We start from the raw sequence: 57,118 nt of genomic DNA, 5'->3' as shown, positions 1-57,118 counted from the left end.
GCGGGGCGGGGACCAGGCGGGTTCGGACTCGGCGAAGGTGCGGCCGATCCTGCCGGAGAAGCCTTCGTAGGGGTCGCGTCGGGTGCTGGGTGTCATCGGCGTGGGTCTCCGGGGTCGCTCGTCGAGGAGGAGGGCGTCGGGGCAGGCGGGAAGAGCCGGGCCAGTTCGTCGGCGAGGGCGGTGAGTTGGTCACGTCCGGGGTGCCCGGCGAACGCCGCGATCTGGAGCAGGGTGCCGGCTCCGCGGACGGTCAGCAGCTCGGTGTCCAGCAGGCCCGGCACGATGCGCCGGATCGCCTCGACGGCTGCCGGCTCGGCCAGCAGCTGCGCCAGCGGGGTACGGAGGTGGAGCGCGCCCTCGGTGAACTCGTCGGAGCGGGCGGCGGGTTCGCGGGCCCTGTCCGCTTGTTCGCGCTGGGCCGCGACCAGGAGATGGGTCTCGCACACCGCGCCGGCCTCGCGCGGGACGCCGAGCCTCTCGTACTGCTCGGCGGGCGCCTCACTCGCCGCCAGCCGCTCGACCAGCAGCCGGATCATACGCAGTTCGACGGTGTCGTCGACGAGTGGCTTCTCCTGCCGCGGGTCGGTTTCGAGGTCGAACAGGAGCGTGCCGAACCGCTGCGGCCCGAGCAGTGGGGAGGGGCTCGCCGCGATCTTGAGGGTGCGTACGCCCTTGGTGAAGGCGAAGGGTTCCGCCAGGGTCAGGTCCGACAGTTCCGCCGGGGTGAACCGGCCGCGGATCCTGGTCGGCATCAGGGTGTGTTCGTGCAGCGGCTGGTTGGTGTCGTCGTGGCAGGCCCGCATGTAGACGTACCGGCCGTCGGTGACGTTCACATGGCCGCCGAACATGCCGAAGAGCGCCGATTCCCGGGGAGGCCGTGACTCCGCGGTCTCGCGCAGCGGCCGGCCCTGCATGTCCGGGGTGCGGTCGGCCCCGAAGAAGTCGAGAAGGGTCGGGGCGAGGTCGATCGTCTGGACCAGCGCGTCGTCGCGGCTGCCCGCCCGCTCCGGGCTGCGCGGGTCGTGCACGAACAGCGGGGTGTGGACGAGCTCGTTGTACCAGGGGGTGACGACCTTCGCCCACCAGCCCTTCTCCCCCAGCAGATAGCCGTGGTCGGTGCAGACGATGAGCATGGTGTCGTCCCACAGGCCGTGTTCGTCCATCGCGTCGAGGACCCGGCCGAGCGAGTGGTCGCACATGGAGAGCAGCGCCGCGTACGCGTAACGGGCGTGTTTCTCCTGGTCCTTCGTCTCGGTGACCCTGTTGTAGTCGGGCCAGTCGAAGTGCGGTCCGCCGTAGTCGTGCGGGTAGAGGTCCTTGTAGTGGTCCTGCGTGAAGAAGGGTTCGTGCGGGTCGAACGTCTCGATCTGCACGAACCAGTTGTCCTCGGCGTGGTTGGTACGCAGGAATGCGAGGCCGGCGTCGAAGGTCAGGGTCTGGGGCTGCTTCGCCTCCGTGTCGAGGTACTGGCGGTTGACCCAGTCCTGACGCCACAGGTCGTTGCGGGTGGTGCGCAGGTCCTCGGGGATGTCGGGCTCCGCGACCTGCCCCTTCCAGGCGTCGCCCTCCTGGCCCCGGAAGAACTCCCAGGAGTTGTAGCGGCCGTGGTAGGTGGCGCCGCCGTCCTCCCAGTAGTGCTGGTGGTCGCTGACGAGGTGGGTGTAGACGCCGTGGCGCTTCAGGATCTCCGGCATCGAGTCGTCGAACGGTTCCAGCGGTCCCCAGCCCCGGTGCAGGAAGTTGTGGCGCCCGGTGTGCAGTTCGCGCCGGGCTGGCATGCACGGCATGGAGCCCGCGTAACAGGTGTCGTAGGTGACCGTGCGCCCGGCGAGGCGGCGGAAGTTCGGGGCGTGGATCCAGTCGGCGCCGTACGGCGGCAGAAGATGCCGGTTGAGGCTGTCGAACATCACCATGACGGCCTTCATCGGGTGGTACGTCCTTCCGCTGCGCGGGTGGTGACGCGGTCGCGGGCGCAGCGGAAGCCGCCGTGGCCGGTCGAGGAGTCGGGTGTGTTGTGGGACCGGGCGGCGACGCGGTAGCGGTTGCAGTACGAGGCGTGGCACAGGTAGGAGCCGCCGCGGATGACGCGTTCACCGGTCCCGTAGGTGTCGGCGCACCACTCCCAGACGTTGCCCGACGTGTTGTGGAGGCCGTATCCGTTGGGTTCGTACGCGGTGACGGGCACCGTGCCCGTCCGGCCGCCGGGCCGGTCCGAGCGGTGGGGGAACGGGCCGCGCCAGATGTTGCACATCTCGCGTCCGCCGGGGGCGAGTTCGTCGCCCCACGGGTAGCGGGCGCCGTCGAGGCCGCCGCGCGCCGCGTACTCCCATTCGGCCTCGGTGGGCAGCCGCAGCCCGGCCCAGTCGCAGTAGGCCAGGGCGTCGTCGTGGGAGATGTGGACAACGGGGTGGTCCGGCCGGCCGGTGATTCCGGAGCCCGGCCCCTCGGGCGCCTTCCAGGACGCCCCCTCCACTCCGAGCCACCAGGGTGCGCCCGGTACCCGGCCCAGGACGTGCCGCGCGGCCGCCGGGTCGACCAGGAGGTGGAACACGTAGGAGCTGCCGTAGCGTTCGGCGTCGGTGCGGTGGCCGGTGGCGTCGGCGAAGGCGGCCCATGCGGCGTTGCTGACCGCGGTGGTGTCGATGGCGAACGGGGCCACGGTCACCTCGCGCACCGGCCCCTCCCGGTCGGCGAGGTACCCCTCCCCGAAGGCGTCTCCCATCCGGAAGACGCCGCCGGGCAGTTCGGCCATGGCCCGGGGTCCGGCGGCCGCGGGGGTGGCCGCGCGGCGTACGGACGGCACCGGGAGCACTCCCGTACAGGTGCGGCCCGGGGTGCAGCACGCGTTCACGCCAGCGCTCCCGTCTTCTGCGGAGGTACGGCACCACGGGCGGCCGGGGGCACGGGTTCGGGGGCGGCGGCCAGCAGGGCGCGGGTGTACGGGTCGCGGGGGTGTTCGCAGACCTCGTCGGCGCTGCCCGTCTCCACGATCCGGCCCCGGTGCATGACCGCGATGCGGTGGCTGACCTGCCGGACGACCGCGAGGTCGTGGGCGATGAAGACCAGGGCGAGGCCGAGGTCGCGCTGCAGGTCGGTGAGCAGGCCGACGATCTGCGCCTGTACGGACACGTCGAGCGCGGAGACGGGTTCGTCGCAGATGAGGACGGAGGGTTCGGGGGCGAGCGCGCGTGCGATGCCGATGCGCTGGCGCTGTCCGCCGGAGAAGGAGCGCGGGTGCCGGTCGGCGACGGCGGGGTCCAGGCCGGTCCTGCTCAGCAGTCGCGCCACTCGCTCCTGGCGTTCGTTCCGGTCGCCGATACCGAAGGCGATCAGGGGCTCGGCAACGATCTCGCCGACCGTCATCCGGGGGTTGAGCGAGGCGTACGGGTCCTGGAACACCATCTGGACCTGACGCCGCACGGTGTGCAGGGCGCGCTTGGAGGGCCGGGTGATGTCCTCGCCGCGCAGTCGGATGCTGCCGCCGTCGGAGGCGTGGGCGTGCGCCAGCACCCGGGCCAGGGTGGACTTCCCGGATCCGGACTCACCGACGACGCCCAGGGTCTCGCCTGCCGCCAGGGTCAGCGACACGCCGTCGAGTGCGGGGACCGCGTGCCGCCGTGGGCCACGCCCCTTGTAGGTCTTGCGGAGCGCCTCGGCCTCCAGGACGAGGGCGCCGGGGGCGGGGCGGTCGATGCGGGTGGGCGGGGCGGGTGCGGGCAGCGGTTCGGTGCGCCCTGCGGCGGGCAGGCAGGCCACGTGCACGCCGCTCGCCGAACGGGTGAGCGGGGGCACGGCCGTACGGCAGCGGTCCTCGACGAGCGTGCAGCGGTCGGCGAAGGCGCAGCCCGCGCCGAGCAGGGTGAGGTCGGGCGGGCTGCCGGGGATGCCGGTGAGCCGGGTGCCGGACGGGGTGGAGAGGCGGGGCACGGCGGCGAGGAGCCCCGCGGTGTACGGGTGGCGGGGGCGGGTGAGCACCTCGGCGGTGGGGCCGTCCTCGACGACCGTGCCGCCGTACATGACCAGGACGCGTTCGCAGGCACGGGCGACGACGCCCATGTTGTGCGTGATGAGGACCAGGGCGGTGCCGGTCTCCCGGTTGAGGTCGGCGAGCAGGGTGAGGATCTGGTCCTGGACGGTGGCGTCCAGCGCGGTCGTCGGTTCGTCGGCGAGCAGGATGTCGGGTTCGCCGGCCAGCGCCATGGCGATGAGGATGCGCTGGCGCTGGCCGCCGGAGAACTGGTGCGGGTGGTCGTCGGCCCGGCGGTGCGGCTCCGGGATTCCGACCCTGTCCAGGAGTTCGACGGCGCGGGCCCGGCGGGCTGCCTTGTCGCGGCTGCCGTGTGCGCGGAGCACCTCTTCGATGTGGCGGCCGGCCGTCAGGACGGGGTTCAGGGCCGTCATGGGGTCCTGGAAGATCATGCCGATGCGGGAGCCGCGCACTGAGCGCAGCTCCTCTTCGGTGGCGGCGGCCAGGTCCCGGCCGTCCAGCCGGACCTGCCCGGTGGTGATGCGGCCGGTGCCGGGCAGCATGCGGGTCAGGGCGAGTGCGGTGGTGGACTTCCCCGAGCCGGACTCACCGACGACGGCCAGGGTCTCGCCCCGGTTCAGGGTGAACGAGACGCCGCGGACGGCACGCAGCGCCGATCCGTCGGGGGCGGTGAACTCGACGCCGAGGTCGCGGACCTGCAGCAGCTCCTGGGCGGTCATCGGCGTATCTCCCGGTTGAGCGCCTCGGCGATGAGAGAGAGGCCGAGGACGAGCGCGGTCACGGTGATCAGGGGGCCCGCGGCGAAGTTCGGGGCCTGCGCGAGATAGGGCATGGACTGGCTGAGCACGGCTCCGAGGGTCGGCTCCGGCGGCCGTACGCCGACGCCGAGGAAGCTCATCGCGCCTTCGATGAACACGGCGACGGTCAGGGAGACGGCGATCTGGACGATGAGCGGGTCGGCTGCGTTGGGCAGGATGTGCCGGACGAGCACCCGGCGGCCCGAACTGCCGCCGACCCGGGCGGCGGTCACGTACTCCCGCTCACGCTGGACGAGGATCCCGCCACGCAGCAGCCGTCCGAACGCCGGGATCTCGGCGAGTGCGATGACGATGACGACGGGGAGGCGGCCGGGGCCGAGGATCGCGGTGACGGCGAGCGCCAGGATCAGTCCCGGAAAGGCGAGGAGGAGGTCGAAGACCCGTTGCACGACGGTGTCGGCCACCGGGTGCGCGGCGGCGACGAGGGCGAACAGGCAGCCCAGTACGGCGCCGAGGGGTACGGCGACCGCGATGATGCCGAGGTCGGCCCGGATGCCGTAGAGCACGCGGCTGAGCAGGTCACGGCCGAGGTCGTCGGTGCCCAGCGGATGTCCGGGGGTGCCGAGGCCGGCGAGGCTCTGGCCGCTCTGGTCGGTGGGGCCGTGTCCGGCCAGGAGCGGCGCGAGCAGCCCGGCGAGGATCACGGCGCCGACCAGGACGAGGCCGGTGCGGGCGCGGGCGGTGGTCAGCGCGGTGCGGTAGGGGTGGCGGTTGCGGGTCCGGCCGGGCGCCTTGGAGGCGGCCGGGGGCGGGCCGGCGGTGAGGAGGTCGGTCGTCGAGGTCATGGGGGTTACTCCCACCTGATCCGGGGGTCGAGCCAGGCGTACACGAGGTCCGTGAGCAACTGGACGAGGACGAAGACGGCGACCAGGAGCAGCAGGAGGTCCTGGACGACCGGGTAGTCCCGGCGCTGGAGGCCCTGCTCGGCGAGCTGCCCGAGACCGGGCCAGGCGAAGATCGCCTCGACGAGCACGGCGCCGCCGAGCAGGTGCCCCACCTGCATGCCGAGCAGGGTGACGACGGGCGGGAGGGCGTTCGGCAGGGCGTGGCGCCACAGCAGCCGGCGCGGGGCGACCCCGGCGGCGGTCGCGGTGCGGATGTAGTCCTCGGCCAGCCCCCGCTCGATGCCGTCCTTGAGGTAGCGGCCGAGTACGGCGGCACTGGGCAGGGCCAGGCAGAGCGCGGGGAGCAGCAGGTACTGCGCGGCGAGATCGGGGGCGCTCAGGAAGGCGATCCGGCCGCCCGGGGGCAGCACGCCGAGGACCACGGCGAACAGCAGCACGAGCAGGACCCCGCTGACGAAGGGCGGCACGGCCAGGGCGGCTGTCGTGGTGACCCGGACCGCGGTGCGGACCCATCGGCTGCGGGACGTGGCGCCGAGGACGCCGAAGGCCGTACCGAGCAGGACCACGAACAGGAGAGCGGCCACGGTGAGTTCCGTGGTGGCGCCGAGTCCGTCCCCGATCAGGTCTGCGGTCTGTCCGCCGATCGCGTAGGAGGGTCCGAGGTCGCCCGTGAGCAGCGAGCCGATCCAGTGGGCGTACTGGGAGAGCAGGGGTGCGTCGAGGCCGAGCCGGTCGCGGATCGCGGCGACGGTCGCCGCGTCCGCGTCGGGGCCGGCGAGGGTGGTGGCGGGGTCACCGGGGACGAGCCGCAGGATGGTGAAGATCAGGAAGGAGGCGGCGAGCAGGACGAGGAGGGCCGACGGCAGCCGGCGGATCACGTAGCTGCGCATGTCACACCAGGTAGGCGTTGTCGAGGTTGAGGTACGAGAACTTGTTGAGGGTGACACCGTGCAGCCCGTCGGCGGCGACCTGGACCTGTCCGCGGACGACCAGGTCGATGAGGAACGCCTCGTCGAGCAGGATGGAGGAGATCTTCTCGTGCTGCGCGTTGGCCTCGGCGGTGCTCGTCTCGGGCTTGGTCCAGGCCTCCTGCACCACCTCGGTGTACTCGGCGGACCGGTACTTGGAGGTGTTCTTCGCCTCGTTGAACGGATAGGCGCTCACGGCGAGCGTCGAGGGCTGGACCTGGGCGAAGCCGTGTCCCATGGTCCACAGGGCGGGCATGTCCTGGGAGATCAGCTTCTTCTGCCCGGTGGCCGGGTCGGTGGGCTGGAGCGTGACGCGTACGCCGACCTGCTTGAGGTCGTACTGGAGCGATTCGGCGATGGCCGTCTCGCTGGGCAACGCGAGGTGGAGCAGGGGCAGTTCCAGCTTGGTGTGCCCGGCGGACCTCAGGAGCTCCCGGGCCTTGGCGGGGTTGTGGGTGTAGTGGGTGCGGTGTGCTTCGGTGAAGGCGGGCGAGGACTTGGGCCAGGGGGCGGCGGAGGCGAGGCCGTAGCCGCCGAGGGTCTGGGCGAGCAGCCGGTCGCGGTCCACGGCCCAGGCGAGAGCCTGACGGACCGTGCGGTTGTCCAGCGGGGCGATGGTGGTGTTGACCCCGAGGTAGACGGCGCCACCGCCCGTGTCGTAGTCACTGATGGTGAGGTGCGGATCGCTCTTGACGACACCGAGGCTCTTGCCGGGCACGTTGAAGGAGAGCTGGGACTGGCCGGAGCGCAGCGACGAGATCAGCGCGTCGGCCTGGGGTATGACGCGCAGTTCGACACCGTCGAGATACGGACGGCCGGGCTGCCAGTACGTGTCGTTCCTGGTCAGGCTCAGACCGGAGCCGGGGCTCCATTTCTTCAGCCTGAACGGGCCGGTGCCGATGAGCTTCTTCCCGGTGACGGCGTCCTCGACGGTCTCCGAGTCGGCGATGATCATGAACTCGAACAGGTCGAAGAGGTTGTTCACGGGGTGTGCCAGCTTGAGCACGAGTTCGTGTTCGCCACGCTTCTCGAACCCGGTGACCGTGGCGGCGGTGGCCCGCAACTGCGCTGCGCGGACCGGGTTCTGAAGGTTCTTCACCGCGAAGATCACGTCGTCCGCGGTGAACTTGCGTCCGCTGTGGAACGTCACGTCGTCGCGCAGCCGGAGCGTGATGCTGCGTCCGTCCTTGGCGTACGTCCATGAGCGGGCGAGCTCCGGCTTCGGGCTGAGCCGGTCGTCGTAACGGGTCAGGGTGTTGAAGATCAGCCGGTGCTGGAGGGACTGCCCACTCTGGGAGAACAGCAGGGCGGGCGTGAAGTCGCTGTTGACGGCGACGTTGAGGACACCGCCACGCCGGGGTGCGGCGCTCGCGCCCTTCGGATCGGACGAGGCCTCCGACACCGCCGAGCGGCAGCCCGCCAGGCCCAGTCCGAGGAGCAGGGTGCCGCCTCCGGCGGCGCGCAGGGCGGAGCGCCGGGAGGGGCCGGGAGGCATGAGGGGGTACAGCTCGGTCATCGAAGCCTGCCTGTGACGGTGAGAGACGGTGAAGGGGAGGGTGCGGCGGGACGCGCTCATGCATTCGTTCCGCTGCGGGAGGAATTCAGGGCGAGGTGGTCCGACCCGAAGAAGGCACGGTGCGGAGGCACTTCGAGGCGTGTGGGATCAGCGCCGACGGGGTGCGAGCGTTCCGGTCGGAGCGGAGAGGGGTGTGGCGCGCCGCGTCAGGCCCTGACGCGGCGCGGACCTCGGGAGATCGGCACCGGCCGGAGATCCCGTTCCCCCGGTGAGGCGTCAGCGAGTCCCTGCGGACTCCGGGACGGGACCGTGGAAGAGACGGCCCGGATCAGCTGCGGACGGCACAGACCGCGCTGGCCTGTCGACAGAGGTCGACGTGCCTGCGGGAGACGAGGCGCTTGTCCGGGTTCACGGGAGCAATATGACAGTGGCTTCGCCGGACGGTCAACCCGGTCTGTCCGGATCCTGGTACGAAGCCCCCTCCTGCCCCGAAGCGGCCGCTATCTCGGAGATGCCGTCAGGGGGCTCCTGAACAGCGGGTTCAGCAAGGTGGTGCCCGCCGCGACGGGGATGACGGCCGTCCCGGCATGCGGACTGACGATCCGTTCGGGATCGCGACAGACATGGGAGTGGTCCACCGCGGCCCCCCGGATCTCCTCCAGATAGTCCGGGTTGAGCAGGCTGGAGTGCTCGGTGACCACGACCAGATCGGGGTTGAGGACGTCCAGGAGCAGGGCCGTCGCCCGGCCGACCGCGCGGGCCCGTTCGCGCAGCAGCCGGTCCGCGCGCCGGTCTCCGGCCGCCGCGGCGTCGACCACCAGGAACGCGTCCGGTTCGGGCACGATCCCACGGCGCACGGCGGTCTGCCCTACGGCCGTGTTGGAGGCGGTGGCCTCCAGACAGCCGGACCGCCCGCAGGGGCAGACGACCGTGGAGTCGGGTACGGGCAGATGCGCCACATCACCGGCTCCGGACTCGGGACCCTGGTGGACCACGCCGGCGATGCCCAGAGCGGCGTCGACCACGTTGCCGATGAAGAGGTGCACCAGGCTGCGGCGTGCCGCCGGCCGGCCGAAGAGGATCTCGGACTGGGCGACGGCCCGGGCGTGATTGTCGATCCGCACCTCCACGCCGCCCAGTCCACGGGCGAGTTCGGCGGCCAGCGGCCGCTGGTGCCAGCCGAGCGCGTCATGCCGTACTGCTGTCCCGGTGGCCGGATCCACCCAGCCTCCGAGAGCCGCGCCCACACCCAGCAGACGCCGTCCGCGACCCACGTCGCCGAGAAACGCGCGCAGCTCCTCGACGATCCGGAGAGACAGCTCCCCCGGGGCGATGCCGTCGTGCGGGAGTGCGCGGCGGGCCAGCAGCCGACCGCGCAGATCCAGCAGGCCGAACGTCGAACCCGGTACGCCGATGTGCACCCCGGCCGCGACCGGCCCGCCGTTCTCCCCGGTATGCAGATCGACCGGAATCTGCGGCCTGCCGACTCCGCCGCTCGCCACGAGCTCGGGCAACTCCCGCACCAGGCCTAGGCCGACGAGGTCGGTGCACTGCCGGGACACGGCGGCCGGGCTCAGCCCGGAGAGATCGGCGATCGTCCGGCGCGCGACCGGCCCGTGGTCGAGCACGGTGCGCAGCACCGTGGCGGCGTTCGCCTCGCGCCGGCCGTCACCGGTCGCCCGGAAGACATGGGGGGTCGTGGTCATGAAGCCTTCCTCAGGTGTCATGGGGCCATCCTCAGGTCCTGCGACACAGGCACGGTCGCAACGTTACGGCGGCGTGAATTCGCCCCCGGGCTCGTGCCCGGCGCCGAAGCGGGGTCGGCCGAGTCTGTGGAACGACAGGAGAAGACGCAGCTCAGAGGTACTTTCACGAGGGCTGTCCGGAGGTCGTGCAGGCCCTGTGCAAGGGCCGATTGAACCACTGCCCGGGGCACCTCGGGGCAGGGAAGGGCGCTTGACGTGTGCCGTCGGGCGCTGCGAGTCTCCGGGACATGTTCGCGACGGCCGTTACCGATGCGCGGCCCGCCCGCGCCGGCCGCACCGCAATGCCGCCCGCGTGTCCGGGCCGCTGTACCGCCGCCTGACCAGGCGGCCCCGCACCGAACGCCTCACGGCCCTCCACCCCCGCTCCCGGACAGCCACCCGTCCGTAGGCGGACGCCACTCGGTCTATTACTTCCGCTCCCGAATTAATCAATGCGCCGTAGTCCGGACTCGATGATCGGCCGGCGTACGAGCCTGTCCTTCGAAGGGAATTCGCCATGACCTCCACAACCACCGCCCCCGCACCCGCCGTTACCGTCCAGAAGCTCGGCGGCCGCATCGGCGCCGTCATCTCCGGGGTCCGCCTCGGCGGGGATCTCGCCCCCGAGACCGTGGCGGCTGTCCGGGCCGCACTGCTGGCCAACAAGGTCGTCTTCTTCCGCGGTCAGGACCACCTCGACGAGGACAGCCACGAGGCGTTCGGGCGGCTGCTCGGCACCCCGGTCGCCCACCCGACCGTCCCGTCCGCCGACGGCCGCTACTCGCTGGGCATCGACTCCGACCACGGCGGCCGGGCCAACCAGTGGCACACCGACGTCACCTTCGTCCCCGCCTACCCGGCGTTCTCCATCCTGCGGGCCGTCGTCATCCCGCCGTACGGCGGCAACACCCTGTGGTCCAACACCGCTGCCGCGTACGCCGAACTGCCCGAGCAGCTGCGCACCCTGGCCGACAGTCTGCGGGCCGTCCACTCCAACGACTACGACTACGTCGCGGTGCGGCCCAACGCCCGGCCGGAGGCCCTCGCCAAGTACCGGGAGGTGTTCACCTCGACGAAGTTCCTCACCGAGCACCCGGTGGTCCGCGTCCACCCCGAGACCGGTGAACGTGTCCTGCTCCTCGGCAACTTCGTCCAGCGGATCAGCGGCCTGACCGGGAATGACTCCCGGGCGCTCGTCGATCTGTTCCAGTCCCACATCGAGCGCCCGGAGAACACGGTGCGCTGGGACTGGCAGGTGGGCGACGTCGCCATCTGGGACAACCGCGCCACCCAGCACTACGGCGTGGACGACTCCGACACCCACGAGCGCAAGCTGCGGCGCGTCACCATCGACGGCGACGTCCCCGTCGGCACCGACGGCCGCTCCTCCACACTCATCAGCCCCGAGGCGGTGCCCGACCCGTCCTTCGGCATCGCCTCCGGCGCCTCGACGGCTGCGGTCGCACAGACCTCCAACGCATGAGCGGGTCCCACCCGCACGGTGAGGCACCGGTCCCGGCGGGCGGCGCTGCGGCGTCGCCCGCCGGGGCGCCCCCGCAGGTGATCGTGATCCTCACCGACCAGCAGCGCTGGGACACGGCCGGGGTGCACGGCAATCGCGCGGGAGTGACTCCCGAGTTCGACCGGATCGCGCGCGAAGGCACCCTGTTCGAGCAGGCGATCACGTCCAACCCCGTGTGCGCACCGGCCCGTGCGGCGCTGCAGACCGGCCGCTTCCCGACCGCGGCGGGTGTCTTCCGCAACGGCCTGTCCCTTCCCCGGGACCTTCCCACGCTGGCCGGGGAGTTCGCGGCGGCCGGGTATGCGACGGGGTACATCGGCAAATGGCATCTGGCGGGCGAGGACCAGCCGGACGGACCGGTGGAAGCCGCCCGCCGGGGCGGCTACGAGCGGTGGCTGGCCTCGGACCGGCTCGAATTCACCTCGGACGCGTACCGCACGGTGGTGTACGACGAGGAGGGAACCGCCGTCCGGCTGCCGGGGTACCGCTCGGACGCCCTGATCGACGCGGCGATCCGTTTCGTGGCCGACCACCACGACCGTCCGTATCTGCTGTTCCTGTCGCTGCTGGAACCGCACCACCAGAACCCGACCGACGACTACCCCGCCCCGACGGGCTACCGCGAGCGCTACGAGGGGGCCTGGCTGCCCCCGGATCTCGCCGCGCTCGCACCGGGCGCACCCCAGGGAGGTGCGCACCGCCATCTCGCCGGATACCTCGGGCAGATCAAGCGGGTCGACGAAGGGGTGGGGCGGCTGCGCGACGCCCTGCGGAGCATCGGGACCGAGGAGGGCACCGTGCTGGCCTGGACGGCGGATCACGGCTCCCATTTCCGCACCCGTAACAGCGAGTACAAGCGCTCGGCCCATGAGGCGTCCGTCCATGTGCCGCTCGCACTCACCGGGCCGGGCTTCACCGGCGGCGGGCAGGTCCGGCAGCCCGTCGGCACGGTGGACCTGATGCCCACCCTGCTGGCGGCAGCGGGCCTCCCCATTCCCGACGGTGTCCAGGGGCGCTCCCTGCTTCCGCTGGCCGGCGGGGGCCTCGATCCAGGCCGGCCCGCCTCCGTTCTCATCCAGATCAGCGAGGACCGGGTGGGGCGCGCAGTGCGGACCTCACGGTGGAAGTACGTGGTGGACGCGCCGGGCGCGGACGCCTGGAACGATCCGGGCGCGGACCACTACACGGAGACGGAGCTGTACGACCTGGCGTCCGACCCCTACGAACTGGACAACCTGGCCGGGCTGGACTCGCACCGCGACGTCGCCGACGAGCTGCGAGGGGAACTGCTGGGCTGGCTCGACCGGATCGAGGACGCGAAGCCTGAGATCGAACGGGCGGCCGCACGCCCGTCGGGCCAGCGTCGCGCGGAGTCGTTCCCGGCCGGGGTGCCGTGGGACGGCGTGCGGTTCGGTCACCGCCCGCGCCCCTGACGGTCCGGTACCTTCGCCGCTGTCGCCCGGACGTCCCGGGCGACAGCGGCGGGAGCGGGTTCCTGCCGTGTCCCCGCCGCCCACCGTGCCGCCGGCCCCAGCGCGTACGACGCGGCGAGGAACGTCCCGCCGAGCAGCAGCCAGCCCGCCGTGCCCCGTCCGACCAGCAGCGCGGTGAGCAGGAGGGGGCCCAGTGTGCGTGCGACGGTGACGCCTGTCCCGAAGAAGCCCTGGTACTCGCCGACGCGCCCCGCCGGTGCCAGATCGAAGGAGAGCTGCCAGGAGCCCGCCGAGTGCAGCATCTCCGCGGCGACCAGCAGAACGGAGCCACCGGCCAGGGCCGTCACCGCCACCCACGGGGCGTCCGCCGCCGACATGGCGAAGACGAGGCAGACCAGGACCATGAGCGCGCCGGAGCGGCGAATGGCCCGCGCTGCCGTGGGGATCCCGTCCACGGAGCGGGCGGTTCGGACCTGGAAGAGCATCACGGCACCGGTGTTGAGCACGAAGAGGGCGGAGACCAGCCACTCGGGAGCCGACGTCCGCTCGGTGATCCACAGCGGCAGGCCGATGCTGAGCAAGGGCATGCGAAGGAGCAGCACGGCGTTGAGAAGTGCGACGACGGCGTACGGCCGGTCCCGCAGCACCACAAGTTCCGCGCTCGGGTCTCCGGGTGCCACCGCGACGGCGGGCAGCCGGAGCAGGACGAGTGCGCAGAGCAGGAAGCTTGCGGCGTCGACGGAGAAGACCGCGAGGTAGGCGGCCGTGGTTCCGGCGAACAACGCGAGGCCACCGAGTGCGGCGCCCATGGCGAGGCCCGCGTTGAGCGTCGACTGCAGGTGGGCGAGCGCACCGGTGCGCTCCTCCCTGGCGACCAGGCCCGCGAGCAGCGCCTGGCGGGCAGCGGCCAGTCCCGACTGCGCGGTGGCGTAGAGGCAGGCAGCGGCGAGGAACGGTGCGAAGTCCCGTACGACGAGGAAGGACGCGACCGCGACACCGGTCGCGAGGGCGAGCAGGACCGCCGTTCCCCGTGGGCCCCGTCGGTCGGCGATCCGGCCGAGGGGCACCCCGGCGAGGGAGCCGACCGCCCAGGCCACGGTGAGTCCGAACCCGATCCTGGCGGGGGCAAGGCCGACCACATGGGTGAAGTAGAGGGCCGAGGTGACGTAGTACGCGCCGTCACCGACGGAGTTCGTCAACTGGGCCAGCGATAGCGTGCGTTGAGGCCCGGCCGGCGGAAGTGGGTTCGGCATGGCGTTGACGTTACGCAGAGACCGGCTCCCCTGCGTGGGGCAATTCAGTGCCACCTGAGTGGGCCATTCCCGCCGGTCCCACTCAGCCGGAGAAGTCCCGGCGCACGTGCTGGTCGAAGAACCGCTCGACGAGACCGGAGGTGAGTACACCGGGCCGGTGCGGCGCGCGGTGGCCACGCCGCGTGGTGTGCACGGTCGTGGGCAGAGGGGGCGTCCGTTCCAGGGCTTCGCTGTTGAAGAATCCGTGTCCTGCCCCGTGGACCGAAATCAGGGTCGCCTCGCCGCCGGCGCGGTGCAGGGCGTCGAAGAGCCTTTGACTCTGCCTCGGCCCGACAAGGAGGTCCGCATCGCCGTGCAGGATCAGGAAGGGCACGGCCGGGCCCCCTGCATGACTCACCGGGCTTGCCTGGGCGGCGAGTTCGGGATGGTCCGTCGCCGGACCGCCGAGCAGGCCCCATGGCGGGGACGACGGGTCGATGTCGTTCAGGATGCCGCCCGGCAGGCTGTCGGCGTCCATGTGGGGGAGGTCGGTGGGGCCGTACCCGTCGACGACGGCCCGGACCGAGCTGGTGTACTCGCCATGCCCGCCGTTCCCTTCCCACACGGGGTCATCGCCGGTGAGCCCGAGCAGTGCGGCGAGGTGCCCTCCGGCCGAGCTTCCCCATACGCCGATGCGCTCGGCGTCCAGGCATCGGTCCCCCGCCACCGACCGCAGATAGCGCACAGCGGCTTTCACGTCGTGCAGTTGGGCCGGCCAGACCGCCGTGCGGCTCGACCGGTACTCGACGTCCGCCATGGCGTAGCCGCGCTGGGCAAACAGCCGTCCCAGGTGAGGGCCCATTCCCCGGGCGGCCCGCTGCCATCCGCCGCCGGGCAGCCAGATGACGACGGGACGCGGACCGGGCACCCCCTCGGGCAGATACAGGTCCAGCATCAGCTCACCGCCGGTGTCGGGCCTGGAGAAGACCAGGCCGCGCACCACGGTCACGGCGGGTGCGGGGGCCGTCTCTCCCGGCGGCGAGGTCGAGGCGAGGCCCTCCACGTAGGTCTGCATCAGGGTGGCGTTGCGGCCGCGCTGCGCCGCGTCGGCCCGGTCGTCCGCCTCCGTGCGCGGGCTCACGCTCCCTCCCACTGCTGCCCCGGGGCGGGAACGTTCCGATAGCGGGTGAACGCCTGCCGCATCCGGTCCGGGGAGGGGACGAAGGGCGCCGTCGGCACGTCCCGTTCCTCCGTCAGCTCGCCCAGTGCCTGGAAGAAGCGCTCGAACCCGCCGGTGGAGACGCCGAGGATCTTGTTGTACTCGCCCTCGGTCCGGTACGAGTGGACGATGCCCGCGGGTACGTATCCGAAGTCGCCGGGGCGCAGCAGTCTGCTCTCCTGGCGCCCGTCAGGGTGTTCCAGGAAGACGCGGGCGGCGCCTTCGACCACGTAGAAGATCTCGTGCACATCCTCGTGGGAGTGCGCGACGATCAGGTCGCCCTTGGGCTGGCGGGTGGTGAAGACCCCGAACTGGCCCTCCGTCTCGTCCGCCGACAGCAGGACCGTCACGACACTGTCGAACAGCTTCGACCGTTCGCCGTCTCCGTCCTCCAGGAAGAAGGGTTCGGGGCGTCCGGGAAGCACTCCTTCCCAGGACGGCTCGGAGCGGCGGTCGGGGACTCGATCAAATGTCACAGTGGCCTCCAGGAGGTGGGTGCGCGTGTGATCGAGTCTGCTGAAGGTCCGCTCGGGGAGCCATGACCTGTTGCCTCAAGCATCATGAGGGCGAAGCTAACCTTGCAGGTCAGAAAGGTTACGGGTGCCTTCCGGTCTCAGCGTTCACCGGACCGCCGGGTCTCGCGGCGCGCCACGCGTACCGCGAGTTCCTCGATCGCCAGGACCGCCGGGGACGGCGCCCTCGCCGACCGCAGCAGGTAGACGGTGGCGTCGGGCAGTCCTCGCACCGGAACGAACACGACACCGGGCCGGGGCGAGGCGGAGACCGCCCCGGCACCGGCGATGTTGACCCCGAGGCCGGCCGAGCAGATGTCGAGGACCTCCTCGAACGTGCCGGCCACGTACGCCACCTTGGGGGTGAACCCGTCGCTGCGTGGCAGTCCGAGCCAGTCGATGAGTGCCTCGTCACCCAGGGCCGCGACGAAGTGCTCGTCCGCCAGCTCGTCGACGGTGACGCTGTCCCGGCCGGCCAGCGGGTGGCCGGTGCCGACCACGAGAACCCTGCCCTCGGTCCAGAGCGGCACCGCGTGCAGGCCGGGGCCCGAGGGGGCTGCCAGGGCCGGCGCGAGAACCACGTCGACCAGGTCCGTCCGCAGCGCGGTCAGGGAACCGTCGAACCCGAGGCGCCGGATCTTCCATCGTGCGGCCGGAAAGGCCCGCGCCGCTTCGTTGAGGATGACGGAGCCGATGCGGCTCCCGACGACGAGGCCGACGCGCACCGCCGCCCCGCCCGAGCGTCGCTCCTCGGCCCAGGACACGACGTCGTCGAGAGCCGCGATGGACCGGCGGGCCATCGGCAGCAGTTCGGACCCCAGCTCGGTGAGTTCCACGCGCCGGGCGTCCCGCCGGAACAGCGGCGCGCCGAACTTCCGTTCCAGTGCCGCGATCTGCCGGCTCAGCGACGGGGCGGAGATGCGCAGACGCTCCGCGGCCCGGGCGAAGTGGAGCTCGTGCGCCACTGCGGCGAAGTACCGCAGTTGCTGGACCGTGAGATCCACGGGGATCCTCCTGGGGACGTGTCTACGGCAGGGGCAGGCCCGCGTAGTTCTGCGCGAGTTCGGCAGCGGCGTGCGGGGATGCGGCGATCCGGTCCAGCTGCGAGATCTGCAGCCGGGTGTCGAAGCCGCTCTGCTCCGGGTCGGTGTGGAGCGTGGTCGTCATGAAGTACGAGAAGTGCTCGGCCCGCCACACCCTGCTCAGGCAGGTGTCGGAGTAGGCGTCCAGCAGATCGGACGATCCGGTCGTGTGCAGACGCACCAGGGCGCGGGCCAGCACGACGACATCGGCCGCCGCCAGGTTGAGCCCCTTCGCCCCGGTGGGCGGGACGATGTGGGCGGCGTCTCCCGCGAGAAGGACGCGGCCGTACCGCATGGGTTCGGTGACGGAACTACGCATCGGCAGAACGGACTTCGATGTGATCGGACCGCGCCGCAGCGTCCAGTCCCCGTCGACGGCGAAGCGGGTGTCGAGTTCGTCCCAGATCCGCTCGTCCGACCAGTCCGCGGGGTCGGTGCCGTTCGGCACCTGGAGGTAGAGCCGGCTGACTTCGGGCGACCTCATGCTGTGCAGCGCGAAGCCGCGCGGCGAGTGGGCGTAGATCAGTTCGTCGCAGGACGGCGGTACGTCGGCCAGGATCCCCAGCCAGGAGTACGGGTACACGCGGTCGTACGTGCGCCGCACTCCGGCGGGGACAGCGGCCCGTGCGACACCGTGGAATCCGTCGCAGCCCACCACGTAGTCGCAGGTGAGCACCTCGTCACGGCCCTCGTGGGTGTAGTGCACGGTCGGCCGGTCGGTGTCGGCTCCTTCGACCGACGTGACCTCGGCACCGAAGAAGAGCGGTGCGCCGTCCGCCAAGTGAAGCGCTATGAGGTCCTTGACGACCTCGGTCTGGGCGTAGACCCATACCCGGCGGCCGCCGGTGAGCGAGGGGAAGTCGATGCGGTGGGCCCGGCCGTCCCAGCGCAGCTCGATGCCGTCGTGCACCAGGCCCTCGGCGTCGAGACGACCGGCGGCGCCTGCCTCCCGGAGCGCGTCGACGGTGGGCTGTTCGAGGATCCCGGCGCGCTGACGCCGTTCGACGTACGCCCGGTCGCGGCTCTCCAGCACCACGCAGTCGACACCCGCGCGGTGCAGCAGCCGGGCGAGCAGGAGTCCCGCCGGTCCGCCTCCGATGATCCCTACGGTCGTGTGCATGGGCTACTTCTCCTTGGCGGCGTGGGTGATTTCGGCGAGGATCCGGTCCGCCGCGGCGAACGCGGCGTTGGCTGCCGGCACACCGCAGTAGACGGCTGCCTGGAGCAGGACCTCCTGGACGTCCTCGGGGGTGAGGTCGCCGCTGGCGAGGGCGGCCCGCAGGTGCATGGCCAGTTCCTCGTGGTGGCCGAGTGCCACCAGGGCGGTGAGGGTGAGGCAACGCCGGGTCCGGTGGTCGAGCCCGGGCCGGGTCCACACCTCGCCCCAGGCGTAGCGGGTGATGAAGTCCTGGAACACGGCGGTGAAGGGTGTGGTCCGGGCGACGGCCCGGTCGACGTGCGCGTCGCCGAGGACGGCGCGGCGTACGGCGAGACCCGCGGCGCGGCGGGACGCGTCGTCGGTGGCGACCGGCGTCCCGGGCGCGAAGTGGTTCAGCAGTGCGGCAACCACGGGAGCGGGCCGTTCGACGTTGGCCAGGTGGGAGGCGCCCGGGAGTTCGAGCAGCGTCGCGCCCGGGATCGTGTCGGCCAGTGCGCGGGCGTGGGCGACGGGGGTCGCAGGGTCGTCGCGGCCTGCCACGACGAGCGTGGGGGCGGTGATCCCGCCGAGCTCACCGCGCAGGTCGTAGGCGGCGAGGGCGTCGCACAACGCGGCGTACGCCTGGGGGTCGACGCCGCGCAGGTCCGCCAGTGCGGCACGGGCCACCGGGCTGCCGGCGAAGTCCGCGGTGAACCAGCGGCCCGCCGCGGTGTCGGCCACCGGACCCATGCCTTCGGCCCGTACGAGGGCGGCGCGTTCGTGCCAGGCCTGCGGCTCGCCGAAGCGCGCCGAGGAGCAGACGAGCGCGAGCGAGCTGATCCGGTCGGGGTGGTGGACGGCCAGCCAGGTCCCGACCGCGCCGCCGAGGGACACGCCCGCGTACGCGAACCGCCCGATGCCGAGGGCGTCGGCAAGGCGGAGCACCTGTCGGCCCAGCCCGGCGACGCCGCTGCCCGCGGGGAACAGCGCGGCGGGGCTGGAGCCGTGCCCGGGCAGGTCCCAGCGGACCACCCGGTGGTCGCGGGCCAGGGCAGCGGCCTGTGCGTCCCAGACGGACAGGGTGGTGCCGAGGGAGGGTCCGAGAATGAGCGGCACGCCGGAGACGGGGCCGTCCACCTGGTGGTGGAGAAGTCGCCCGGTGGGGCCGTCGGATGTGTGCGCGGTGGTCATAGGGCTCCTGAACCGGCCGGTGCCGGGGGTGAGGGGTGCCTGGCGGCAGCCGGCGGACGTACGGGGCGGGGGTGTGCTGCCGCCAGGTGTACGGAGCGGGGGTGCACTGCCGCCGGGCGACAGTTGCGTGCCGGGACTCTCGTATGTGGTCTGCGCGTCATTCCGGGACGCTCTCCTCGCTGCGGCGGCGCAGCGCGCGGTCGACGAGGGGGCCGGCCGCCCCGGTGTATCCGGACGGGTCGGTGAGGGTCCTCAGCTCGTCCCCCGTCACCACGCCGGCCAGGGCGGGGTCCTGAGCCAGGGCTTCGTGGAGGGGGATGCCCTCACGGGCTGCGCGGGCGGCGCCGTCGGTGACCGCCTTCCGGGCGGCGGCCCGTCCGAGCCCGGCCGAGAGGGCCGCGCCGAGCCGTTCGCTGACGATCAGTCCACCGGTCGCGTCGAGGTTCTCGCGCATGCGCCCGGGGTGGACACGCAGCCCTTCGGCCAAGGTGGCCGCCGCGTCCGCGGCTCCCCCGACGGTGCGCAGCGCCTCGCGCAGAGGCTGCCATTCGGCGTGCCACGCCCCGGGCGGGCGTTCGTCCTCGGCGGCGAGCGCACCGTAGAGGATCCCCGCGAGGGCGGGTACCTGGCGGGCTGCGGCGGCGATGAGGACGGCGCGGGCCGGGTTGGCCTTGTGCGGCATCGCGGACGATGCCCCGCCGGTGCTCTCGGAGACCTCGCCGATCTCGGTCCGGGAGAGGACGAGGACGTCCGCGGCGAGTTTGCCCAGTGCCCCGGCGGTGAAGGCCAGTGCTCCGCCGAGGTCGGCGACCGGGGTGCGCAGGGCGTGCCAGGGCAGCGTGGGCGCGGCGAGCCCGGCCGCGGTCGCGTACGCCTCGACGAGAACCGGTCCGGCGTCCCGGGCCGCCGCGCCGTCGGACGCACCGTCCTGGCCCGTGGTCCGACGGCCGGATTCCGCGAAGGCTGCGAAGGCCGCCAACGTACCTGCCGCGCCGCCCAGTTGGACCGGGAGCGCGGCCCGGACCGTCGTGAGCCGGTCGTGGGCGTCGAGGACCAGGCTGCGCCAGCCCGCCACCTTGAGACCGAAGGTGGTCGGCACGGCGTGCTGGGTGAGGGTGCGTCCCGCCATCGGAGTGTCACGGTGCTCGGCTGCGACGCGCGCCAGGGCGGTGGCGGCCCGGTCCAGATCGGCCAGGATCAGGCGCAGGGCCTCGGCCGCCACCAGCATGGCGGCGGTGTCGAGGATGTCCTGGCTGGTGGCGCCCCGGTGGACGTGGGCGGCGGCTTCCGGGGACCGTTCGGCGACGGCGGCCGTCAGGTCGGCGGCCAGCGGGATGACCGGGTTGCCGCCCGACCGGGCTCGCAGGGCCAGGGCGCGTGGGTCGAACCGGGCCGTGTCGGCCGCGGCCGACGCGACGGCTGCCGCCGCGCCGGCGGGTGCGTGGCCGAGCGATTCCTGGGCGCGGACGAGCGCCGTCTCGGCGTCGAGCAGCGCGCGTACGTACGCCGCGTCACCCGTCGCGTCCTCGACGCCGGTTCCGGCGCGGACCGGTGCCAGCAGGCCGACGTCGGCCGCCGCGTCGCCCGAGCCCGCCGTGGCGGGCGAAGTCGCCATTCCGCGCGAAGGCGCCGTGCCGGCCGAAGTCGGCGCGTCAGCCGCAGTCGCCGCGTCAGCCGCAGTCGCCGCGTCAGCCGAAGTCAAGGAAGACCGTCTCCTCATGTACGCCGTCGTACTGCAGGCGGATGTCGAATCGGTGGACGCCGGTGTCCTCCGGCGTGGTGAGGAGCGTGGCCCTCCGCTCATGGGGAAGCCCGGCGAGGAGCCGGTCCTGGGCGAGGCCGGCGGCGTCGTGCAGGTAGGCACGGGTGTGCAGGTGGTGCGTCAGGCCGCGGGCGAAGACGACGAGAGCGAGATACGGGGCTCCGCCCGGCGGCAGCGTCGTGACGGTGTAGTGCCCGTCGGCGTCCGTCGCCACCCTGCCGAAGCCGGTGAACGCGACGCCGTTGCGGCCGATGACCGCCCCGGTGACGGGGTCGCGGCGCAGGGAGCCGGGCGCCCCGTGCCGGGAGCCGTCGGGGGCGGGCTGCCACACCTCGACGAGGGCGTCCGGCACCGGCTCACCGGCTCCGTCGAGGACGTGGCCGTGCAGGACCACGGCGCCGGGCCGGCCGGCCGGTGCGATGTCCCCGCCGCCCGGGAAGGGCAGCGCGTAACCGTAGAAGGGCCCTACGGTCTGGGACGGGGTGGGCGGCAGCTCCATGGTTTCGGAAACGGCTGCGGAAGCGGGTGCGGAAGCCGGCGTGATGGCCGGCGTGGTCGCGGACATCAGCGGCCCTCCTCGATCCAGGTGGCGGACGGGCCGTCGAGGACGATGTCCCAGCGGTAGCCGAGTGACCATTCGGGGGTGGAGAGCTCGTGGTCGTACGCCGCGACGAGCCGGCCGCGGGCGGCGTCGTCGGTGACGGACTGGAGGATCGGGTCGTACGCGAAGAGCGGGTCGCCCGGGAAGTACATCTGGGTGACCAGACGCTGGGTCAACGCGTTCCCGAACAGGGAGAAGTGGATGTGCGCGGGTCGCCAGGCGTTGGTGTGGTTGCGCCAGGGGTAGGCGCCCGGTTTGACGGTGGTGAAGGAGTAACCGCCCTGATCGTCGGTGAGGCAGCGGCCCACGCCGGTGAAGTTCGGGTCGATGGGTGCAGGGTGCTGGTCGCGCAGGTGGGCGTAGCGGCCCGATGCGTTGGCCTGCCAGATCTCGACGAGCTGGCCGCGCACGGGGCGGCCCGACCGGTCGAGGACCCGTCCGGTGACCGTGATCCGCTCGCCCAGGGGCTCGCCGTGGTGCTGCCGGGTGAGATCGTGGTCGAGTTCGGTGATGTCGGTGACGCCGAAGACGGGGCCCGACAGCTCGACGGCCTCCGGGTCGGCTCCCACGGGGATCAGCGGCCGCTTCGGGTGTCGCAGGGTGCTGCTGCGGTAGGGGGCGTAGTCGCGCGCGGGGTGCGGGCGCACGGGCGCGCCGCCGGCGAGTGACGTGGCGTAGTCCTCGCGCGCCGCGGTTATCTCGGCGGTGATGTCGGCCTGGGTCAGTGCGCGGGGGACGGCCGGGGCGGGTGGGGTGCTCATGGAGTGTCGGGTCCTTCCTGTGCGGGTACGGGGGCGGCTGCCGAACGGGAGTCGGGCATGGAGCGGCCGGACGCGGGCCGGGCCTCGCGGTCCGGTTCGGGGGCGGGCTGCTGGGTCTCACGTCGCGGTTCCGGGGAGGGACGGGTGGGCCTCACGATCCGGTTCCGGGGCCGGGGCGGCCCCGTCTCACGGCGTGGCCGACGCCGCGACGTGGACCGGTGCGGCGGTCCGGGCGAGCACCTCGGTCACGTCGACGCCCGGCGCGGTCTCCGCCAGGACGAGTCCGCCGGGCGTCACATCGAGCACGGCCAGATCCGTGATGATGCGGTGCACGCAGGCGCGGCCGGTGAGCGGCAGGGTGCACTCCTCGACGATCTTCGGGCTGCCGTCCTTGGCGGTGTGCGTCATCGTCACGATGACGCGGCGGGCACCGTGCACGAGGTCCATGGCGCCGCCGATCCCGGTCACGAGCTTGCCGGGGACGGCCCAGTTGGCGAGGTCGCCGCGGGCGGACACCTGCATGGCGCCGAGCACGGCCGTGTCGATGTGGCCGCCGCGGATCATGCCGAAGGAGAGCGCCGAGTCGAAGAACGAGGCGCCCGGCAGGACGGTGACCGTCTCCTTGCCGGCGTTGATCAGGTCGGGGTCGACGTCCTCGTCGTACGGGAACGGTCCGGTGCCGAGGATGCCGTTCTCGGATTCGAGGACGACGTGCACACCGTCGGGCAGGTGGTTGGGGATGAGCGTCGGCAGGCCGATGCCCAGGTTGACGTACTCGCCGTCGCACAGCTCGGCCGCCGCGCGGGCGGCCATCTCCTGGCGGTTCCAGCTCATCGGTGACCGTCCTCGTCCGGGGTGGTGCGTGGTGTCACGGTGCGCTGCTCGATCCTCTTGTCGGCGGCCTGCTCCGGAGTCAGCGCGACCACGCGCCGGACGAAGATGCCGGGCAGGTGGACGTGATCGGGGTCGATCTCGCCGGGCTCGACCAGTTCCTCGACCTCGGCGATCGTGATGCGGCCGGCCATGGCGGCGAGCGGATTGAAGTTGCGGGACGCCTTGTTGAAGACGAGGTTCCCGTGCCGGTCCCCCCTGGCCGCCCTGACCAGGGCGAAGTCGGTGCGGATGCCGCGCTCCAGGACGTAGGGGGTGCCGTCGAAGTCGCGCACCTCCTTGGCCGGGGAGGTGACCGCGACGCCGCCGTTCCCGTCGTAGCGCCAGGGCATTCCGCCGTCGGCGACGAGGGTGCCGACTCCTGCCGGGGTGTAGAACGCGGGGATGCCCGAGCCGCCGGCGCGCAGGCGCTCGGCGAGGGTGCCCTGGGGGATGAGTTCGAGCTCCAGCTCGCCGGCCAGGTACTGGCGGCCGAACTCCTTGTTGCCGCCGATGTACGAGCCGGTGACCCGGCTGATCCGGCCGGCGGCCAGCAGGACCGCGAGCCCGGACTCCTGCGCGCCGCAGTTGTTGGAGACGACGCGCAGGTCGCCGGTCCCCCGTTCGTGGAGGGCCGCGATCAGTGCGTCGGGGACGCCGCTGAGCCCGAAGCCGCCCACCGCGACCGAGGCGCCGTCCGGCACGTCGGCCACGGCTTGCGCGGCCGAGGCGACCACCTTGTCCATGGGACCGTCCCTCAGTTGTTCGCACAGTGAAGTTTCTTTCACTATTCTTGGCACGGAGTCTGCCGCCCACCCGGAACCCTGTCAACGGTCAGCGGCTCGCCTCTGCCGGCCGGACCGCCCCTCACCTGCCGCTGTTCACTACTGTGTCCCCACGACGCACGACGGAGAGCCCATGCCACCGCCCCACACGCTCCAGCAGACCGACACGCCGGCACCGGCCGAAGCCGTCGCCCCGCTCATGCGCGGGATCGCGGTCCTGCGCCGGCTCACCGACGAGGGCGGGACGATGAGCCCGAGCGCCATCGAGCGCGCCACCGGTCTTGCCCGGTCCACGGTCGACCGGATCACCGCGACCCTGGCGCGCATGGAGTACGTACGGATGGACGGCCGCGAGGTCACCCTCGCGCCGCGCCTGATGGAACTGGGCAACGCCTATCTCTCCGCACTCCGCCTTCCCTCGCTGCTCGGCGGGCGTGCCGACGCGCTCGCCGACGAACTCGACGAGTCGGTGTCCCTCGCGGTCGGCGACGGCGACGGCATCCGCTTCATCCACCAGGCCACCCGTCGTCGCGCGATGTCGCTGAGTTTCCGGATCGGCGATCTGCTGCCCGCCGAACGCACCGCCCCCGGACCGCTGTTGGCGGCCGGCTGGGACGATCGGCAGTGGCAGCGATGGAGGGACCACCGGGCCGCGGACCCGGAGGGGCTGGACTTCCCCGCCGTCCCCCCGCGCACGCCCTCGGACGAGAAGGAGTTCGCCGCGCGTGCGCAGCGGGCGCGCCACGACGGCTGGTCCCTGGACGACCAGTTGATCGAGCCCGGTCTGGTCGCCCTGGCCGTACCGGTCCACTCCCCCGGGGGCGAAGTGGCCTGCCTCGTCAGCGTCGTGAGCCACACCAGCCGGCACACCGCGGCCTCGCTGCGCGACACCCTGCTGCCCCGGGTGCTGGCCGCGGCCGCGGCCATGGAGCAGGACCTGCGGCAGGCACCGCCCGCCGTCACCCCGGACTCCCCCGTCGCACTGGCTTCCTGGACCGGGGCGTCGAAACAGGAGCTGGGCCGCGAGTTCAACGAGTCGCTCGCCCGCGGCCTGACGGTGCTCGCCGGCTTCGGCGAGGGCCGGGACGCACTGACGCTGGCCGATGTCGCCCGGGCCACCGGGCTGGCCAGGGCGACAGCCCGCCGGGCGCTGATCACTCTGGAGCACCTCGGTTACGTCACCACGCGGGACCGGGCCCACTCCCTGACCCCGCGCGTACTGGCCCTCGGTTACCCGCCGTTGTCCCTCGCGACACTGCCGCACATGGCCCAGCCCCATCTCGCCGCGCTGACCCGGCAGGTCCAGGACTCGGCCTCACTCGCCGTCCTCGTCGGAGACGACGTCCAGTACACCGGGCGGGTCGCGACCCGGCGCATCATGAACGTCAACATCACCGTCGGTACCCGCTTCCCCGCGCACGCGACCTCGATGGGCCGGGTCCTGCTGGCCGCGCTGCCGGCCGCGGAGCGCGAGAGCCGCCTCGCCCGGACACGAGCGCACGCCCTGACCCCGTACACCGTCACTCGCCCCGACGAGCTCCGCGTCGCTCTGGACCGCGTGCGGGCGGACGGGTACGCGCTGGTCGACGAGGAACTGGAGGTCGGCCTGCGCTCGGTCGCCGTCCCCGTACACGACCGTCGCGGCACGGTCGTGGCGGCGGTCAACGTGGCCATGCACAGCAGCAGCCGCACTCCGGAGGAGTGCGTCACGGATGTGCTGCCCCACCTGCGCGCGGCGGCCGGCCACATCGAGGCCGACCTGCACATCACCGAGCGGTACGTGCGGGTCCCGGCGATGTGACCCCGCGGGCCGGGCGCACGCGGCGCTCGTTCAGGATTCCGTCAGGAGGGTCCCGGAGGGCCGCCCTGTCACCCCCGGAATGGACTTGCGGGTCCATTTTTGCCTTTCTACGGTGCACAGACCCGCCACGGTGAACGGACCGCGGCAACCGCTCCGGGAAGGGCGCCCCTCATGCACGCGATCCACATCGACCGACACGGCGGCCCTGAGGTCATGACCTGGACCGAACAGCCGGACCCGATCCCCTCCCCCGGCCAGGCACTGGTCCGGCTCGGCGCCGCCGGGGTGAACTTCATGGACGTGGGCGCCCGCTCGGCCGGCGCCCCCGGCTGGTCCGCCCCGACGGGCCTCGGCGTCGAGGGCATGGGGTACGTGACCGCGCTGGGCGACGACGTCGAGGACCTGACGGTCGGCGACCGGGTGGCCTGGTTCTACCACCCGGGCAGCTACGCGGAGATCCTGGCCGTCCCCGCAACCGTGCTGGTCAGGGTCCCCGACGACGTGGCGGACGAGACGGCGGCCGCGATCATGATGCAGGGACTCACCGCGAACCACTTCACCACCGAGACGTACGCGGTCCGACCGGGCGACACCGCCGTGGTGCATGCCGCGGCAGGAGGCGTGGGTCAGCTGCTGACCCAGATGATCAAGGCGCGTGGCGGCCGTGTCATCGGTCTGGTGTCCCGTGCGGAGAAGGCGGCCACGGCCGAGGAGGCCGGTGCGGACCACGTCCTGGTCTCCTCGGGAGCCGGATTCGAGCAGCGCGTGAGGGAGCTGACGAACGGAGAGGGCGCCCATGTCGTGTACGACGGCGGCGGAACCGCGACGTTCCGGTCCTCCCAGCTGGCCCTGCGCCGGCACGGGGTGCACGCCTACTACGGACCCTTCCTCGGCGTCCCCTCGCTCCCCGTCACCGATCTGCCGAACAGCATCCTGCTGACGTACCCGACCGTGCAGGACCACGTCCCCGACCGCGAGGCACTGGTCACCAGGACAGCGGAGGTGTTCCGGATGGTCCAGGAGGGGAAGGTCGTCCCGCGCATCGGCGGCCGCTACGCGCTGGCGGACGCGGCGCAGGCCCACCGGGATCTCGAATCGCGCCGGACCACGGGGAAGCTGCTGCTCCTCCCCTGACCCGCGTCCGACGGACCCCGCGGTTCAATGGACTCCCCGTCCGGAACAGGAGAAGCACCGTGCCGTTGACCCCCAAGGGCGCCGCGACCAAGCAGCGCATCATCGAGGGCGCCGCCGCCGCGATCCGGCGGCACGGCGTGTTCGCTCTGACGCTCGACGACGTCCTCGCGCTCACCTCGACGAGCAAGAGCCAGCTGTTCCACTACTTCCCGGGCGGGAAGGACGAACTGATGCTGGCGGTCGCCCGCCACGAGGCGGAGCGGGTGATCAGCGACCAGCAGCCGGAACTGAGCACCCTCACCTCGTGGCCCGCCTGGCGGAACTGGCGGGACAAGGTGGTCTCCCGCTACCGCGAACAGGGCCGGGAGTGCCCGCTCGACATCGCGGTGTCCCACATCGGATCAGCCACGGCGGGAGCGCAGGCCGTCGCCACCGGGCTGCTCGACCGCTGGCAGGGCGAACTGGCCACCGGCATCCGGCACATGCAGTCCATCGGGGAGATCGACGCGGACCGGGACGCGGACCGCTCGGCGGCGGCGTTGCTGGCCGGTATCCAGGGCGGTGTGGTGATCCTTCTTTCCACCGGCCGCATGGGACACCTGGAGGCGGCTCTGGACCAGGGCATCGCCGACCTGCGACGCAGGACAGCCGCCTGACTGCGCGCGTGCGGGAGCGGCACGGCGGGGCACGTGCGAAACCGGAGGACCGGAAAGCGGCACGGCTGCTAAGATCGTCACGCTTTTCAGCGTGTACCGAGGAGACCAGACATGGCAGGCGACGACGACATCTCCGGGTGATACCCGGATGTGATCGGCCACCGCGGGCGCCCCAGGGGCGCCGCCGCAGTGGCCATGTCGTTGTTCCCTTTCGGCCATTCCTCCGGGGCGGCAGTCCCTGCCGATCCCGGATTCACACGCGAGGTCCTCCGCATGTCCGACGCATCCATCATCTGCTCGAACCTCTCCTTCTCCTGGCCCGACGACACCCCTGTCTTCGCCGGCCTGTCCTTCACCGTGGGCACCGGCCGCACCGGCCTCGTCGCACCCAACGGGTCCGGCAAGAGCACCCTGCTCAAGCTGATCGCCGGGGAACTGCGCCCCGCCACCGGATCCGTCTCCGTGGGCGGCACACTCGGCTACCTCCCTCAGAGCCTCCCCCTGACCGGCGATCTGTCGGTGGCGGAGGTCCTCGGCGTCGACGCGGTGATCCGCGCGCTGGACGCCGTCGAGTCCGGCGACGTGGGCGAGGACCACTTCGCGGTCATCGGCGACGACTGGGACATCGAGGAGCGCACCCGCGCCCAGCTGGACCGGCTCGGGCTGGAAGGCGTCTCCCTAGACCGCGGCATCGGCACGCTCAGCGGCGGGCAGGTCGTGTCGCTCGGTCTGGCCGCCCAGTTGCTGAAGCGGCCCGACGTCCTGCTGCTCGACGAGCCGACCAACAACCTGGACCTCGACGCGCGACGCACGCTCCACGACACGCTGGAGGCGTGGAGCGGCACCCTCCTGCTCGTCAGCCACGACCGGGCACTGCTCGACCGCATGGACCGTATCGCCGAACTCAATCCGGGCGAACTCCGCCTGTACGGCGGCGATTTCACCGCCTACGAGGAGGCCGTGCGGGCCGAGCAGGAGGTGGCCGAGAAAAACGTCCGCAACGCCGAGCAGGAGCTCAAGCGGGAGAAGCGGGAGCTGCAGCAGGCCCGTGAGCGTGCCGACCGCCGTGCGAGCAACGCGGCCCGCAACCTCAAGAGCGCGGGCCTGCCGCGCATCTTCGCCGGAAACATGAAGCGGGGCGCCCAGGAATCCGCGGGCCGGGCGGGTCAGACGCACGCCGCCCGGGTCGGCGAGGCCAAGGCACGGCTGGACGAGGCGGGGCGCGCCGTACGCGACGAACAGCGCATCACCCTCGATCTCCCGGACACCGACGTCCCCGCCGGGCGCACCGTCCTGCTCGGTGCGCACATGCGGGTCCGCCACGTCGGCGGCCAGGAGCAGTTCGCCGGCCAGGGCGTCGACCTGACCATCAGGGGCCCCGAGCGCATCGCGCTCACCGGCCCCAACGGCGCGGGCAAGAGCACCCTGCTGCGCCTGATCAACGGCGATCTGGCGCTGGACGGCGGAGAGATCCGGCGGGCCGACGGGCGGATCGCCTACCTCTCGCAACGCCTCGACCTGCTCGATCTCGACCGCACGGTGGCCGAGAACTTCGCCGCGTTCGCCCCGCACCGGTCGGAGGCGGAGCGGATGAACCTGCTCGCGCGCTTCCTCTTCCGCGGCGACCGCGCCCACCTGCCCGTCGGGGTGCTGTCCGGCGGCGAGCGGCTGCGGGCCACCCTGGCCTGTGTCCTGTGCGCGGAGCCGGCCCCGCAGCTGCTGCTTCTGGACGAGCCGACGAACAACCTCGACCTGGTCAGTGCCGATCAGCTGGAGAGCGCGCTGGGCTCCTACCGGGGGGCGTTCGTCGTCGTCAGCCATGACGAGCGGTTCCTCGAACGGATCGGGGTGGACCGGTGGCTGAGGCTCGCCGACGGGAAGCTGGCGGAGACCGGAGCGCCGCAGACCTGACCCCCTGACGTACCTTCCTGGCCCGCGTCCGAGGTCCAGGGCCTCCCGTTCGGATCCGGCCCGATCCGAACGGGAGGCCCACGCACCCGGCGGGCCGACGAACGACCACGTTGGAGGCAACCATGAGCGACCCCACGCCCCCGTCCGCACTGCTCGCACACGACCTCGTCCGCACCCACGGTGCGCGGCGCGTCCTCGACGGGGTGTCACTCACCGCGTCCCCCGGCCACCGCATCGGCCTGATCGGGGAGAACGGGGTGGGCAAGTCGACCCTGCTGCGGCTCCTCGCCGGAACGGACGAGCCGGACTCCGGCCGTGTCACCCGGCCCGCCGATGTGGGCTTCCTGCGCCAGGAGATGGAGTTCGACACCGGCTCGACGATCGCCGACGTACTCGACGACGCCCTCCGCGAGGCCCGGGCGGACCTGGCGGAGCTCGACCGGCTCTCCGGGCTGCTCGCCCGCACCCCGCAGAGCTCCCCGGAACACGCCGCGCTCCTGGAGGCGTACGGCGGACGGCTCGAACAGGCCGAGGAACGTGAGACCTGGGACGCGGACCGTCGCGCCGCCGTCCTCCTCACGGGCCTGGGCCTCGCGACGCTGGCGCACACGCGGACGCTCGGCTCGCTCTCGGGCGGGCAGCGCGGCCGCCTGGCACTCGCCGCGCTGCTGGTGCGGCGGCCCTCCGCCCTGCTGCTGGACGAGCCGACCAACCACTTGGACGACGAGGCCGCCGCCTTCGTCGAGGAGCAACTGCGCTCCATGCCGGGGCCGGTGGTGATCGCCAGCCACGACCGGGCCTTCCTCGACGCCGTCTGCACGGACCTGATCGACCTCGATCCGGCCGTCGACGGTCCCGTACGGTACGGCGGCGACTACAGCGGCTATCTGAGCGAGAAGCGCGCCGATCGGGCCCGCTGGGAGCGCCGTTACGCGGAGGAGCAGGAGGAGCTGGAGGCGCTGCGGCGCTCGGCCGATGTGACCGCGCGCATGGTCGCGCCGGACCGGGGGATGCGCGACAACGAGAAGATGGGGTACGGACTGCGGGCCGGCCGCGTGCAGAGCCAGATCGCGCGCCGGGTCCGCAACGCCTCCCGCCGGCTGGACGAGCTGGAGCGCAACCGGATCGGGGAGCCGCCCCCTCCGCTGCGGTTCCGGTACACCTCGCTGGCCGGACCGTCCGAGCAGGGCACGCTCGTGTCCCTGCGCGGGGTACGCGTCCCGGGGCGCCTCAGAGTAGACCGCCTCGACATCACGGCGACCGAACGCCTGCTGGTCACGGGCGGCAACGGCGCGGGGAAGTCGACGCTCCTCGCCGTGCTCGCCGGGGCTCTCGCCGCCGAGGGCGAGGTGGGCCGGCGGCCGGGTCTGACCGTGGGGACACTCGCCCAGGACACGGAGTTCGCCCGGCCCGACCGTACCGTCCGGGAGACGTACGAGAAGGCGCTGGGCTTCGAACGGGCCGAGGCGGTGCCGCTGGTCTCGCTCGGTCTGATGCATGAGGGGGACCTCGACAAGCAGGTGGGCCGCGTGTCGGCCGGCCAGCGCCGCAGGCTCGCCCTGGCGGTGCTGACGGCGCGCCCGCCGCAGCTCCTGCTGCTGGACGAGCCCACGAACCACCTGTCCCCGCGCCTGTGCGACGAACTGGAGGAAGCCCTGGGCGCGGGTCCCGGAGCCATCGTCCTGGCCAGCCACGACCGCTGGCTGCGGAGGCGCTGGCAGGGGCGGGAGCTCCGGCTGCGCCCGGAGCCGATCGGCTGAGGGCGCCGTGGGGCAGGTCAGTTCACCGGTTCCTGTGCGGTGACCTCGATCAGCAGGGCCTGTCCCGGGTTGAGTGTCGGCATGGGCAGCCCCGCACCGGTCAGTACCGCGCCGGGCATCGGGAGCCAGTCCTTCACCGCCGCCCGGTACCAGGCGGGGGCGACGACCTGGTGCATGGAGGGCAGCCCGGCCTCCGTGCGGATGCGGACCCGGTAGGACCGGCCGGGTGTGAGGCCGGGGAGGCGGACGCGGCCCGACTGCCCCGGCACGGAGGTCGCCGTCCGCGCCCAGCAGTACAGCGCGGAGCCGGCGTCCGGTGCGACGACTCCGTGCAGGTACGTCGCGTCGTCGCCGAGGTCGGCCCTGACGACCCGACCGCCGTGGAGCAGCGCCCGTACCTCCTTGTACAGCGCCGCCCACCGGGTCAGCGTCTCCCGTTCCGCGGGCGTGCGGGCGGTCAGGTCGTCCTCGATGCCCGCGTGTCCGAACAGCGCCGTGATCAGGCGGAACGAGTCGTCGGCGACCCGCCCCGTCGTATGACTGCTCGGGCCGCCGACGTGGGCGCCGACGAGTTCGGGCGGCAGGAGCTGCCCCGTCCAGCGCTGGATGGACTGGCGCTCCACCGGGTCGTTGCAGTCCGAGGCCCACACCCGGTCCGTCCGGGCGAGGACGCCGAGGTCGACGCGTCCGCCGCCGCTGGAACACGACTCGATCTCCAGGCCGGGGCGGCGGGCCTTGAGGGTGTCCATCAGCCGGTAGAGGGCCCGTGTCTGGGCGTGCACCCCGGGCCGGTCGCCGCCGTCCGTCCCGCGGTGGACCGCCTCGTGCAGTTCCCGGTTGTGGTCCCACTTCAGATAGTCGATGCGGTATTCGGCGACGAGAGCGTCCAGCGACTCGAGGAGATACGCGAACGCCTCCTCGTGGGCCACGTTCAGCACGTACTGCTGACGCGAGCTCGGCCCCAGGCCCGCCGACGGGCCGAGGATCCACTCGGGATGCTCCCGGGCGAGACGCGACGAGAGGTTCACCATCTCCGGCTCCACCCAGAGCCCGAACTGCATGCCGTGGCCGTGCACCCGGTCCGCGAGCGGGGTCAGCCCCTGCGGCCACATCTGCGGATCGACCGTCCAGTCGCCGAGTCCGGCCGTGTCGTCGCGGCGGCCGAGGAACCAGCCGTCGTCCAGCACGAGCCGCTCCACCCCGACCGCGGCTGCGGCATCGGCCAGGGCGAGGAGGCGTTCGGGGCGGTGGTCGAAGTAGACCGCCTCCCAGGTGTTCAGGGTCAGCGGACGGGGCGACGAGGGATGTCCGGGCCGGGCACGGAGCATCGTGTGGAAGCGGCCGGCGAGACCGTCCAGTCCTTCGGCGGACCAGGCGAAGTAGCACTCGGGCGAGGTGTAGCTGTCGCCCGGGGCGAGCCGTATCTCGCCGGGTGCGAGCAGTTCGCCCCCGCCGAGAACGCCGCCGTGCACCCCGGCGCCTTCGGGCAGCCGCTCGGCCAGCCAGCGCTGGTTGCCGCTCCAGCCGACGTGCAGGGCCCAGACCTCGCCCGTACGGAACCCGAATCCGGGCACGCCGACCGTCAGCAGATGGGGTGCGTCCAGTCCGGGGCGTCCCCTGCGGACCTCGCGGACGTGGCCGGCGAAGGTGAGCGGGCCGCGCTGCGGGGAGCGTTCGCGGCACCATTTGCCGGTGAAGTCGAGGATCTCCTGGGCGCGGTTCGGCAGCGGGAGCAGCGCGGTGGTGGCCGCGAGGTCGTACGGGGCGGGGCCGGGGGCGTCGGCTGGGGAGGACAGCCTGGTCCGTACGCCCAGGACACCGGACGCGTCGAGCCGGTAGGTGAGCGTGAGGTCGAGCCCGGCGTCGGTGTCGCGGAGGGCGATGACGAGTGCGTCCGGGCTCTCTTCGGCACCGGTCATCGTGACGCGGGGTGTGGTGGCCGTCCCGGCCCGGTGGCCTTCGTGGGCGGGGGTGCCCGACCAGCCGTCGGCCTGGGTGGGCCAGACCGTGAACTGCCGCGGCTCGTCGAGCGCGCAGTGGAGCGAGGCCGCGTCCGCAGACAGCGCCAGGGAGGCGAGACCGTCATCGGTCAGCTCACCGAGGTCCTCGCCCCAGTGCAGGACGCGGGGCAGTGGCGCGCGGAGCTCGACGGCGAAACTCACCCCGGCCGCGCGCAGGTGTGCGATCCGGGTGGTGCTGCGGGTCATGCGGTGTCCTCTCGAAACCAGTGGGGCGGCGCCTCGCCTCGCCGCCCCGTTCGTGACCGGTCAGGCGTAGGGATCGAAGGGGATCCCGGCAGGCTTCGCCTTGTCGAGGTGGCCGGCGAAGTTGCCGTCCTTGAGGCCGAAGACCGCACTGCCGAAGTCGGCCTGCACCAGCTTCTCCCGGATGCCGGCGGGGTAGCCGTTCCAGCCGACCAGATCGGGGAACTGCCATTGGTGGTAGTGGTTCTCGGGCGGCTCGTCTCCCGTGGTCGCGCGGCGGAAGCAGTGCGTCCCTATGCCGTCCTTGTGGTAGACGACCTTGGGGTGCGTCCCGTCCCACAGCATCCCGTCCCGGCCGTACACGTTGAAGTCGCCGTGGGCGGAGGTGGAGACGTACTTGGCCACGTTGTCCTGCACCCACACCACGACGTGCTCCCAGTCGTGGCGGTGCCCGCCCAGGCCGCTGCCCGCCACGGCCTGGTCCTTCTCGAAGTAGAGGCCGTACATGATGGCGCACCAGCCGTTGTTGCACAGGGAGCGTGCGTAGCCGTTGGTGTTGTCCAGGTCCCAGGAGTCGTGGCAACTGCCGTTGACGGCGCCGGTGGTGTTGAGTCCGGGGGCTATGGCTCCGTCTGCTCCGATGGCGGGTGTCGGGTAGCAGCCGTCGCCGTCGTAGTCGAAGGCGGGCTGGAACGTCTGCTCCAGTCCGTCCGCGTTCGCGGGCAGGGCGCCCGGCACGGCGGCGAAGGCGCTGCCCGAGGAGGCGACGACCAGCGCCGCGGCGGCGGCCAGGGTGAGTGAGGCCTTGCGGAGCCGTCCTGTGTTCTTCACTGCTTCCTCCTGGTTCACGCCTGTCGGACTCGGCCATGCCATGGCATGCCCATGTCCAGGCTCGCGGAACCCCGTGGCCCGGTCGGGCGTCACGGATTGCGCAGTGATGAAGCGTCGGCCAACAGCTCTACGGCCAGGACCGGTCCGACGCGACCCGGGCCGGACCGTGCCGGACCCGGGCCTTGAGCCTTGAGCCGTGGACCTTCAGCCGTCAGCCGGGCGAAGTCGGGGACCCGCTCGGCAGCGGCGGCGCAGGAGCGCGAGGAGCGGCAGCCGAGCGTGCCCCTTGGCCGCTCGGCTCACCGCAGCGCCGCCCCCGGCGTACGGTCCACGTCGTGATGGATCGGCGTCCGCGCCCCCGTCAGCGGAGCACCCGTGCCGCCCCGGCGCTCAGCGACGATCTCCGCCGCGATGGACAGGGCCGTCTCCTCCGGCGTCCGGGCGCCGAGGTCGAGGCCGATCGGAGAACGGAGGCGGCTCAGCTCTCCCTCGCCGAGCCCGACTTCGCGCAGTCGCCGGTCCCGGTCCTCGTGGGTGCGGCGCGATCCCATCGCCCCGACGTACGCGACCGGCAGCCGCAGGGCCGTCTCCAGCAGCGGGATGTCGAACCTGGCGTCATGGGTGAGCACGCACAGGACCGTGCGCTCGTCGGTCGCGGTGCCCTTGAGGTACCGGTGCGGCCAGTCGACCACGACATCGTCCGCCTCGGGGAAACGGGCACGGGTGGCGAAGACGGGCCGGGCGTCGCACACCGTCACATGGTGACCGAGGAACTTGCCCGCCCGCACCAGCGCCGTGGCGAAGTCCACGGCACCGAACACGATCATGTGGGGCGGCGGCACGCTCGACTCCACGAACAGCGTCAGGCCGCCCGGGCAGCTCGTCCCGTCCTCCGCGATCTCCACGGTGCCGGTGCGGCCGGCGTCCAGGAGCGCCCGCGCCTCCGCGGCCGCCCTGCGGTCCAGGGCCGAACGCCCGTCGAGGCTGCCCTCGTACGATCCGTCGCCCCGGACCAGCAGCGCCCGGCCGAGCAGCCCGGCCGGCCCGCGCACCACCCGGGTGAGCGCCGCCGGCCCGTCGCGGACGGCCGCCGACAACGCCGCCCGCAGCACCGGCTCGTCGGAGCGCACGGGCGTGACGAGGACGTCGATGGCGCCGCCGCAGGTGAGTCCCACGGCGAAGGCGTCCTCGTCGCTGTATCCGAACCGTTCCCGTACCGTCCGGCCGTCCCCGAGGGCCTGGACGCACAGCTCGTACACCGCCCCTTCCACGCAGCCACCGGAGACCGAGCCGACGGCGGCGCCCTCACTGTCGACGGCCAGGGCCGCGCCGGGGGCGCGTGGCGCGCTGCCGTCGACCGCCACCACGGTGGCGACGGCGAACTCCCGGCCCTCCTCGGACCAGCGGTGCAGGGCCGCCGCGATGTCAAGCACCCCGGTCGTCCTCCCTGGCCCGCCCCCGTGCCTGTTCCGCCGCCGCGAGAACGCGGTCGGGACGGATCGGCAGGCGCCGGTGGCGTACACCCGTCGCATGCCACACGGCGTTGGCGATGGCGGCGGCGACGCCCACGATGCCGATCTCGCCGAGGCCCTTGATCCCGACCGGGTCCTCCGGGTCGTGGTCGTCCACCCAGTCCGCCTCGATGTGCGGCACGTCGGCGTGGGCGGCGACGTGGTAGCCGGCCAGATCGGCGTTGACGTAGCCGCCGGACGCCGGGTCGCGGACCGCCTCCTCGTGCAGGGCCATGGAGAGCCCCCAGGTCATGCCGCCGACGAGCTGACTGCGTGCGGTGAGCGGGTTGACGACGGTGCCGGCCGCGAAGATGCCGAGCAGTCGGCGTACCCGCACCTCGCCGGTGGTGATGTCGACGGCCGCCTCGGCGAACTGCGCCCCGTAGGAGTGCCGTTCCTTCTGCGCCAGGGCTCCGATCGCCTCGCTGGTGTCCGAGCGGGCGGTGATGCCCTCCGGCGGAATGGATCCGCCGAGCGCGAGCAGTTCCCGCAGTTCGTCCGCCGCGAGCCGCACCGCCCAGGCCCAGGAGCGCGTGCCCATGGAGCCTCCGGCGATCCACGCCGGGCCCAGGTCGCTGTCCCCGATGCGCACCCGGATGCGGTCGGGGCCGACCCTCAAGGCGTCCGCGGCGACCGAGACCATCGCCGTCCTTGCCCCGGTCCCGATGTCCGAGGCGTTGATCCTCACGGTGAAGTGACCGTCCGGCTCCGCGGTCACGGCGGCCGTGGACGCACCGACGCCCGCGGAGAAGGTGGCCGCCGCCATGCCGGTCCCCAGGAGCCAGCGCCCCTCGCGGCGCAGTCCGGGACGCGGATCCCGGCCGGCCCAGCCGAACCGGCGGGCGCCCTCCTCGAAGCAGGCGAGCAGACTGCGGCGCGCGAACGGCAGTCCCGACACGGGCCCGACCGCGGGTTCGTTGCGTGCGCGCAGCTCGATCGGGTCCAGGCCGCACTTCTCGGCCAGTTCGTCGACGGCCGACTCGACGGCGAAGGATCCCGGCGCCTCTCCCGGCGCCCGCATCCAGGTCGGGGTCGGCACGTCGAGCCGCACCAGCCGGTGCCGTGTGCCGTGCGCGTCGGCGTCGTACATGACGCGTCCCACACCGGCGCTCGCCTCGACGAACTCGTGCACGGTCGACGTGAGACTCAGTGCCTCGTGATCGAAGGCCCGCAGGCGGCCGTCGGTGTCGGCGCCGAGCTTGACCCGTTGCGCGGTGGGGCTGCGGAACCCGACCAGCGAAAACATCTGACGGCGGGTCAGCACAACGCGAACGGGGCGGTGGAGGAGCGTCGTGGCCATGACGGCCGCCACCTGATGAGGGGCCAGGCCCTTCGATCCGAATCCGCCGCCGACATGCTCGGAGCGCACCCGGACGGAGCCCGGGTCGAGGGAGAAGAGCGACGCGAGCTCGCTCGCCACCCAGAACGTGCCCTGATTGGAGTCGACGACCTCCAGCCGGCCGCCCTCCCACCGGGCCGTCGCCGCGTGCGGTTCCATGGAGTTGTGGTGTTCCTCCGGGGTGGAGTACTCCTCGTCCACGACGAAGGCCGCCTCCCGGAGCCGGGCTGCCAGGTCCCCCTTCGCCGTGTCCGCGTCGGGCATCGAGGCGGCGTCGGGGGTGTACGTACCGGGGTGCCCGGCGGTGAACCCCACGTCGTGCGCTTCCTCTTCGTAGCGGACCTCCAGCGCCTCGGCGGCCTCCCTGGCCTGCTCGGACGTCTCGGCGACGACCAGCGCCACGGGCCAGCCCATGAAGGGCACGCGGTCGTGCTGGAAGAGCCCGACGACCGGGTTGGGCCGTCCCAGGAAGCCCATGTAGCCGGTGTCGACCCGGGGTGCGTTCCCGTGGTGGAGCACGGTGAGCACTCCGGGCATGTCCCGGACGGGGCCGTCCTCGACGGACCGGATGCGGCCCCGCGTCACCGTCGACAGCACCAGCCAGCCGTGGGCGAGTTCGGCGAAGGGGATCTCACCGGCGTACCGGGCGGCGCCGGTGACCTTGTCCCGTCCCTCCACGCGTGTACGGGCGGAGCCGACGGCACCCGTCACCGCGGTGTTCTCGGTCGTCGTGGTCATCGGGCGGCCTCCTCGGCGAGTTCGGTGAGCACGGCCACGACGAGGTTGCGCATCAGGGTCACCTTGTAGCCGTTGCCGGGAAGGGCCTCGGCGGCCGACAGCTCGGCGTCCGCCGCCGCGGCGAAGGCCTCCGCGTCCGCGGGGCCGCCGGTCAGGGCCCGTTCGGCTGCGCGGGCCCGCCACGGCCGGGACGCCACCGCACCGAAGGCGAGCCGCACTTCGCGTACGACGCCGTCCTCGACGCCGAGCGCGGCGGCGACGGAGCCGATCGCGAACGCGAAGGAGGCGCGCTCACGCACCTTGCGATAGCGGGAGTGCGCGGCAACGGCGGCCGGCGGCACGGTGACACCGGTGATCAGCGCACCGGGCGGAAGGGCCGTCTCGATGTGCGGGGTCTCCCCCACCGGGCGATAGAAGTCGGCGACAGACAACTCGCCCGGTCCGTCGGCCGTTTCGTAGGAGATGACGGCGTCGAACGCCGCGAGTGCGACCGCCATGTCCGAGGGGTGCGTCGCCACGCAGTGCTCGGAGGCCCCGAGGATCGCGTGGTTGCGGTGCTCGCCCGCCACTGCGGGGCAACCGCTGCCGGGAGTGCGCTTGTTGCACGGCTTGGCCAGGTCGCCGAAATAGCCGCACCGGGTCCGCTGGAGCAGGTTCCCGCCGACCGTGGCCATGTTGCGCAACTGCCCGGAGGCTCCGGCGAGGAGTGCCTGCGTGAGGGCCGGGTAGTGGCGGCGCACCTCCGCATGGGCCGCCAGGTCGCTGTTGGTGACGGTCGCACCGATACGCAGCCCACCGTCGGGGGTGAACGCGATGTCGCCGAGGGGCAGTTCCTGGACGTCGACGAGGAGCGTCGGCCGTTCCACACCGGCCTTCATCAGGTCGACGAGGTTCGTGCCGCCTCCCAGGAAGCGGGCACCGGGTTCCGCGGCGAGCAGGGCCACGGCCCCGGACACGTCGAGGGCGCGCTCGTATCCGAACTCCCTCATGCCACAGCCTCCTCGGCCTCGGCGGCGGACACTTCCGCCGCGTGCGCCACGGCCCGCACGATCGACACGTAGGCGCCGCAGCGGCAGAGGTTGCCGCTCATCCGCTCACGGATCTCCTCGGCGGTGAGCGCGGGCACCCCCGCTTCGGGCCGGACGTCACCGGTCACCGCGCTCGGCCAGCCGGCCGCGTGTTCCTCGATCACCGCGAGGGCCGAACAGATCTGGCCCGGGGTGCAGTAACCGCACTGATAGCCGTCGAGGTCGAGGAAGGCCTGCTGCACCGGATGCAGCCGGTCGCCGTCGGCGACGCCCTCGATGGTGGTGATCGCGCGCCCCTCGGCCGCGACGGCGAGCTGCAGACAGGAGACGGCCCGGCGCCCGTCGATCAGGACCGTGCAGGCACCGCACTGGCCTTGGTCGCATCCCTTCTTGGTGCCGGTGAGATCGAGGCGCTCGCGCAGGGCGTCGAGCAGGGTGGTCCGGTGGTCGACGGGCAGCGTGAACTTTTCGCCATTGATGTTCAGGGTGATGGCACTGGACGTCGATGGGGCCATGATCAGCCTTCTTTCGCATTGCTTATGCGCGTCGAACGAGACGATCCCGGCAGCCGTGCCGGGAGGGCGATGCGGCTGGGTGAATGGGCAACCGGGCGCACCGGTCGGCCACACTGACCGGAAGTGCCGCTATGCTGCGAACAAGCGGACAGCTGTCCGCTTATCCGTCGAACCTAGCGGACGGCTGTCCGCTCAGCAAGGCCGACTCGGCCGTGTTTCCGGAAGGAGGGGGCGTGGACGAGGACAGGAGCACGCCCCAACGCCCGGACGCGCAACGCAATCGCGAGCGCATCCTGGCCGTCGCGCTGACCGAGCTGACGCGGACCGCGGACGCCGCGGTGAGCACGATCGCGAAGAAGGCGGGCGTCGGCCAGGGGACGTTCTACCGCAACTTCCCCAACCGCGAGGCGCTCGTCCTGGAGGTCTACCGCTACGAGATGCAACAGGTCGCCGACACCGCGGCCCAGTTGCTCGGGACCCGCCCACCCGACCTGGCCCTGCGGGAGTGGATGGACCGGCTGGCGCAGTACGCCATGGCCAAGGCGGGCCTGGCCGACGCTTTGCGCACGACCGCCAGCAGGTACGGCAGCCTGGCCCATCTGGGCCACAGTCCGGTGACCCGCGCCATTACGCTCCTACTGAACGAGAACGAGGAGGCGGGCACCATCCGTCCGGGCGTGACCCCCGACGACTTCATGCTCGCCATCGCCGGTCTCTGGCAGCTCGACCCGCACAGCGACTGGCAGCCGCGAGCCGCCCGCCTCCTGGACCTCGTGATGGACGGGCTGCGGGCCGGGGCGCCGGGCCCGGGCGCCGGCACGTAGCTGCCGGGACCGGGCGGCCCACGCCGTGGAAGCCGCTACCGTGCGGCGGCCCCGATGACCACCGTGCGCGCCCATGCGGGCGGCACGTCCGGAACGTAGTCGGCATCGTCCTCGTCCCACCCCTGTCCGTGCGCCCGCTCGAAGAGCCCCACCACCGTCCGGCACGGCGGCGGCGTGCGCGGCCAGGGCGTCTGCCCGTCGGTGAGGGCCACGATGACATCGGGCCGGGGCTGCGACCTGAGCGCCTTGGCGAATCCCGAGCGCAGGTCCGTGCCCCCACCGCCGACCAGCGGAATGCCCTCGGCACGGCACAGCGGGTGCACGACCCGGGTCGCCGCGTCGCACGACAGCACGGTGATCAGGTCCCGCCGGCCGCCCACGGCACGGGAGATGGCGGCGATCTCCAGCAGCGCGCTGCCCAGTTCGGTGTCGCTGACCGAGCCGGACGTGTCGACGACCACCGCCACCCGGGGAGGCCTGCGCCGCAGGCTCGGCAGCACGGCGCCGGGCACCCCGGCCGAGCGCCGCGCGGGACGGCCGTAGGTGTAGTCCTCGCCCGCCCCAGGCCCGGACGCCGCCGAGCGGACGGCCGCGCCCAGCAACTGCCGCCACGGCTGGGGCGGATGGAACGCGTCCTGTGCCCATCTCTGCCACCCCTTGGAGGCGCTCCCCGGCCGGCCGGTGATGCCCTGCGCCACCCGGAAGCGCACCGCGTCCCGTTCCTGTGCGCTGAGGCCCCGCGCACCGTCCGGCCCCAGGTCCCACTCCCGTTCCAGCCCGTCGGCGCCGCTGCCGCAGTCCAGCCAGGCCAGCTCCTGTGTACGGGGACCGAGCCGGAACCGGCGCAGATAGTCCTCCATGAGCTTCCCCTCGGGCAGGTCCAGGCCCGAGGGCTCGACCGCGCCCTCGGGCCGGACCAGTCCGTCGCCGAACACGTCGTCATTGATCTCGCAGTCGGCCGCGATGTTCATCCGCAGCCGTTCCGCCGGACCGGTCAGCCCGTGCTCACGTGCGAACCGGTCGCTGCGCCCGTGGTGGTCGCGCAGCAGATGGGACACTTCGTGCACCCAGACCCCGGCGAGCTCCTCCACCGGTGTCCGGTCCACGAAGCCCGGCGAGACATAGCACCGCCAGTGCCGGTCGACGGCCATCGTCGGTACCCGACGCGACTCCACGGTGTGCAGGGCGAACAGCGCCGTCGCCAGGTACGGCCGGGCCCTGGCCGCCTGCAGCCGGGCGGCGAAGAGCTTGTCGAGGTCCAGCGCCCCCGGGCCGCCCGTGTTCACCGGCGGGCCTTGGTGGCGACCGTGGCGCGGGCCGCCGCCTGCTCGGCACGCCGGGAGAGCGATACGACCCCGGCGAGCGCCTCGATCGACTCCGGCACGTCCCAGTCCTGCTGCCGCAGAGTGGCGAGCGTCGTCGCGGGGATGACGACCAGGTCCGGGGCCCCGGTCTCCAGCGCCCTGACCAGAAGGGCCCATGCCGCGTCCCATCGGGCCTTCTCCGGTTTCCGGCGGACCGCCGCCACCACACCGTCGAGCACGGCCTGCCGCAGGTCCCCGCGCTCGGGCAGGTCGGCCCCGGCCGGGTCGGCGAGCAGTGCCTCCGGGTCGGGAAGGTCCATCCGGTCCAGGCTCGCCAGCAGTTCCAGCCCGGGCCCGTCCCCCACCGCACCCCTGACCAGCAGGGACAGTACGTCGCGTGTGGCGTTTGCCGCGGTCGCGAAGGCGATCAGACGCAGCGTCATCTCCCAGCTCCGTGGCGAGGGCCAGGCTCCGCCCCGGCGCGCCTCCCCGCTGGGCAGCCGGTGGACGAGGGCGGGGCGTGCCGAGAGCAGCCCGCACACCGCCCGGCGTGCGAAGTCCACGGCCTCCGTGAGCCGTTCGGGGGCGAGCTGCGGCAGCGTCGCCCGGGGCCAGGTCCCCCCGAGGCCGCGCACCACGACGTCGTGATCGTGGACCCATGGGAGGTGGACGAACCGGTTGGCCAGCGGCGGGCTGAGCTCCCAGCCGTCGGCAGCCGACGAACGCGGATTGGCAGCCGCCACGATGCGTACGCCGGGAGGGAGTTGGAGCGTGCCGATCCGCCGTTCCAGTACGAGCCGGAGCAGGGCGGCCTGCACGGCGGGCGGGGCGGTCGACAGTTCGTCGAGGAACAGCAGCCCCCGGCCGGCCCGCACCAGGCGTACCGCCCAGTCCGGTGGCGCCATCGGGACACCCTGTCCGGCGGGGTCGTCACCGACGATGGGCAGCCCGGAGAAGTCGGAGGGTTCGTGGACGCTGGCGATGACCGTGGTCAGCGGGAGCTCCAGCGAGTCGGCGAGCTGGGTGAGGGCGGCGCTCTTGCCGATCCCCGGCTCGCCCCACAGGAGGACGGGCAGGTCGGCGGACACGGCCAGGGTGAGGGCCTCCAGCTGGGTGTCGGGGCGCGGCTCGGTGGCGGTGTCGCTCAGGAGGGCCATCAGCGCTCCTGCGACGTCCAGTGGGGAGACATGGGTCCGGTCGGAGGAGGAGCCGGTGGGCGCGGGCAGCGTGCGTGTGGGCATGGGGTATCACCTGAGGGGTCTCGGTACGGATGCGGAAACGGCGTCGTACGCGGGGGCGAAGGTCCCCGGATCAGCGGAGGGCTGCCGGGCGACGGTGCGGGCGACGGCCCCGGGACGGCCGGTGCTCCGCGCGGGAGCGGCCGGGTCCGGCACCGACGAGGTCCGCCCGGAACAGGCCGTAGGTGATCCGACGCAGCGCCGCTGTTTCCAGTTCGTCCCGCAGCGGGCCGCTGCGCAGGATCGCGCCGGGGCCCAGGAGACCTTCGACGACGGCCAGCGCGCCGGTGATGTCGCCGTGGTCCAGGCGTTCCCGGACGCCGGTGAGGCAGTCGGGGCGGCGGTGCGCCTCGTCGATGACCTGGAGGCACGGCATCGGTGTGCCGGTCAGGGCGGCCAGGAGTTCTTCGCGGTGGAGCTCGGCCGGGTCGTGGTCGAGCGGGACCAGCACCCCGTCGACCAGGCCGATCCGGTGCTGCGCTCCCCCGCAGTCCACGAGGCGTGGCCGGCCCGCGCCGTCGGGAATCCTCGCGGGTCCGGTCGGCACATGTCCCGGAACAAGCGCCGAGACCACCAGCGGGTGCAGCCGGCCCGCCTCCAGCGCACCGCTGCGGATCAGCTCCAGGTCGGGCAGCGCCCAGGTCGCCGCGTCGGGCAGGACCGGTGGTGCCGAGCCGGCCCGGTCCGGCAGCACCTCGGCGATCCGCGGCGCGCGCGGACCGGGCCGGTCGCCCGCGCCCAGGTCCAGGAGCAGTCGGTGCCGGCCCCCCAACCGTACGGTGAAGGTGCCGTCGGTCCCGGCCTCGGCCGCCAGGAGCAGGGACGCCTCGGCGGCCCACCGGTCGACGGCACAGCGCAGGCCCGGCGGCACGCGGTCCAGCAGGGCCGGGTCCACGGTGTCGGCGGGCGGCCGGGCGGCTCCGGACCGGATGCGCAGTTCATCCGTTCTGCGGGCATCCCAGAGGTGGCGGTGCAGGTCGAGGCGGAAGCGGCGGCTCGGACGGGGGTGCGGATGTCGGCGGGTGCCCGCCTCGGAGCGGGTTCCGTCCCACAGCGCGAGGCTGATCCGCTGGCCCGCGTCGGCCCAGGCGGGCGGGGTCCGGACGACCAGGTGAACGGTGTCCCGGCCGTCCGGTTCCTCGGCTTCGTACCGTGCCAGAGGGATCGTGAGACCTGGGCGCAGCAGCCCGTGCGGAGCGATCCGCGGCAGGTGCCAGCGCAGCAGATCCGGGACGAGGTGGCGCAGATCCGCCCTGACCCGGGCGGCGAGTTCGCGGCCGTGGGTGCGTGCCAGCGCACGTGGCCGGACGTCGACGTCGATGCCTGCGGCAGCGCACGCCCCGGCCCAGTCACCGCTTCGGCGGCGGGCGGTCGCGGTCTCGATCATGGAGGGCGGCACGGCGAACTCCCGCACGCGCAGCCAGAAGGAAAGGAAGGGGTCCCGATTCGCGTCCTGAGTGAGCATCAGCACTCACCTTGCGCGGACGGGTCCCCCCATCTGTGATCCGTGTGTGTCGTCATCGCGGGGAGCCTAGCCTTCCCCGATCCGCTCGTGCCAGACCTTTTCGCGGCGGCACGGAACCCGGGACGGGTCCGCGCCGCCGCAAGGAGGGCGGAGCTCGGCTGCGGGGCGTGTCAGGCGGCGGTGGCCAGCTCCTCCCGGGAGTTGAGCGCCTTGCGTGGCAGGGTCAGCACCGCCAGGAACGCGAGGACCGCGACCGCCGCGAAGAAGTAGAAGCCCCAAGGGGGGCCGATCCCGGACGCGACCAGCGCGCCGGTGATCGACGGGCCGACGATCGAGCCGATGCGGCCGATGCCCGAGGCGGAGCCGAGAGCCGTGCCACGGATGTCGGCCGGGTAGAAGTTCGTCACATAGGCATAGACCAGGACCTGGGCCGAGAAGACGAACACTCCGGTGAAGAAGATGACGACGTTGAGCAGGAGGTCGCTGTCCAGTCTGATGCTCAGGCACGCCAGCATGACCACGGCCGCGCCGAACCAGCCGAGCGTGGTGCCCTTGATGCCCCGCCGGTCGGCGACGAATCCGCCGACGATCAGGCCTGCCACACCTCCCACATTGAGCACGAGGAGCTGGGTGACGGCCTCGGGGACGGGGTAGCCGGCGTCGTTCATGAGCTTGGGCAGCCAGGTGTTGAGGCCGTACACCAGCAGCAGCCCCATGAAGGAGGCGACCCAGATCCCGATGCCCGCGCGCAGATAGGCGGGTTTCAGCAGTTCGGTGAACGGGACGCGCTCCCCGGCCTTCTCCTTGGCCCGGACGAACGCCTCGGACTCCGGGAGGCGGAACCACTGGATGGCGGCTACGCCGAGGCCGGCGACGCCGAGTATGTAGAAGAGGACCTGCCAGTTGTCGGTGACCTGGAGCGCCAGCAGCGAGGTGATCACGGCGCCGGTGTGGTACCCGGTCATCGTCAGCGTGCTGGCCCGCGCCCGGCGGTCGGCCGCCATGTGCTCGGACATGATCGTGAGTGACACCGGCATGCAGGCACCGAGGCCGAGCCCGGCGACGAGCCGGAGCGCGGCGAACATGCCTACGGAGTCGGCGAGCGGCACCACGAGAGTGAACACCGAGAACAGGACCACCGAGCCGATGAGCAGGCGGCGGCGCCCCAGGCGGTCGGCCAGGGGGCCGACGCAGACCGCGCCGATGGCGACGCCGACGAGCGAGAGCGTCGCGATCGTGGTCGCGTCGCCCGCCGTCATGCCGAGGTGACGGGTCTTCAGCAGGGTCGGGATGATGGCGCCCAGGACCACGAGGTCGTAGCCCTCGAGCATGACGGTGATCCAGCACAGGACCACCGTCCACGCGTTGCCGCTGCCGGCCCGGCCCGGCGCTCCGGACGAAATGACGGATGTCATGGGGATTCCCCTCAGCGAGGTCAGGAGGCCGGAGTCAGAACGGGTAGTCGGCGATGTCGGGACGGACGGTGACCCACTGGCTCTCGGTGAAGGCCTCGATGTTCGCCGCGGCGCCGCCGAACCGGGCCCCGGTGCCGGAGGCCTTGACTCCCCCGAAGGGGGCGTTGGGCTCGTCGCCGACGGTCTGTTCGTTGATGTGGATCTTGCCGGATTCGATCCGGTCGGCGAGCTTCATCGCCGTACCGACGTCCCCGAGAATGCCGACGGACAGCCCGTACTCGCAGTCGTTCACGATCCGGGCGGCCCCGTCGAGGTCGGAGAAGCCCATGACGGGCGCCACGGGGCCGAAGATCTCCTCGCGCCAGGCCGGCATGTCCGGTGTCAGACCGTTCAGTACGGTGGCGAGGTAGCCCGCTCCGGCGATCTCACCGCCCGCTGCGAGGGTCGCGCCCGCGGCCACGCTGTCGGTGACGATGCCGTGGACCCGTTCCAGCTGGCGGCGGTCGATGATCGGCCCCAACGCCACGTCCTCACGGGCGGGGTCGCCCACCGGGAGCGCCTTGGCCTTCGCGGCGAGGACGGCGGTGTACTCCTCCAGCAACGACTCGTGCACGATGTGGCGCCCGGTCGTCATGCAGATCTGGCCCTGGTGGAGGTAGGACCCGAACGCACCGGCGGAGGCCGCCTTCGCCACATCGGCACCGGGCAGGACCACCAGCGCGTTGTTTCCGCCCAGTTCGAGGTGGGCCCGCTTGAGGAGGCGCCCGGCCCGTTCTCCGATGGCACGCCCGACCGGGGTGGAGCCGGTGAAGGAGACGACCCTGACCTCGGGGGCCTCGACGACCGCCTCCCCGACCGAGGCGTCGCCCGGAAGCAGGTGCAGCACGCCGGCGGGCAGCCCGGCCTCCTCGAAGACGCGCGCGATGACGACCCCGCCGCTCACCGCGGTGCGCGGGTCCGGCTTGAGGAGCACCGCGTTGCCCAGGGCGAGGGCCGGCGCCACCGAGCGCAGGCCCAGGATCAGCGGGAAGTTGAAGGGTGCGATGACGCTCACGACGCCGGCCGGGCGGCGCCGGGCGAAGGACCAGCGGGCATCCTGCGAGGTGAGCACCTCGCCCTGCGGGTGGGTCGGCAGCCCGGCGCACTCGAAGCACTCGCCCACCGCGAGCTCCACCTCGAACTCCGCCTTGGCCCGCACGGAGCCGGCCTCGCGCACCAGCCAACCCTCGACCTCGTCGGCGCACTCACGGAACAGCTCGCCCGCGCGGCGCAGGACGGCCGCCCTTTCCCGGGGCGGGGTCGCGGCCCACTCGCGCTGCGCCCCGGCGGCGCGGGCCGCCGCCTCGCGTACGTCGTCCGCGGTAGCCGGTCCGACGAGACCGAGCTGCTCCCCGGTGGCCGGTTCCCGCACGGGGTACGGCGAAGAGGAGTCCTGCCAGCCGTCGCTGAAGAACCTCCCGCTCCAGACGCCGTTGTCCAGAACTGTCATGCTTCTGCCTTCCTTCTCGAAAGAGAGTGATGAGCACATGCGTTACGCGGGGGTGGTCAGCGCCGTGTCCACCTGGATGAGTCGCGGTCCTTCCGGGTTCTCGGCAAGGGCGGCACGCAGTTCCCCGGCATCGGAGACATGGCGGGCCCGGACGCCGTAACCCTCCGCGATCCGGGTGAAGTCCAGGCCCGGGATGTCCAGGCCGGGGGCGTCGGGTACGCCGAGCAGGTCGCCGAACCACCGCAGTGCGCCGTACGTCCCGTTGCGCAGCAGCACGAGGGTCAGCGGGATCCGGTGCTGGGCGGCGGTCCACAGGGCGGTGATGCCGTAGTTGGCCGAGCCGTCGCCGATGACGCCGACGACCGGGCGGCCGGGCTGGGCCAGGGCGACCCCGACCGCGCCGGGCAGGCCGAAGCCGAGCCCGCCCGCGGCCGGGAAGTAGTAGGAGCCCGTGCGGCGCAGGTCCATCTGGCGCCACCACGAGGAGTTCGTCGAGGTCGACTCGACCACGTACGCCGTGTCCTCGGGCTGCTCGTCCCGCAGGGCGGCGAACACCTCCTCGGGGTGCAGCTTCGACCCGTCGCCGAGGGGCGGAGCAGGCACCGGGCGGTAGGGGCCGACGGACACGGCCGGGGTGTCGAGTGCCTTCAGCAGCAGGTCGATGACGGCTCCGGGCGCGGCGACCAGCGCCTCCCCCATGGGTGCCCGTGCGGCGGCCGACGCGTCGTCGGTGACCTGGATGAGCCGGGTGCCTTCGGGCAGATACCGGCCGGGCAGGTACTCGTGGTACCGGAACACCGGTGCCCCGAGCACCAATACGAGGTCATGGCCCTCGAATGCCTCGGAGACCGGGGCGATCCCGGCGGGCAGCACCCCGCGGAACAGCGGGTGCCGGTTGGGAAAGGGCAGCCGGAAGAGCGAGGGGGCGGCCCACACGGGTCCGCCCAGTCGTTCGGCCAGCCGGACGGCGTCGTCCATGAGGCCGGCCGAGTCGATGTCGCCGCCCAGGACGAGCGCCGGACGCCGGGCCGCGGTGACCCGGTCGACGAGCCGGCGGCCCTGCTCCTCGCTGGGCGTCGAGGCACGATGGACCCGCCGGTCCAGCACCGCGAGGCTGTTCTCGTCGGCTTCGGCGGTCCAGTCGTCGTAGGGCACGGAGAGGTAGGCCGGCCGGCGCTGGAGTTCCGCTTCGAAGACGGCCTGGGCCAGTGCGCGCGGGACGTCCTGGGCGCACGCCGGCTCCGCGGCCCAGCCGACGAGGGGCTTCATGAGCGCCGGTGCGTCGACGCTGGCCAGGTTGGCCTCCGGGCCGACCGCGGGGCGTACCTGCTGACCGGCGACGATCACGAGCGGGGTCCGGGAGGCCACCGCGTTGGTGAGCGCGCCCATCGCGTTGCCCGACCCGGAGGCGGCGTGCAGGTTGACGAGCACCGGACGTCCGGTTGCCTGGGCGTACCCGTCGGCCATGCCGACGACAGCACCTTCGTGCAGTCCGAGGACGTAGCGGAACCGCTCGGGAAGATCCGCGAGGAAGGGCAGTTCGTTGGAGCCCGGGTTGCCGAAGACCGTGGTGAGTCCCTGGCGTTCCAGAAGTTCGTGGGAGATGTGGCGCACGGTGGGCACGGACGGTCCTTTCCCGGAGTGATGTGCGACACGTTAGGGAGACCGCGACATGAACACCAATAGATGTTTCCGTGCCGCGATATAGATTTCCTCTATATGAAGGAGTTCGATCTCAACCTGGCCCGCGTCTTCGTGCTGCTGTACGAGACGGGCAGCGTCACCGCGACTGCGGACACCCTTCACGTCACCCAGCCCACGGTCAGCTACAGCCTGGGAAGACTGCGCCGGCACTTCGGCGACGAGCTCTTCCGCCGCACCGGGCGCGGGCTGGCCCCGACGGCGGACGCGCGCCGGCTCTACGAACCGCTGCGCCGTGCTCTCGCGGATATCGACGGCGCGGCGCGCCAGGCCGAGGACTTCGATCCGGGGAGCATGTCCGGCCGTTTCACCGTCGCCCTCACCGATCTCGGCGAAGCGACACTCCTCCCGCGGCTCCTGGCGACGGCACGCAAGCGCGCGCCAGGGGTCTCGTTCACCATCCGTCCGCTCGACGTCGACGAGGCGGAGGGTCAGCTGCGCCGGGGAGATCTCGACGCGTTCGTGGCCACGCCGGTCCTCTCTCCGCAGCAGATCGTGCGGATCCCGCTCTTCCGCGAGCGCTACGTCGGCATGGTCGCCGCCGGTCATCCCCGCATCCGGGGCGAGTCCGTCACACTCCCGGACCTCGCGGCGGAGCACCACGCGACGGTGTTCGGTCCCAGCGGGCACATCACGCCGAGGGCGGTCCTGGCCTCGCACGGACTGCTGGACCGGGTGGCTCTGGAGGTGACCCGGCTGTCCATACTTCCGTACGTCCTGGGCCAGACGGACCTGATCGCCATCGTGCCCGAGTACGTCGGCGAGGTGTTCACCGCTTCCCACCAAGTGCGTCTGGTGCGGCTGCCGTTCGATACGGAACCGATCGAGGTGGCCCTCTACGCCCGGCACGAGTCCTCGCGCAGCCCCGCGCAGCGGTGGCTCGTCCGCTTCATGTCCGAGGTCCTGGGCGAGCAGGTCAGCCCGGCGCAGCTGCCGCCGTGGAGCGGGGTCCGCTGACGCCATGTCTGCCTACGCGGCGGACACCTCTCCAGCCGGCCGCGCGAGGGTTCGTGACGGCTCACGGCGGCCCTCTCACAGCGAGCCGGTCCGGCGCACCACCGCTGCTGCCGACCGGTAGCGGAGAGCGGCGACTTCGGAGGTGAGGGTCACCATGGGGTCGTGGCCCTCACCGGTCTCCGGGCACGCCCAGGCCCCGAGGCCGTGTCACCGCGCGGCGCCCGGTTCGCCCGCCCCTGCCACCGCCCACTTCGCCCGCCCCTGCCACCGCCCACTTCGCCTGCGTGGACAGCCGGCCGAGCGCCTTGGCGGACTCCTTGCCGATCGTGTTCAGCAGGACCCTCGCGTGCGCCATCGTCGCACGTGCGAGGTCCGCGTCACCCGACTCGGCAGCGGCGAGTGCGAGTTCCAGGTGCTGTTCGGTGATGTGCCGCCCGAGCCCGCGACGGTGCCACTGGGACGCCTCCCCCTCCGGCGCAGTTCCGCCGAGGCCGATGGCCGCCCGCGCCCGTTCCAGTGCCCGCCCGGCCGCCGGAAGGTCGCCCTTGCGCCGCTCCAGGCGGGCGAGGACGTACGCCTCCGAGGCCCGGTCCCATGCCGTGTCCTGGAGCGAGAGCAGGTTGAACTGGGCGCGGGCCGCCTGTGCGTGATCGCCGATGTGCTCCAGGGCGCGGCTCAGCTCCCGGAGCCGCGTGGCGTGCGGACCGGTGTCGTCCAGCAGACGGATGAGGGCGACCCGGGCGTGCCTGATCCGGCCCTGCCGGAAGGCCAGTTCGACCCAGGTGAGCTCGTTCCGCAAGGCGGCGTCGGGCCCCGTCCTCTTCGCCTCCTCGGCCCGCGCCCATCGGGTGGCGCTTTCGCTGTCGGTGGCCGCCCCCGCGGTGGCCGCCCCGAGCAGGGGACCGTCCGCTTCGCGCCCGTGCAGGGCGACCAGCACCGCCGCCAGCCGGCGCTCCTCGAAGCGTTCGCTCCGCTCGGCGCATTCGTCCGCCAGCAGCAGACGCAGCAAGGGCAGATCGCCGTCGCGGCGGTCGAGCTGCGCGGCCCTCAGCACCCCTGCCCGCAGCACCGCGTCGGCCGCCACCGCGGCCCTCGCCTCCGGGTCGCCGGCCCGCAGCCGCTCCAGCGTCCCCCGCCCGGGCTCCAGCACGACGTCACGCAGACACATCCGGTAGGACGCGTGCAGTCGGTACGCGCACAGCTCGGCCGAGTTGAGCAGCAGATGGTCCGGCTCGGTGCGCCCGGCCGCCGACTCCGCCATCGCGAAGAGCTCGGCCAGCGGCCGTTCCGGAAGCCCCAGACCCGTGATCAGCAGGGCCCGCTGCTCGTCCAGTTCGGGCGCGAACTCCTCCTTCGCTTCCTCGTCGCACACGCGCACGACGGCTCGCAGCTGTTCCTCGTCCAGGTCCGTGGTGACGCCCTCGCACCACTCGGGCAGCCGGATCTGCATCTCCAGCGCCTCGCCCACACTGTCGGCGATCAGCACGGCGTCCCCTTCGGACGAGGCGTACAGCACCGCTGTCCCTCCGCAGAGGAAGAACGTTCCTCCGGTGTCGTCGCCGGCGATCGGCTCCAACGACGCGCCGGACGCCAGGTGTACGTCCTCGACGTGAGAGGCCCGGCTCACGTCGAAGTTGAAGGGGAAGGCGGCCGCCTCAGCCAGGTCGGGGCGGGCACGCAGGAGTTCGAGGAAGCGATCGGTCATATGGCCGGAGCCTACCGAGGGCCCGCGACGAGGGGCTTCAGTGGTTCGCCGGAGCGGATGCGGGAGCCGGCACGGTGGCCGGTCCGCCGAGGACCGGGGCCCACGCGAACGGCGGGTCCGGGATCTCGCGTCTCAGTACCGGGGCGACATCGGACTGGAAGAGTTCGAGGGAGTCCCGGTGCTGGGCGTCCGTGAGACCGCCGGCGTCCGCGTGCAGGTGCAGGACGGTGTGGCCGAACTGCTCGTGGTAGCGGTGCACCTTCTCGATGATCTGCTGGGGGCTGCCGATCAGGGCCGAGCTGCGCTCGACGAAGTCCTCCAGGGTGGGGAACACCGGCTCGGCGCCCAGCTGTTTCTGGAACGCCAGATAGCCCTCGAACACCGGCCGGTAGGCGGCGACCGCCTCCTGCGAGGTCCGGGCCGTGTGGAGCCCGGCCGTCCCCGCGCCGACCGCGGCCAGGGCCGGGTCGTGACCGTAGTGCTCCCACCGCTCGCGGTAGTGGCGGATGAGTTCGGCGTACGGCTCGATCGCATGGGTGACGTTCGCCGAGAACAGGGGGTCGCCGTAGCGCGCGGCGAGGTCGACCGACTCCCGGCTCGTGGCGCTGCCGTGCCACACCCGGACCGGCTGCTGGAGCGGCCTCGGCCACACCTCGGCCTCCGTCAGCGCAGGGCGGAAGCGCGGTGCGGCCGTCACCTTCTCCTCGCGCCAGAGCCGGCGGAACAGCTCGTAGCTCTCGGCGTTGCGGTCCCACTGGTCATCGGGCGTGACGTGGAACAGCTCGCGCTGCGCCGTCCCGTTGCCCTTTCCGATGATGAGGTCGAGTCGCCCTCCGGACAGGTGGTCGAGCGTGGCGTAGTCCTCGTACGCGCGCACCGGATCGAGCAGGCTGAGGGTGGTGACGGCGGTGAACAGCCGGATGCGGGAGGTCAGGGCGGCGATATGGCTCAGCACGACGGGCGGCGAGGAGGAGATGAACGGCCGTTCGTGCCGTTCTCCGACGCCGAAGCCATCGAAGCCGAGCTCCTCGGCCAGCAGCGCGTTGTCGATCACCTCCCGGAAGCGTTCGGTGGTGGGCTTCAGGACCCCGGTCACCGGGTCCGGGGCGTGGATGATGAGGGTGATGGCCAGGAACTTCATGACGCCACCCGCTCGGCCTCGGCCTCGTCGGGATGAGCCAGGCCGAGGTGGTGGCGCAGCGTCGGGCCCTCGTACTCCGTACGGAACACGCCACGCTCCTGGAGGAGGGGGACCACGGTGTCGGCGAAGACGTCCAGACCGCCGGGGGTGAGGTGCGGGACGAGGATGAAGCCGTCGGCGGCGTCGGCCTGGACGAAGTCGTCGATGGTCGCGGCGACGGTGGCCGGAGAGCCGACGAAGGCCTGGCGGTTGCCCGTCTCGATGACGAGGTCGCGAATCGACCAGTTCTTGGCGGCCGCGAGCTCCCGCCACTCCCGGGCGACGGCCAGTGGGTCGCGGTACATGCGCACCTGGGCGCGGCCGCGGGCGATGGTGTGCTCGCCGAGGTCCGGGTCGATGTCGGGGAGCGGCCCTTCGGGATCGTACGAGGACAGGTCCCGGTTCCAGACGAACTCGAGGTGCTTGATCGCGGTGGCGCCGCTGACTTGTTGGCGGCGCACCTCGCGGGCCAGTTCCTGTGCCTCGGCGTCCGTGTCGCCGAGGACGAAGGTCGCGGCGGGCAGGATCAGGAGCTGGCCGGGGGTGCGGCCGTGGCGGGCGAGGCGGCCCTTGACGTCCGTGTAGAACGCCTGGCCCTCCTTGAGGGTGCTGTAGCGGCTGAAGATCGCGTCGGCACCCGCCGCAGCGAACTCGCGTCCTTCGTCGGAGTCGCCGGCCTGGAAGATCACCGGGCGGCCCTGCGGGCTGCGCGGGACGTTGAACTGCCCCTCGATGTCGAAGTGCTGTCCCCGGTGCGCGAAGGACCCGGCCTGCGCGTCCCGCAGGAACGTGCCGGTCCGCGGGTCGGCGACGATCTCGTCACCGCGCCACGAGTCGAACAGTTCGTTGGCCGTGGCGAGGAACTCCTCGGCCCGGGAGTACCGCTCCTCCTGCGGGAGGAATCCGCCGCGGCGGAAGTTCTCTCCGGTGAAGGCGTCCCACGAGGTGACGACGTTCCACGCCGCGCGCCCGCCCGAGAGGTGGTCGAGGCTGGCGAACTGGCGGGCCACCTCGTAGGGCTCGTTGAACGTGGAGTTGATCGTGCCGGTGAGGCCGAGGTGTTCGGTGACGGCGGCGAGCGCGGACAGGATGGTGAAAGTGTCGGGGCGTCCCACGACGTCCAAGTCGCATATCTCGCCGCCCTGTTCACGCAGACGGAGCCCCTCGGCGAGGAACAGGAAGTCGAACTTCGCGCGTTCGGCGGTGCGGGCGAAGTGCGCGAACGAGCTGAACTCGACGTGGCTGCCGGCCTTGGGGTCGCTCCACACTGTGGTGTTGTTGACGCCCGGGAAGTGGGCGGCGAGATGGATCTGCTTGAGCGGCTTGCCGGTGCTGGTGCCGGCGCCGTTGCTGGTGCTCATGTCGGTGGTCCCTCCGGCTCAGACGGTGGCGTAGCGGTTGGCGGGGCGGGCGAGTCCGAGCAGCCCGCGCAGGGTGTCGGCCTCGTAGGCGCTCCGGAAGGCGCCGCGGCGCTGGAGCTCGGGCACGAGTCCTCGGGTGATGGCCGGGAGGTCGTGGGCGATCGCTGCGGGGCGCAGCCGGAAGCCGGAGAGCCCGTCCCGCTGCCAGTCCAGGAGCAGGTCCGCCAGTTGGGCGGGCGTGCCGGTGAACACCTTCGCGTCACTGGTGTACGCAGAGCCCGCGAGGTGGTCCAGGCGGTCCCGGCGTGCCGTCGCGGCCGCGGGGTCGTCGTCGAGGAAGACCACGAGGTCCCCGAAGACGTGCAGGGGATCCGCCGCCCGGCCCGCTGCGGCCTGTTCGGTGCGGATCTCGTCGATGATGGTGCGGACCTGCCCGGCGTCGTGCGGGGTGATGTAGCCGATGTCCGTGGAACGGGCCACGAGTTGGAAGGGCACGCGTTGGTGCGCCAGCGCGCTGACGACCGGCTGGCCCTGCGGGGGCCGGGGGGTGATCGAGGGGCCCTTGACGCTGAAGTGCGCTCCCTCGAAGTCGATGTAGTGCAGCTTGTCGCGGTCGATGAAGCGGCCGGTGGCGACGTCGCGGATCTCCGCGTCGTCCTCCCAGCTGTCCCAGAGGCGACGTACCGCCTCGACGTAGTCGGCGGCCTCCTCGAAGAGTTCGGCGGTCAGGTCGCGTACGGCCGGGGTGTCCAGGTCCTCGACGCGGAAGCGCGGAAACGTCCGGCGGCCGAAGTGGGCCGCTTCGTGGCTCCGGGCCGACACCTGGACCCGCAGACCGGCCCGGCCGGTGCTCACGTAGTCGAGGGTGGCGATCGCCTTGGAGATGTGGAAGGGCTCGGTGTGCGTGGTGATCACGGTGGGGACGAGTCCGATGTGCCGGGTCAGCGGGGCCACTCGGGCGGCGATGAGTACCGCGTCGAGGCGCCCGCGCTCCTGGTCGGTACGTCCGTCCGGCTCCGTGAACCGCGAGGACTGGAGGCCGAGCGCGTCCTCGATCGTCACGAAGTCGATCAGGCCGCGTTCGGCCTCCTGGACGGTGTCGGTCCAGTAGGCGGCGGTGAGCAGTTCTCCGGGACGGGCCTCCGGCTCGCGCCATGCGGCGGGGTGCCAGCCCGCGCCGTTGAGGGCGACGGCTAGGTGGAGCGGGGACGTGGACAGGGGAGGGTGCGGCAATGACGATGCGGACACGAAAGGGTGCCTTCCTGATCGACCGTGGGTGATCGCCGGGCCTCGTCGGGAGGTTCGGCGTCGCGGGTACGGGTCAGGAACAACAGAGCGCGCCGGCCACGCGCTGGAGGTCGATGTGCGGCCGGGAGTACAGATGAACGCGGCGGCGCGGGGCGAGCACCCTGACGAACGGGTGGGACACCGGTGGCATGACCGTGGCCTCCGCTCTTCCGGCTCGGCGGGCCCGGGGGCCTCGCGCTTGCGGAACCCGGACGGGCCCCGCCTGGTCGTCACCTGGAGCACCCCGCCGCGCAGGAGGGTTGCCGGTCAGCAAGCCAGGGCTTGTCGCTGACACTCATGACCTGTCCGGAACGCTACGCGTGCCGACAGCGCCACGCAATGCCCCGGTAGATCATGGTCGCGCACACACGGGTCGTGCGGGCACTGCCATGGCGCAGAACAACGCGACCGCGCGCTCTGTTCCCCGGCACGGAACGGCACTTGCGGGACGCGCACGCGTACTGATCTTGCGCGCTCTGTTCCCCGGCACGGGACAGCACTCGTGGAGCGCGCACGCGTACTGATCTTGCGCGCTCTGTTCCCCGGCACGGGACAGCACTCGTGGGGCCTCGCACGCGTACGGATCACGCACGCCCCGCGGCCTTCTGGCTCCTGCGGGACAGCGAGTCGACGACCACGGCCGCCAGCAGAACCGCTCCCGTGATCATGAACTGGACCGCGTTGCTCACCCCCATGATGTTCATCCCGGACTGGATGGACCCGATCACCAGGGCTCCGAGCAGGGCCGACCAGACGGAACCCCGCCCGCCGAACAGGCTCGTGCCGCCGATCACGGCGGCCGCGATGACGTTCATCAGCAGGTTGCCGCCGCCCGAGGTCTGGCTCGCCGACTGGATCTGCCCGGCGAGGAAGAGGCCTCCGACGCCCGCCATGGTGCCGGCGATCGAGAAGACGGACATCCGGACGAAGGGCACACTGATGCCGGCCCGCCGCGCACCCTCGGAGTTGCCGCCGACCGCGAAGACCTTGCGTCCGTACGTGGTGCGGCGCAGCACGAAGTCCAGGACCACCAGCACGATCAGGAAGATCAGGAGGGCCAGCGGGAGGCCCTGGTACCGGTTGAGGATGTACGCGGTGACGAAGGCGATGGCGGCGATGACGACCGCGCGCAGCAGGATCTCGGCGACCGGGCGGGACGGCACTCTGGCGGCCCTGCGGCGGGCCGCGTCCAGGAGGGAGGCGGTCAGGAACAGTCCGACCCCGACGGCCGCGGTCGCGTAGGCGGCGGCCGGGCTGTGGTAGATGGTCGAGTAGATCTCGGCGACGACGCTGTCGGCGGGGATGTTGACCGTTCCGTCGGCGCCCAGCACCTGGAGCATCAGTCCGTTCCAGGCGAGGTTGCCGGCCAGGGTGACGACGAAGGCGGGTACTCCGACCTTCGCGAAGAAGAAGCCCTGGATGAGGCCGACGGCCGCTCCGCCCAGCACGGCGATCAGGAGTGCCAGCCATTCGTTCATGCCGTTCAGGACGTTGAGCACGGCGAAGATCGCGGCACACAGACCGCTGACGGACCCGACCGACAGGTCGATCTCGCCGAGGAGCAGTACGAAGACGATGCCGACGGCGATCATGCCGGTGCCGACGATCTGCTGGCTGAGGTCGGAGAGGTTCTGCGCCGAGAGGAACGTACTGTTCAGACTGCCGAACACCGTCCAGATGATGATGACGGCGACGATGACGGGCAGGGAGCCCAGTTCACCGCTGCGCGTCTTGCGCCAGAACTCCCCGGCGTACCCGCGGATGCCCTCCTCGCGG

Annotated in this window: 47 protein-coding genes and 1 riboswitch (2 of these 48 running past the window's edge); of the genes, 9 read left to right on the top strand and 38 right to left on the bottom strand. The window is 72.4% G+C overall.

What is annotated here, in order from left to right:
• The 9 genes from ACGFZA_RS21380 to ACGFZA_RS21340 all read right to left on the bottom strand — a co-directional run.
• Nucleotides 1–96 carry the 5' end (the start) of an arylsulfatase gene (locus ACGFZA_RS21380; protein WP_393681084.1) on the bottom strand. The gene continues 2,220 nt to the left of window position 1, outside the view, so only the first 96 of its 2,316 coding nucleotides appear in the window; the start codon lies at nt 94–96; its stop codon lies off the left edge, out of view.
• A complete protein-coding gene (locus ACGFZA_RS21375; protein WP_385273982.1) occupies nt 93–1,925 on the bottom strand; it encodes a sulfatase in 1,833 nt (610 codons plus the stop codon). Before ACGFZA_RS21375 ends, ACGFZA_RS21380 begins: the two co-directional genes overlap by 4 nt.
• A complete protein-coding gene (locus ACGFZA_RS21370; RefSeq protein WP_385274030.1) occupies nt 1,922–2,752 on the bottom strand; it encodes a formylglycine-generating enzyme family protein in 831 nt (276 codons plus the stop codon). The genes ACGFZA_RS21375 and ACGFZA_RS21370 overlap by 4 nt, the downstream gene beginning before the upstream one ends.
• Before the next feature lie 95 nt (nt 2,753–2,847).
• Nucleotides 2,848–4,707: a dipeptide ABC transporter ATP-binding protein gene (locus ACGFZA_RS21365; RefSeq protein ID WP_393681082.1), complete on the bottom strand. Its 1,860-nt coding sequence runs from the start codon at nt 4,705–4,707 to the stop codon at nt 2,848–2,850.
• On the bottom strand, nt 4,704–5,591 hold the full coding sequence (locus tag ACGFZA_RS21360; protein WP_385273988.1) for an ABC transporter permease: 888 nt from the start codon (nt 5,589–5,591) through the stop codon (nt 4,704–4,706). Before ACGFZA_RS21360 ends, ACGFZA_RS21365 begins: the two co-directional genes overlap by 4 nt.
• Before the next feature lie 5 nt (nt 5,592–5,596).
• Nucleotides 5,597–6,541, bottom strand: coding sequence for an ABC transporter permease (locus tag ACGFZA_RS21355; RefSeq protein WP_385273991.1), 945 nt, complete (start codon nt 6,539–6,541; stop codon nt 5,597–5,599).
• 1 nt (nt 6,542) lies between these two features.
• Nucleotides 6,543–8,135, bottom strand: coding sequence for an ABC transporter substrate-binding protein (locus tag ACGFZA_RS21350; RefSeq protein WP_385273994.1), 1,593 nt, complete (start codon nt 8,133–8,135; stop codon nt 6,543–6,545).
• 328 nt (nt 8,136–8,463) lie between these two features.
• Entirely contained in the window at nt 8,464–8,547 is an 84-nt protein-coding gene (locus ACGFZA_RS21345; RefSeq protein ID WP_385274685.1) for a putative leader peptide, read from the bottom strand.
• Nucleotides 8,548–8,635: 88 nt separating this feature from the next.
• Nucleotides 8,636–9,841, bottom strand: a complete 1,206-nt coding sequence (locus ACGFZA_RS21340) for an ROK family protein (protein WP_393681078.1) — start codon at nt 9,839–9,841, stop codon at nt 8,636–8,638.
• A gap of 556 nt (nt 9,842–10,397) precedes the next feature.
• Here ACGFZA_RS21340 and ACGFZA_RS21335 point away from each other — a divergent pair.
• Both ACGFZA_RS21335 and ACGFZA_RS21330 read left to right on the top strand, forming a co-directional pair.
• Entirely contained in the window at nt 10,398–11,363 is a 966-nt protein-coding gene (locus tag ACGFZA_RS21335) for a TauD/TfdA dioxygenase family protein (protein ID WP_393681076.1), read from the top strand.
• Nucleotides 11,360–12,835 (top strand): sulfatase-like hydrolase/transferase, encoded by a 1,476-nt coding sequence (locus tag ACGFZA_RS21330; RefSeq protein WP_393681074.1) that lies wholly within the window; start codon nt 11,360–11,362, stop codon nt 12,833–12,835. The genes ACGFZA_RS21335 and ACGFZA_RS21330 overlap by 4 nt, the downstream gene beginning before the upstream one ends.
• Here ACGFZA_RS21330 and ACGFZA_RS21325 read toward each other — a convergent pair.
• From ACGFZA_RS21325 to ACGFZA_RS21275, 11 genes are all read right to left on the bottom strand, one after another.
• Complete coding sequence (locus ACGFZA_RS21325) at nt 12,817–14,088, bottom strand: MFS transporter (RefSeq protein ID WP_393681072.1); 1,272 nt, start codon at nt 14,086–14,088, stop codon at nt 12,817–12,819. The genes ACGFZA_RS21330 and ACGFZA_RS21325 overlap by 19 nt on opposite strands.
• An 82-nt stretch (nt 14,089–14,170) precedes the next feature.
• Entirely contained in the window at nt 14,171–15,208 is a 1,038-nt protein-coding gene (locus ACGFZA_RS21320) for a prolyl oligopeptidase family serine peptidase (protein WP_393681070.1), read from the bottom strand.
• Nucleotides 15,205–15,762, bottom strand: a complete 558-nt coding sequence (locus ACGFZA_RS21315) for a quercetin 2,3-dioxygenase (RefSeq protein ID WP_393681068.1) — start codon at nt 15,760–15,762, stop codon at nt 15,205–15,207. The genes ACGFZA_RS21320 and ACGFZA_RS21315 overlap by 4 nt, the downstream gene beginning before the upstream one ends.
• A gap of 137 nt (nt 15,763–15,899) precedes the next feature.
• The gene (locus tag ACGFZA_RS21310) at nt 15,900–16,802 is read right to left on the bottom strand and encodes a LysR family transcriptional regulator (protein ID WP_393681066.1); all 903 of its coding nucleotides are present in this window, start codon (nt 16,800–16,802) and stop codon (nt 15,900–15,902) included.
• 22 nt (nt 16,803–16,824) lie between these two features.
• A complete protein-coding gene (locus tag ACGFZA_RS21305; RefSeq protein WP_393681064.1) occupies nt 16,825–18,000 on the bottom strand; it encodes a 4-hydroxybenzoate 3-monooxygenase in 1,176 nt (391 codons plus the stop codon).
• Between the two features lie 3 nt (nt 18,001–18,003).
• Nucleotides 18,004–19,209, bottom strand: a complete 1,206-nt coding sequence (gene pcaD / locus ACGFZA_RS21300; protein ID WP_385274473.1) for a 3-oxoadipate enol-lactonase — start codon at nt 19,207–19,209, stop codon at nt 18,004–18,006.
• A gap of 157 nt (nt 19,210–19,366) precedes the next feature.
• A complete protein-coding gene (gene pcaB, locus ACGFZA_RS21295) occupies nt 19,367–20,824 on the bottom strand; it encodes a 3-carboxy-cis,cis-muconate cycloisomerase (protein WP_393681061.1) in 1,458 nt (485 codons plus the stop codon).
• A gap of 73 nt (nt 20,825–20,897) precedes the next feature.
• A complete protein-coding gene (gene pcaG / locus ACGFZA_RS21290) occupies nt 20,898–21,470 on the bottom strand; it encodes a protocatechuate 3,4-dioxygenase subunit alpha (RefSeq protein WP_385274682.1) in 573 nt (190 codons plus the stop codon).
• Nucleotides 21,471–21,535: 65 nt separating this feature from the next.
• A complete protein-coding gene (pcaH, locus tag ACGFZA_RS21285; RefSeq protein ID WP_385274468.1) occupies nt 21,536–22,333 on the bottom strand; it encodes a protocatechuate 3,4-dioxygenase subunit beta in 798 nt (265 codons plus the stop codon).
• 186 nt (nt 22,334–22,519) lie between these two features.
• On the bottom strand, nt 22,520–23,167 hold the full coding sequence (locus ACGFZA_RS21280) for a CoA transferase subunit B (RefSeq protein ID WP_393681059.1): 648 nt from the start codon (nt 23,165–23,167) through the stop codon (nt 22,520–22,522).
• Complete coding sequence (locus tag ACGFZA_RS21275; protein WP_385274462.1) at nt 23,164–23,949, bottom strand: CoA transferase subunit A; 786 nt, start codon at nt 23,947–23,949, stop codon at nt 23,164–23,166. Before ACGFZA_RS21275 ends, ACGFZA_RS21280 begins: the two co-directional genes overlap by 4 nt.
• Before the next feature lie 172 nt (nt 23,950–24,121).
• On the opposite strand from ACGFZA_RS21275, the gene ACGFZA_RS21270 reads away from it, so the two are divergent.
• The 5 genes from ACGFZA_RS21270 to ACGFZA_RS21250 all read left to right on the top strand — a co-directional run bounded on the left by ACGFZA_RS21270 (nt 24,122) and on the right by ACGFZA_RS21250 (nt 31,250).
• On the top strand, nt 24,122–25,789 hold the full coding sequence (locus ACGFZA_RS21270; RefSeq protein ID WP_393681056.1) for an IclR family transcriptional regulator C-terminal domain-containing protein: 1,668 nt from the start codon (nt 24,122–24,124) through the stop codon (nt 25,787–25,789).
• Nucleotides 25,790–25,960: 171 nt separating this feature from the next.
• Nucleotides 25,961–26,923, top strand: coding sequence for a quinone oxidoreductase family protein (locus tag ACGFZA_RS21265; protein ID WP_393681054.1), 963 nt, complete (start codon nt 25,961–25,963; stop codon nt 26,921–26,923).
• Between the two features lie 59 nt (nt 26,924–26,982).
• Nucleotides 26,983–27,579 carry a TetR/AcrR family transcriptional regulator gene (locus tag ACGFZA_RS21260; RefSeq protein ID WP_385274453.1) on the top strand — a complete coding sequence of 199 codons (597 nt, stop codon included), beginning with the start codon at nt 26,983–26,985 and terminating at the stop codon, nt 27,577–27,579.
• A 273-nt stretch (nt 27,580–27,852) separates the two neighbouring features.
• Nucleotides 27,853–29,490 carry a ribosomal protection-like ABC-F family protein gene (gene abc-f, locus ACGFZA_RS21255; protein ID WP_393681052.1) on the top strand — a complete coding sequence of 546 codons (1,638 nt, stop codon included), beginning with the start codon at nt 27,853–27,855 and terminating at the stop codon, nt 29,488–29,490.
• 122 nt (nt 29,491–29,612) lie between these two features.
• Nucleotides 29,613–31,250, top strand: coding sequence for an ABC-F family ATP-binding cassette domain-containing protein (locus tag ACGFZA_RS21250; protein WP_393681049.1), 1,638 nt, complete (start codon nt 29,613–29,615; stop codon nt 31,248–31,250).
• A gap of 17 nt (nt 31,251–31,267) precedes the next feature.
• Here the strand turns inward: ACGFZA_RS21250 and ACGFZA_RS21245 are convergent, their stop codons facing one another.
• The 6 genes from ACGFZA_RS21245 to ACGFZA_RS21220 all read right to left on the bottom strand — a co-directional run bounded on the left by ACGFZA_RS21245 (nt 31,268) and on the right by ACGFZA_RS21220 (nt 39,416).
• Nucleotides 31,268–33,457: an alpha-galactosidase gene (locus ACGFZA_RS21245; RefSeq protein WP_393681047.1), complete on the bottom strand. Its 2,190-nt coding sequence runs from the start codon at nt 33,455–33,457 to the stop codon at nt 31,268–31,270.
• Between the two features lie 60 nt (nt 33,458–33,517).
• A complete protein-coding gene (locus ACGFZA_RS21240) occupies nt 33,518–34,327 on the bottom strand; it encodes an NPP1 family protein (protein WP_393681045.1) in 810 nt (269 codons plus the stop codon).
• Between the two features lie 257 nt (nt 34,328–34,584).
• Nucleotides 34,585–35,718, bottom strand: a complete 1,134-nt coding sequence (locus tag ACGFZA_RS21235; RefSeq protein WP_393681043.1) for an XdhC family protein — start codon at nt 35,716–35,718, stop codon at nt 34,585–34,587.
• On the bottom strand, nt 35,711–37,873 hold the full coding sequence (locus ACGFZA_RS21230; RefSeq protein ID WP_393681041.1) for a xanthine dehydrogenase family protein molybdopterin-binding subunit: 2,163 nt from the start codon (nt 37,871–37,873) through the stop codon (nt 35,711–35,713). Before ACGFZA_RS21230 ends, ACGFZA_RS21235 begins: the two co-directional genes overlap by 8 nt.
• Nucleotides 37,870–38,862 (bottom strand): FAD binding domain-containing protein, encoded by a 993-nt coding sequence (locus tag ACGFZA_RS21225; RefSeq protein ID WP_393681039.1) that lies wholly within the window; start codon nt 38,860–38,862, stop codon nt 37,870–37,872. The genes ACGFZA_RS21230 and ACGFZA_RS21225 overlap by 4 nt, the downstream gene beginning before the upstream one ends.
• Complete coding sequence (locus tag ACGFZA_RS21220; protein ID WP_385274430.1) at nt 38,859–39,416, bottom strand: 2Fe-2S iron-sulfur cluster-binding protein; 558 nt, start codon at nt 39,414–39,416, stop codon at nt 38,859–38,861. The genes ACGFZA_RS21225 and ACGFZA_RS21220 overlap by 4 nt, the downstream gene beginning before the upstream one ends.
• A 233-nt stretch (nt 39,417–39,649) precedes the next feature.
• Between ACGFZA_RS21220 and ACGFZA_RS21215 the strand changes: the two genes are divergently transcribed.
• Nucleotides 39,650–40,240: a TetR/AcrR family transcriptional regulator gene (locus ACGFZA_RS21215; RefSeq protein ID WP_393681037.1), complete on the top strand. Its 591-nt coding sequence runs from the start codon at nt 39,650–39,652 to the stop codon at nt 40,238–40,240.
• A gap of 35 nt (nt 40,241–40,275) precedes the next feature.
• On the opposite strand, the gene ACGFZA_RS21210 is transcribed toward ACGFZA_RS21215, so the two are convergent.
• The 6 genes from ACGFZA_RS21210 to mdlC form a co-directional block, all read right to left on the bottom strand.
• Nucleotides 40,276–41,526, bottom strand: coding sequence for a VWA-like domain-containing protein (locus tag ACGFZA_RS21210; protein ID WP_385274425.1), 1,251 nt, complete (start codon nt 41,524–41,526; stop codon nt 40,276–40,278).
• Nucleotides 41,523–42,785: an AAA family ATPase gene (locus ACGFZA_RS21205; RefSeq protein ID WP_393681034.1), complete on the bottom strand. Its 1,263-nt coding sequence runs from the start codon at nt 42,783–42,785 to the stop codon at nt 41,523–41,525. The genes ACGFZA_RS21210 and ACGFZA_RS21205 overlap by 4 nt, the downstream gene beginning before the upstream one ends.
• A gap of 70 nt (nt 42,786–42,855) precedes the next feature.
• Nucleotides 42,856–44,247 carry a hypothetical protein gene (locus ACGFZA_RS21200; protein WP_393681032.1) on the bottom strand — a complete coding sequence of 464 codons (1,392 nt, stop codon included), beginning with the start codon at nt 44,245–44,247 and terminating at the stop codon, nt 42,856–42,858.
• 170 nt (nt 44,248–44,417) lie between these two features.
• Nucleotides 44,418–45,662, bottom strand: coding sequence for an MFS transporter (locus ACGFZA_RS21195; protein WP_393681030.1), 1,245 nt, complete (start codon nt 45,660–45,662; stop codon nt 44,418–44,420).
• 34 nt (nt 45,663–45,696) lie between these two features.
• The gene (locus tag ACGFZA_RS21190; protein ID WP_393681028.1) at nt 45,697–47,151 is read right to left on the bottom strand and encodes a benzaldehyde dehydrogenase; all 1,455 of its coding nucleotides are present in this window, start codon (nt 47,149–47,151) and stop codon (nt 45,697–45,699) included.
• 42 nt (nt 47,152–47,193) lie between these two features.
• A complete protein-coding gene (mdlC, locus tag ACGFZA_RS21185; RefSeq protein WP_393681026.1) occupies nt 47,194–48,774 on the bottom strand; it encodes a benzoylformate decarboxylase in 1,581 nt (526 codons plus the stop codon).
• 96 nt (nt 48,775–48,870) lie between these two features.
• On the opposite strand from mdlC, the gene ACGFZA_RS21180 reads away from it, so the two are divergent.
• Nucleotides 48,871–49,809 (top strand): LysR family transcriptional regulator, encoded by a 939-nt coding sequence (locus ACGFZA_RS21180; RefSeq protein ID WP_385274407.1) that lies wholly within the window; start codon nt 48,871–48,873, stop codon nt 49,807–49,809.
• Between the two features lie 169 nt (nt 49,810–49,978).
• Here ACGFZA_RS21180 and ACGFZA_RS21175 read toward each other — a convergent pair whose 3' ends face one another.
• The 6 genes from ACGFZA_RS21175 to ACGFZA_RS21150 form a co-directional block, all read right to left on the bottom strand.
• On the bottom strand, nt 49,979–51,514 hold the full coding sequence (locus ACGFZA_RS21175) for a hypothetical protein (protein ID WP_393681024.1): 1,536 nt from the start codon (nt 51,512–51,514) through the stop codon (nt 49,979–49,981).
• A 37-nt stretch (nt 51,515–51,551) separates the two neighbouring features.
• Entirely contained in the window at nt 51,552–52,655 is a 1,104-nt protein-coding gene (locus ACGFZA_RS21170) for an LLM class flavin-dependent oxidoreductase (RefSeq protein WP_393681022.1), read from the bottom strand.
• Complete coding sequence (locus tag ACGFZA_RS21165) at nt 52,652–54,055, bottom strand: NtaA/DmoA family FMN-dependent monooxygenase (protein WP_393681020.1); 1,404 nt, start codon at nt 54,053–54,055, stop codon at nt 52,652–52,654. The genes ACGFZA_RS21170 and ACGFZA_RS21165 overlap by 4 nt, the downstream gene beginning before the upstream one ends.
• A gap of 18 nt (nt 54,056–54,073) precedes the next feature.
• On the bottom strand, nt 54,074–55,303 hold the full coding sequence (locus ACGFZA_RS21160) for an LLM class flavin-dependent oxidoreductase (protein WP_385274395.1): 1,230 nt from the start codon (nt 55,301–55,303) through the stop codon (nt 54,074–54,076).
• A gap of 73 nt (nt 55,304–55,376) precedes the next feature.
• Nucleotides 55,377–55,493, bottom strand: coding sequence for a putative leader peptide (locus ACGFZA_RS21155; RefSeq protein ID WP_393681019.1), 117 nt, complete (start codon nt 55,491–55,493; stop codon nt 55,377–55,379).
• Between the two features lie 39 nt (nt 55,494–55,532).
• A riboswitch (SAM riboswitch) is annotated at nt 55,533–55,645 on the bottom strand.
• Nucleotides 55,646–55,926: 281 nt separating this feature from the next.
• Nucleotides 55,927–57,118, bottom strand: the 3' portion of a protein-coding gene (locus ACGFZA_RS21150; protein WP_385274392.1) for a sugar ABC transporter permease. Its footprint extends 80 nt past the window's final position; 1,192 of the gene's 1,272 nt are visible here — the last part of the coding sequence; its start codon lies beyond the right edge, outside the window; the stop codon is at nt 55,927–55,929.

The organism is Streptomyces sp. NPDC048211 (assembly GCF_043202315.1).
Lineage (GTDB): Bacteria > Actinomycetota > Actinomycetes > Streptomycetales > Streptomycetaceae > Streptomyces.
Note: the sequence above shows the minus strand (reverse complement) of the source record. Positions and strands in the feature narration are given on the sequence as shown.

What these genes read in the sequence shown, in the direction of transcription:
- ACGFZA_RS21330 (WP_393681074.1), top strand. Translation starts at nt 11,360, where the DNA reads ATGAGCGGGTCCCACCCGCACGGTGAGGCACCGGTCCCGGCGGGCGGC.
- pcaH (WP_385274468.1), bottom strand. Translation starts at nt 22,333, where the DNA reads ATGAGCACCCCACCCGCCCCGGCCGTCCCCCGCGCACTGACCCAGGCC.
- ACGFZA_RS21360 (WP_385273988.1), bottom strand. Translation starts at nt 5,591, where the DNA reads ATGACCTCGACGACCGACCTCCTCACCGCCGGCCCGCCCCCGGCCGCC.
- ACGFZA_RS21180 (WP_385274407.1), top strand. Translation starts at nt 48,871, where the DNA reads ATGAAGGAGTTCGATCTCAACCTGGCCCGCGTCTTCGTGCTGCTGTAC.
- ACGFZA_RS21365 (WP_393681082.1), bottom strand. Translation starts at nt 4,707, where the DNA reads ATGACCGCCCAGGAGCTGCTGCAGGTCCGCGACCTCGGCGTCGAGTTC.
- pcaD (WP_385274473.1), bottom strand. Translation starts at nt 19,209, where the DNA reads ATGACCACCGCGCACACATCCGACGGCCCCACCGGGCGACTTCTCCAC.
- ACGFZA_RS21355 (WP_385273991.1), bottom strand. Translation starts at nt 6,541, where the DNA reads ATGCGCAGCTACGTGATCCGCCGGCTGCCGTCGGCCCTCCTCGTCCTG.
- ACGFZA_RS21280 (WP_393681059.1), bottom strand. Translation starts at nt 23,167, where the DNA reads ATGAGCTGGAACCGCCAGGAGATGGCCGCCCGCGCGGCGGCCGAGCTG.
- ACGFZA_RS21275 (WP_385274462.1), bottom strand. Translation starts at nt 23,949, where the DNA reads ATGGACAAGGTGGTCGCCTCGGCCGCGCAAGCCGTGGCCGACGTGCCG.
- ACGFZA_RS21220 (WP_385274430.1), bottom strand. Translation starts at nt 39,416, where the DNA reads ATGGCCCCATCGACGTCCAGTGCCATCACCCTGAACATCAATGGCGAA.
- ACGFZA_RS21250 (WP_393681049.1), top strand. Translation starts at nt 29,613, where the DNA reads ATGAGCGACCCCACGCCCCCGTCCGCACTGCTCGCACACGACCTCGTC.
- ACGFZA_RS21200 (WP_393681032.1), bottom strand. Translation starts at nt 44,247, where the DNA reads ATGCTCACTCAGGACGCGAATCGGGACCCCTTCCTTTCCTTCTGGCTG.
- ACGFZA_RS21240 (WP_393681045.1), bottom strand. Translation starts at nt 34,327, where the DNA reads ATGGCATGGCCGAGTCCGACAGGCGTGAACCAGGAGGAAGCAGTGAAG.
- ACGFZA_RS21270 (WP_393681056.1), top strand. Translation starts at nt 24,122, where the DNA reads ATGCCACCGCCCCACACGCTCCAGCAGACCGACACGCCGGCACCGGCC.
- ACGFZA_RS21305 (WP_393681064.1), bottom strand. Translation starts at nt 18,000, where the DNA reads ATGCACACGACCGTAGGGATCATCGGAGGCGGACCGGCGGGACTCCTG.
- ACGFZA_RS21205 (WP_393681034.1), bottom strand. Translation starts at nt 42,785, where the DNA reads ATGCCCACACGCACGCTGCCCGCGCCCACCGGCTCCTCCTCCGACCGG.
- ACGFZA_RS21245 (WP_393681047.1), bottom strand. Translation starts at nt 33,457, where the DNA reads ATGACCCGCAGCACCACCCGGATCGCACACCTGCGCGCGGCCGGGGTG.
- ACGFZA_RS21265 (WP_393681054.1), top strand. Translation starts at nt 25,961, where the DNA reads ATGCACGCGATCCACATCGACCGACACGGCGGCCCTGAGGTCATGACC.
- ACGFZA_RS21325 (WP_393681072.1), bottom strand. Translation starts at nt 14,088, where the DNA reads ATGCCGAACCCACTTCCGCCGGCCGGGCCTCAACGCACGCTATCGCTG.
- ACGFZA_RS21350 (WP_385273994.1), bottom strand. Translation starts at nt 8,135, where the DNA reads ATGACCGAGCTGTACCCCCTCATGCCTCCCGGCCCCTCCCGGCGCTCC.
- ACGFZA_RS21225 (WP_393681039.1), bottom strand. Translation starts at nt 38,862, where the DNA reads ATGAGGGAGTTCGGATACGAGCGCGCCCTCGACGTGTCCGGGGCCGTG.
- ACGFZA_RS21370 (WP_385274030.1), bottom strand. Translation starts at nt 2,752, where the DNA reads ATGGCCGAACTGCCCGGCGGCGTCTTCCGGATGGGAGACGCCTTCGGG.
- ACGFZA_RS21190 (WP_393681028.1), bottom strand. Translation starts at nt 47,151, where the DNA reads ATGACAGTTCTGGACAACGGCGTCTGGAGCGGGAGGTTCTTCAGCGAC.
- ACGFZA_RS21195 (WP_393681030.1), bottom strand. Translation starts at nt 45,662, where the DNA reads ATGACATCCGTCATTTCGTCCGGAGCGCCGGGCCGGGCCGGCAGCGGC.
- ACGFZA_RS21340 (WP_393681078.1), bottom strand. Translation starts at nt 9,841, where the DNA reads ATGACCACGACCCCCCATGTCTTCCGGGCGACCGGTGACGGCCGGCGC.
- ACGFZA_RS21230 (WP_393681041.1), bottom strand. Translation starts at nt 37,873, where the DNA reads ATGACCACGACGACCGAGAACACCGCGGTGACGGGTGCCGTCGGCTCC.
- ACGFZA_RS21375 (WP_385273982.1), bottom strand. Translation starts at nt 1,925, where the DNA reads ATGAAGGCCGTCATGGTGATGTTCGACAGCCTCAACCGGCATCTTCTG.
- ACGFZA_RS21335 (WP_393681076.1), top strand. Translation starts at nt 10,398, where the DNA reads ATGACCTCCACAACCACCGCCCCCGCACCCGCCGTTACCGTCCAGAAG.
- pcaG (WP_385274682.1), bottom strand. Translation starts at nt 21,470, where the DNA reads ATGGAGCTGCCGCCCACCCCGTCCCAGACCGTAGGGCCCTTCTACGGT.
- ACGFZA_RS21155 (WP_393681019.1), bottom strand. Translation starts at nt 55,493, where the DNA reads ATGCCACCGGTGTCCCACCCGTTCGTCAGGGTGCTCGCCCCGCGCCGC.
- ACGFZA_RS21170 (WP_393681022.1), bottom strand. Translation starts at nt 52,655, where the DNA reads ATGAAGTTCCTGGCCATCACCCTCATCATCCACGCCCCGGACCCGGTG.
- ACGFZA_RS21175 (WP_393681024.1), bottom strand. Translation starts at nt 51,514, where the DNA reads ATGACCGATCGCTTCCTCGAACTCCTGCGTGCCCGCCCCGACCTGGCT.
- ACGFZA_RS21165 (WP_393681020.1), bottom strand. Translation starts at nt 54,055, where the DNA reads ATGAGCACCAGCAACGGCGCCGGCACCAGCACCGGCAAGCCGCTCAAG.
- pcaB (WP_393681061.1), bottom strand. Translation starts at nt 20,824, where the DNA reads ATGGCGACTTCGCCCGCCACGGCGGGCTCGGGCGACGCGGCGGCCGAC.
- abc-f (WP_393681052.1), top strand. Translation starts at nt 27,853, where the DNA reads ATGTCCGACGCATCCATCATCTGCTCGAACCTCTCCTTCTCCTGGCCC.